We start from the raw sequence: 57,671 nt of genomic DNA, 5'->3' as shown, positions 1-57,671 counted from the left end.
TGTGATCTTGTCTATTTCATCGATAAACACTATACCATGCTGTGCCTTTGCAACATCATAATTTGCAGCTTGTAATAGACGTGATAACACGCTTTCTACATCATCACCTACATAACCTGCTTCAGTCAAAGTTGTTGCATCAGCCATAGCAAATGGTACATCTGAAACTTTAGCAAGTGTTTTTGCTAGCAAAGTCTTACCAGAACCTGTAGGGCCAATAAGCATTATATTTGACTTCTCGATTTCAATATCACTTATAGAATGAAGTTGCACCATGGATTGACAATGATTATACATAGCTACAGATAAAACATGTTGCGCATGTTCCTGACCTACAACATGCTTGCTAAGAAAATTTTTTATATCTTCAGGTTTCTTTAGTGATAGTTTCATATCAGATATATGATCTGAATTAAAAGCCCTCTCTTTCTTTTGACTTATTGCTTTATGGGATAACTCTATGCATTCATTACAAATGAACACCTTTAAACCATCTGAAGAGTTAGTAATCAATTTATCTACTTCGTTTTGTGCCTTGTTACAAAAAGAACAGTAGTGTAAATCATTATTGTTATCCATTAAACTACCTTTTGTTTAACTTTAATATTTTCAATCTTCACATCTTTACGCTCAGCTATTACTCTGTCAATTAAGCCAATTTTCATTGCTTCTTCAGGATCCATGAATTTATCTCTTTCCATCATTTCTTCAATTTTCTTCAGTGAATTTCCAGTATGTTTTTCATAAATTTGATTTAGTTTTTTCTTAACTCGCAAAATTTCATTGGCATGTATTTCTATATCAGTTGCTTGACCATGATAACCACCAGATGGCTGATGTATCATAATTCTTGAATGAGGTAGCGAGTAACGTTTACCCTCCGCACCAGCTGTGAGCAACAAAGAACCCATAGATGCAGCTTGACCTATACACAAAGTTGAAACGTCTGGATTTATATACTGCATTGTATCGTAGATCGACAAACCAGCAGTTACAACACCACCTGGTGAGTTAATATACATACAAATGTCTTTATCGGGATTTTCCGATTCTAAAAATAAAAGCTGTGCTACTATTACGCTGGCCATGTTGTCTTCAATAGGGCCAGTTACGAAAATTATTCTTTCTTTTACTAGCCTTGAATATATGTCATAAGCCCGCTCACCGCGACTAGTTTGTTCAACTACAATTGGTATAAGAGTCATACCTTTTCCTATCAAATATTATCAAATAATTCCTTTAATTCTTTCACAGAAACAATCTGTTCTTCTTTACTAGCTTTTTCTATCATATAATCTGTCACTTTATACTCAAGCGCTTGCCCTCTAACTAATTCCTGAAATTGTCCGTCTGATTTAAAATGTTTAAATACTCTGTCAAATGATACATCTTTACTGACATATTGATTTACAATAACATTCATAATATCACTTTGAGTTAATGATATTTCATGTTCTTTACTGAACTCCATAAATAGCATTGCAAGCTTTACACGTCTTTCAGCTTCTTTACAAGAATCATCTTTAGCATTCAACTCTCTTTCCACTCTCTGCTGTTCCTGTTTTACTACCTCTATAGGCAAATCAAAACTATAACTAGCATCCAAACAATCAAATAGCTCTTTCTTAATTAAGAGATCTCCCATTTCTTTACACTGATTATCAATTACTTCTTTTACATGATTTATTAGCGAAGAATGATCTTCAAAACCAATTTTCCTAGCTATTTCATTATCACTTTGCAAATCTTCGGCAATCTGAATATCATTAACTCGAACAGAAAAAGCAGCCTCCTGCCCCGCAAGGGAAATTACCTGGTAATCTTCAGGAAATCTCAACTTAAAGCTTTTTGTTTCCCCTTTTTTCATGCCAATTAATTGATCCTCAAAACCATTTATAAATGTTCCAGATCCTAAATTAACAGTAAAATTTTTGCCACTTCCACCTTGAAAGAGCTTATTTCTAATTCGCCCTTCAAAGTCAATTATCAGTTTATCCTCTTTTTTTGCTTGATAAGAAGCATCATCAACAGAAACGAAGTTAGGAAATTTTGTTTTTATAGAATCAATAAATTCTTTTATGTCTCCCTCTTTGATTTTTGCCTTAACTTTCTTCAAATTTATTTTATCAAGATCTATTATTGGCACTTTTGGCATCGATTCAAAAGATAATTTGTACAGAAAGTCGCCTTTTTCATCCTTTTTATCCAGGTTTGGTAATGACATAATATCAACCTTAGGATGGATGTGAGACTTAACTTCGATTTTTTTCATTAAATCACTTGAGCAATAGTCAATCGTATCTTTTATCACATATTCCAAAGCTTCGTTTTTATAATTTGTAACAACAAGATCGTAAGGCGTCTTTCCGGATCTAAATCCAGGCAATTTTGCATCCTTTGCTATTTCTTGTAATCTAGAGTTTATCTTTTGTTCTATATAATCACTACTAACTGTGATTTCATACTCATACTTTAGTTTATCTACACTAAGTTCCTTATAGGTATATATATTACTTAATGTATCTGCTTCGACTGCATTTTGACTTATATTACTAGACATTACAACCTATTATCAATATTTTATTTATGTTTTAATAAAGCCATTTTACCAGAATTTAAGTTAAATACAATCCTTAAGAACAGGTTCTTATACAAACAAAAGTGTACTTAGTGATTATAAATTTTCTCTTAAAACCTGAGTTACATGACTTTAAGTGCGGATAGAGGGATTTGAACCCCCACGAGCAAGCTCACCAGGACCTAAACCTGGCACGTCTACCAATTTCGCCATATCCGCAAGAACCCTTCATTAAATTATAGATAACCACTTCTGTCATCTTATGCAATTTAAAGATTAGATTTTAGTACCACAGACTGAACTTGTAATACTGGTTAACTCCACTATGAATCTAAGCCTGAATTACTTTAACTAACATTATTAAGATAAGTACTGTCTTAGAAATATTCAAGGCTTATTCAATTTATAGTATTTACACAATAAAAAAAGCTTATTAATATTCTTTAATTAAAGCTCTAAACTCTGGAAATTAATAATGAGATTAATAGCAAGCTTCTTACTCGCAATTTTTCTGATTACACAGAGTGGCTGTACGGCTCTTGTGAGTGGTATGGTGGTAACAGCAACTGCAGCGGCTACAGCAATAACAATGCAAGATAAATCCTTGGGAAACATTATTGATGATACAACTATAGTAATAAGAATCAATAAGGGACTCTTAAAACACGGACTGTTTTCATCTATAAAAGTTAAAGTGAGTGAAGGAAGAGTATTACTCATTGGAAATGTTGATAATCATGAAAAGCAACTCACAGCAGAGAAAATAGCTTGGCAGCAAAAAGAGATTAAAGAAGTGATAAATGAAATAAGAGTCACACCAATTAAAATGGCTTCTATGCTAGATGTTACTGTAGATGGTATGATAACAGCAGAGATAAGCACGAGGCTTCTGGGAAAAAGAAATATTAAATCAATTAATTATAGCGTTAATACAGTTGATAGAGTCGTTTATTTGATGGGTATAGCTCAAAATAAGGCGGAATTAAAAGCTGTAATAGCAATTGCAAGAAAAGTAAAAGGAGTAAAGCAAGTTGTAAGCTATGTGAGATATAGACATAGCAAATTGCGTCATTGATGAAAATTTACTTGAGTGTTAGTATCATGTAGCTAAGCCATAAAACTCCTTTACAAATTTCGTCAGTTCACTCTTATGGTATGTATAACAATGTTACAAAAAATAATATCATAGAATTCAATAGAATAATTCCTAGAAAATCTCTACATACTAAAAAAAGTAAATGCTATTTAAATAAGCTTAAGAATAAATAGCAAACATCTACATCTTGTGCGATATGGCGTTTTATTCCTGAGATTTTTTTACCAGCGTCATAGCCTTTTTCTTCATCAGTGTCTGCGTTCTTTACACTCTGAGCGTCAATTATGCAAAAGCTGGTTTTTTCTTTCCAAACATTGTTTTGTCGGACCACACTAACTATTTTTTTTAACATGCACTCCAAAATACTTTTTTTTATTTCCTTTTACTTTTTTACTCCATTTTGGAAACTCTTTTGGTAGCATCCTCCACTGATAACCACTTTTTAGGGCGTACAACACTCCGCAAAATATATCATACAAATCAAGTTTTCTTGGTTTTATTTTTTCTACAAGACTCCAGATCTAGTAAAATAATCTCAAACTTCTCTCGACTTATGTCACTTGGGTATACACTCCTCATATATCCTAATTTATACACTCTATTTCTTACCTTATGCCTTTCTTGAGATTATGAGCGGGTTCTTAGAAAGCTAGCGTTCTACTAGTCATGTTCTTTATCTTGCTTTACAACAATGCATCTTTTCATTCCAGCCAAGTCGTATGCGTATTCTTGAAAAGCCAGTCCATATAAGGGTATTATTTTGTCAATATTGCTTTGATCTTCGCCTATTTCCAGTATCGCAAACCCATCTTTTTTAAGGCACTTTTTCAATATTGGAAAAATACTCAGGTAACAGCTCAATCCATCGATACCACCATCAAGAGCAATTCTTGGCTCTTTTTGCACTTCAGCTTGCAGATCTTTTAACTTACTTCTTTTAATATATGGAGGATTGCTTATTATGAGATCAAATAAATCTCTGCATTCTGTCCACGAATTTGGAAATATTTTAGTTCTGCTTAGGAGATTATGTTTCTTTGTGTTCTGGCAGGTAATTTTGTATGCTTCCAGGCTTTTTTCAAAACCAACTCCAATAGCATATTCATACTCACTAAGTACGGAGATCAACAAACAGCCTGTGCCTGTGCCAAAATCTGCAATTTTTATTTTTTGCTTCTTATTTTGGTAATATTTTAACACTGTTGAAATTACTGTCTCACTATCTGGTCTTGGATCTAGAACATGTTGGTTAACTATAAAATTTTTACTCCAGAATTCACGATTACCTATTATTTGCGATATTGGATATCTTTCTGCTCTTTTTTTTGTTAATTTCCAGAATAGAAGCTCTTTGTTTCTTGGTACCTGATTGGTGTGATTCATGATTGTGAATGATCTTTCTACTCCAAGTACGTACTGCATGATGATTTCACAATCCAAATGTGGTGATTCAATTCTATGTGATGATAGTAGCTTTGACCCTTCTTTAATTAAAGCGCTGATTGTTTTCATTGTTCTAAAACGTGTTCCTTGTATGCAAGAACAGCAAAATTGAGTATAGAATTTTGAACTTAAGGTAGCTGCATTAAATCTAAGTGTCAAGAGTAGGATTGTAAAAATCATCTGGCTTTACTGGTAGTTCGGTTGGTATTTTTGCATTAATGTTGAAGTTCTTGGCTCTATTATAAGTTATAAGAATTATTTTCTGCATATTCTTTGATAGCCATCACAGTATATTACTTGTTCCATATCTATATTAATTCGACCACAGCAAGTGATAATTTCTTAATATTAAAACCAATGTGCGCTTTAGCATATAATTATCAGTAGCTTTCAAAGCAATTAGGCTGAGATTATTAGAGTAGTAATGTTTATTTTTATATTGACTATTGAGGTTTATTATTTTATAACTAAGACTTAGTTATTTTCAGAGTTTTAAATTTACAGTATATGCCTACGATAAATCAATTAATATGTAAAGGTAGATCAGGGTTAACTCGCAAGAAGAAGGTGCCAGCTTTGGGAAAATGCAATCCTCAAAGAAGGGGTGTTTGCACTAAGGTATATACTACAACTCCTAGAAAGCCTAATTCAGCACTACGTAAGGTAGCTAGAGTAAAGATTAGTGGATACGGTGAAGTGACGGCTTATATACCTGGCGAAGGTCATAATTTACAAGAGCATTCCGTTGTTTTAATACGTGGTGGGCGAGTTAAGGATTTGCCGGGTGTACGTTATCACATAATAAGAGGTGCTCTTGATCTACGTGGTGTGCAAAATCGAAAGAAAGCTCGTTCAAAATATGGTGTAAAGAAATCTGGTTAAAATTTATGGCACGTCGTAATAAAGCAAAAAAAAGAACAAGTCCTGACTCTCGTTATGGTAGTGTCTTGCTTATGCGTTTTATTAATATAATTATGGAATGTGGTAAAAAATCTATTGCAGAAAAGATTGCTTATAGTGCTTTGTCCTTGGCTGAAAAGAAAATAGGCAAAGATGCCTTATCAATTTTTGAAACAGCAGTAGAAAATGTTACCCCTTCTATAGAAGTACGCTCTCGGCGTATTGGTGGTGCAACTTATCAAGTCCCTGTTGAAATTCGTCAAGATAGAGCAATTTCTTTGGCATTAAGGTGGATTGCTAGAGCAACTTCTGCTGCTCGAAAAAAGAGCGGTAGAACTACTGTTTATTGTTTGCAGTCTGAAATATTAGATGCTTATAATAAATGTGGTGGTGCATTTAAGATGTGTGAAGAAAAGTATAAAATGGCTGAAGCTAATAAGGCATTTTCTCATCTTCGTTTTTAATATTAGCTGATTGATTGTGGTATGGAAGTTTTAATATCTAGGTATAGAAATATAGGAATAATGGCTCATATAGATGCTGGTAAGACCACCACAACAGAGCGTATTTTATTTTATACTGGCAAGCAAAATAGGATTGGTGAAGTGCACGATGGTGCAGCTTCTATGGATTGGATGGAACAAGAGAAGGAGCGTGGCATTACAATTACCTCTGCTGCAACAACATGTTTTTGGAATGATCATAGGATTAATATAATAGATACTCCTGGTCATGTTGATTTCACTATTGAAGTTGAGAGATCTTTGAGGGTTTTGGATGGTGCGGTTGCTGTATTTGATGGAGTTGCTGGAGTTGAGCCTCAGTCTGAGACAGTTTGGCGTCAAGCTGATAAATATAGCGTTCCTCGTATTTGCTTTGTTAATAAGATGGATAGAATAGGGGCAAATTTTTATCGATGTGTCGATATGATAAAAACGAAGCTTGGCGCATCACCTTTAGTTATTCAATTGCCAATAGGAAGTGAGAAAGATTTTAAAGGTATAATCGATCTTATTTCTATGAAAGCCATTATATGGCAAGAAGAAACATTAGGCGCTAAATTTTCTTATGAAGATATTCCTTCTGATTTGCTTGATAAGGCTCAAGAGTATCGAAATCTTTTATTAGATGCTGCAGCTGAAATGGATGATGAGGCGATAAATACTTACTTTGAATCTAACGATCTGCCAATTGATTTATTGAAAAAGTGTGTGAGAAGAGGGGCCATTAAAGGAAAATTTGTCCCTGTATTATGTGGGTCAGCTTTTAAAAACAAAGGCGTGCAATCACTTTTAGATGGTGTGGTTGATTTTTTACCCTCTCCTATTGATGTTAATGTAATTATTGGAACTGATCCTAAAGATTCAGAAAAGAAAATTGAGATTAAACCTTCAGAAAAAGAGAAATTCGTTGCTCTTGCGTTTAAAGTGATGACGGATAAGTTTGTAGGTAGCTTGACGTTTATTCGTATTTATTCCGGTAAGTTAAAATCTAAATCTGCTGTGTTAAATGCGGGAAAGAATGAGACTGAAGGAATTGGTAGAATGTTGCTTATGCATGCAAATAACAGAGAAGATATAAACGAAGCTAAAGTTGGTGATATAGTTGCCTTAGTTGGATTAAAGAAAACAATTACTGGTGATACTTTATGTTCATCTGATTTTCCTATATTATTAGAGCGTATGGAATTTCCTGACCCTGTTATTGAAACTGCTATAGAACCGAAAACCACTTCAGATCAGGAAAAATTAGGTATTGCTTTGAATAGATTGGTTGCAGAAGATCCTTCTTTAAGGATGTCAGTAAATGCGGAGAGTGGGCAGACTATATTGAAAGGTATGGGTGAGCTGCATCTTGAGATTATTATTGATAGAATGAAGCGCGAGTTTAATGTTGAAGCTAACGTTGGTGCGCCTCAAGTTGCATATCGTGAAACTATCACTAAATCTGTTGAAATTGATTACACTCATAAAAAACAATCAGGTGGTGCTGGTCAGTTTGCTAAAGTTAAAATAAGATTCGAACCTCTTGAGCCTGGTTTTGGCTTTCAGTTTGAAAGTAAAATTGTAGGCGGTGCTATTCCAAAAGAGTATATACCTGGAGTGCAAAATGGCTTAGAGTTGATAAAAGAAGGTGGTATAATTTCCGGCTTTCCATTGATTGATTTTAAGGCTACTCTTCTTGATGGTGCTTTTCATGATGTTGATTCTAGTCCTTTGGCTTTTGAACTTGCTGCTAAAGGTGCTTTTAAGGAAATGGCAAATAAAGCTGGTCCAAAAATGCTAGAACCTATAATGAAAGTGGAAATCATTACTCCTGAAGAATATATGGGTGATGTTATGGGTGATATAAATAGTAGAAGAGGCAGTGTTGTTGATATGCTGGATTTAGGTAATAATAGCAAAATAATTACTGCTTCGGTTCCTCTTGCAAATATGTTTGGTTATATAAATGTTTTGCGTTCTATATCTCAGGGAAGAGCTCAGTATAGTATGCATTTTTCTTGTTATGAACAAGTACCACAATATGTGGTTGATGAGTTAAAGTTAAAGTATAATTAAAGGTTAGTAATTATGACAGCGATAGTAGAAGCATTTGGAAAGCCGCATGTAAATGTGGGAACGATAGGACATGTGGATCATGGGAAGACAACGTTAACAGCGGCGATAACAAAGCATTATGGTAATTTTGTAGCATATGATCAAATAGATAAAGCGCCAGAAGAAAGAAAGAGAGGAATAACAATAGCAACAGCGCATGTTGAATATCAAACAGAAAAGAGACACTATGCACACGTTGATTGCCCTGGACATGCTGATTATGTAAAGAATATGATAGTAGGTGCAGCACAGATGGATGCAGCGATATTGGTAGTGTCGGGGGTTGATGGGCCGATGCCACAAACGAGAGAGCATATATTGCTAGCAAAACAGGTGGGTGTTGGATATATCGTGGTATATATAAATAAAGCTGATGTTGCTGATGCTGATATGATAGATTTGGTGGAAATGGAAGTGAGAGAGTTGCTGAGTAAGTATGGATTTCCAGGTGATGAAGTGCCTGTGATAGTTGGGTCTGCGTTAAAAGCATTAGAGGATGATAGTAGTGAGTATGGAAAGAAATCAATAGATAAATTGATGGAGAAGTTAGATGAGTATGTAGCAGTACCTCCAAGGCCTATAGATTTGCCGTTTTTGTTGCCAATAGAAGATGTATTTTCAATATCGGGCCGAGGGACGGTAGTAACAGGAAGAATAGAGAAGGGGGAGGTAAAGACAGGGGATGAGATAGAGATAATAGGTCTGAAAGCGACACAAAAGACGATATGTACTGGTGTTGAGATGTTTAAGAAGTTGCTAGATAAGGGAAGTGCAGGACTCAATGTAGGAATATTACTAAGAGGAACAAAGAGAGAAGAAGTGGAGAGAGGGCAAGTATTGGCAAAACCAGGGACAATAACCCCGCATAAGAAATTTAATGCGGAGGTGTATATATTGAAGAAAGAAGAAGGAGGAAGGCATACACCATTTTTTGGAAATTATCAGCCACAGTTTTATTTAAGAACAACGGATGTAACTGGGAGCATAAAATTGCTAGATGGAAAGGAGATGGTAATGCCAGGGGATAATGTAAGTATAGAAGTGGAGTTGCAAGTACCAATAGCAATGGATAAAGGATTGCGTTTTGCGATAAGAGAAGGTGGTAGAACTGTTGGTTCTGGCGTTGTTTCGGAAATTTTAGAGTAAACTTTGAATTATAGGAGTGTAGCTCAATTGGTAGAGCGCTGGTCTCCAAAACCAGAGGTTGTAGGTTCAATTCCTATCGCTCCTGCATTAATATTATGGTAGAAATGTTAAAAAACCTGTATGTTTTTTTTTGTGATATAAAGCAAGAAATAAGGAGAATTGCTTGGGTAAAAAAACAGCAGGTATTGTCATCTTTGTTTATTGTAATAATTGTTATATTATGCTTTTCGATTTTCTTTTGCTTCGTAGATTTTATGTCTCTTTACGTAATTAAGACTTTATTTGGAATTATTTATGGAATATAAGTATAAGTGGTATATCATTAAAGTCGATTACGGGTATGAGAAGGATATATGCGAGTTGGCAGTCAATACTGTTTACTTTAAGGAGGTATTTATTCCTTATCAGACAGTATGTGATATAAAATCTGATATAAAAGAGTTATGCGAAGTATATATATGTATGCATCTGTGTGATGAAAGCAAAAATATTTTGAATCAAATGACTGGGTTTTGTGGTGATGAGTCTGGTCATTTTGAGATGATTTCAGATGATGAGGTAATTTTAAAACGCAAGGAATTTAATAGATATAAGTGGTACATTTTAAGAGTTGCCTCTAATTATGAAGAGAAAGTGCGCCAATATATATTAGAAAATTCTATGAGATTGAATATTAATAATTATTTTAATAGGGTTTTTATTCCTTGTGAAGAATTAAGTGAGATGGATTTAAAATCTAAAAAAAATGCTAAACGAAGGAAGTCCTTTCCTGGTTATGTCTTTTTATACATGAATTTATGCGATGAGGTATTAAATTTTATTAATAATATACCAAAATCTCTTAAGGTTTATGGATTTTTGAAAAATGGTAATGTTCCAAAGGTGATTGAGGATAATGAGATTCGCTCAATGTGTAGTGCGCTTTACAATGCTCAAGAAACGAAAAAGTTGAGTTATGGTTATGAGAAAGGTGAAAAAGTAAAAATTAATGATGGTCTTTTTCAAAATTTTACTGGTAAGATAGATATGGTAAATGATGAGAAAAAAATTATTAATGTTGAAGTATCAATCTTAGGTAAGCCAACAATAATAGAGCTTGATTTGGCTCAAGTAGAGAAAATAGAGGATTAATTATGAGTAATATAGTTGCTAAGATTAACTTACTTATGGAAGCTGGGAAAGCAGTTCCAGGACCGAAAATTGCTTCAGTACTTGGCCCGCGTGGTATACCTGTTTCTAAATTTTGTGAAGCTTTTAATAAAGCTACTAGCGCTGCTAACGCTAGTTATAAAGTAGGTGATTTAGTAACAGTGAGAATTTCCATAAAGGATGATCGCTCTCATGATTTTACTGTCAGCGGTCCGCCTGTGGCTTATTTGCTTAAGCAGGAAGCTAAATTAAGTAAAGGTTCTGGTAATTCTGGTAAAGAATTAGTGGCTAAATTATCTATGTCTGCTATCATTAAAGTGGCAAAGTGTAAGATGTTTGATATGAAAGTGGATAATGAAGATTCAGCAGTGAAGATGGTTATAGGCACTGCAAAATCTATGGGTATAGAAGTTGTGGAAGGTTAGGTAAATGAGTACATATAATGATAATTCTAAGCAATGTTTGGAGAAGGTTGTTGAGTCTGCTTCAGCAAAATTTAATGAATCAGTTGATATCGCAGTCAATTTAGGTGTAGATTCACGTAAATCTGAAGAGCAGGTGCGTGGTACAGTAGTTTTGCCTAAAGGTATCGGGAAGAATATTAAAGTAGCTGTTTTTGCTCAAGATAAACATTTATTAGAAGCTGAAAAAGCTGGTGCTGATATTACAGGAGGAGAAGATTTAGTTGAAGAGATAAAAAAAGGTAGAAAGTTGAATGTTGATTGGTGCATCACTACTCCTGATTTCATGGCAAAAATCACTCCTATTGCAAAAGTATTGGGTGCTAAAGGGCTGATGCCTAATCCTAAATTTGGTACTGTGACTTCTAACATTGCGGAAGCTACTAAAACCATTAAGTCTGGTCAAATAAAATTCAGGACGGATAAAAATGGGGTTATTCATGGTAAATTAGGAAGTATTAAATTTGATATTGATGATTTGCTGGAAAATTTAAAAGCCTTTCTTAAAGTAATTAGAGACAATAAACCTGCTTCTGTGAAAGGAGTTTACTTTAAAAGCGTTTTTTTAAATTCAACTATGGGTAAAGCTCATAAAATAAACAAAGTAGAAGATATAATTTAAGGGAGAGAAATTGTGAAGCGTAAAGATAAGGATGAATTTATACAAAACATAATGAATGTGTTTGTAAATAATGATTTCTTAATATTGATAAATTTCAAGTCTATGAATGTTAGCAATTCATTAATTCTTAGGAATAGTCTAAAATCTGTAATGGGTGGGATGTTAGTAGTTAAAAATACTCTAGCTTGCTTGGCTTTGGAAAGGACTGGTAAATTTTCTTATTTATCAGGTAAATTTTCTGGTTCTGTTGCTATTATATACTCTAGCGCTATAGTAGAAGCTGCAAAGGTAATAGTTGATTTTATTAATGCTAACAAAGAAAAAATGTCTGTGATTTGTGCGGCTCATATAAATGAATTATTAACAGTGGAAGATGTTAATAAATTGGCTAAGCTTCCCTCTCTGGATGAATTGCGTATTAAAATTATGCGTTTAATATCTTATGATATTCCTGCTCGGTTAGCATTGTCTATTAATTCATCTTCTATGAGGCTTATGAGAGTTTTGGATTACTGTAGTTCTAAAAAATAAATTTGTTGTTAAATAAGGTGGTAAGTATGAATAATGTAACAAGTGATTTGGTTGATAAAATATTATCTTTAAATCTATTAGAGGCTTCTGAACTTGTAAAAGTTCTAGAAGAAAAAATAGGGTTGCCTAGTGGTTCTTTTCTTGGTGGAGCTGTTGGTGCTGGGGTGCCTATTAGTGATAATGCTATTGCTCCTGTTGCTCAAGAAAAAGCTGAATATAAAGTTGTAATCAAAGAGATTGATGCAAGCAAAAAAATAGGAGTGATTAAAGCTATTAGAGAAGTTAATTCTACATTGAATTTAAAAGAAGCGAAAGAGTTAGTTGAGTCTTTACCCAAAGATTTGACTGCTAATGTTTCTAAAGACGAAGCAGAAAAAATAAAGCAAAAACTTATTGAAGCAGGAGCAACTAAAGTTGAGCTTGAATAAAATGTTAGTATATTAATTTTATGTTGATATAGCTCTTTTAATTAGTGAAGGTATTTTAATGGTTGATTCTTCTTATATGTGTGCTTCTAGTGCTTTTGTTCCTAGAGTTTCTTATTCCAGGTCGATTGATTTAAAAGATTCTTTGTTGGATTTGGTTAAAGTCCAAAAGGGGTCATATAATTCCTTTACTCCTAATAATGAGAGTAATGAAAGACTTAAAGCTATCTTTCATACAATTTTTCCAATATCTGATCCTTTGCATAGGGCTACTATCGAATTTTTGAATTGTAGGGTAGATGATCTTAAATATAGTGAATCTGAATGTATAAAACGTGGTATAACTTTTTCTGCTCAGGTTATTGCTTCTATACGTCTTGTTATTATGCAGGATGGTGTTTCTCTTGAAAAATATCAAGAGATTAAAGAAGGTGATGATCATTCTAAGCTTGCAACTGTTATAAAATCTGCTGAAGAGCAGGAGGTTCGCTTTTGTGAATTGCCTATGATGACTGATAAAGGTACTTTCATCATCAATGGCGTAGAGAAAGTTATCGTTTCACAAATGCATAGATCTCCTGGAGTGTTTTTTGATAGTGATAAGGGAAAAACTTATAATTCTGGCAAATTGATCTATTCTGCTAGAGTTATTCCTTATAGAGGTTCTTGGCTTGATATTGAGTTTGATGTTAAAGATCATTTGTATTTTCGTATTGATAGAAAGAGAAAGTTGCCAATATCAGTTTTATTAAAGGCTTTGGGCTTATCAAATAATGACATACTTAATAGACTTTATGAAAAAATAGAGTATATAAAACATAAAAGTGGCTGGAAAGTACCTTTTTTCCCTGATAAATTCAAGGGAGTGAGGCTTCCTTTCGATTTAAAGAATGTTGAAGGCAATGTGTTACTTAAAGCTAATGTTCGTATTACTTCAAAATTAGCTAAAAATCTATATGATAACGGGTTGAAAGAGTATCTAATTCCTTATGATTCTATATGTGGTTTATTTCTTGCAGAAGATTTAATAGATAGTGCTAGTTCTACAAAAATCTTATCTGCTGGTGAATCTATAAAATTAGAGGATATAAAAAAGCTTGAATTATTATCTATAGATAAAATATCAGTGTTGAACATAGATAATGTTTCTGTTGGACCTTACATATTAAACACACTTTTCTTAGATGAAAATATGTCTTATGAGAACGCTCTATATGAAATATATAAAGTTTTGCGTCCTGGTGAAGTTCCTGTTTTAAAGATAGTAGAGGAGTTTTTTCGTAATCTTTTCTTCAGTCTGGAATATTATGATTTGTCTAACATTGGTAGATTAAAACTTAACTCTTGTCTTGGGTTAAATTATGAGGAAAATTTAACTACTTTAACACATGAAGACATTATTGAAATTATAAGAAAAATAGTATTGTTACGTGATGGTCAAGGATCTGTAGATGATATTGATCATTTAGCAAATAGAAGAGTCCGTTCAGTTGGAGAGTTTATAGAAAATCAATTTAGAACTGGATTATTAAAATTGGGACGGGCAGTAGTTGATTCTATGTCTACTTCTAGTTTAGATAAAGTCTCTCCATCTGATTTTATAAACCCAAAAGTGTTAACCAATGTCTTAAGAGATTTTTTCAATTCTTCCCAATTATCTCAATTTATGGATCAGACTAATCCATTATCTGAAATAACACATAAAAGAAGGTTGTCGGCGTTAGGTCCTGGTGGTTTAACAAGAGAGAGGGCGGGATTTGAAGTGCGTGATGTTCATCCAACTCATTACGGAAGAATTTGCCCTATTGAGACTCCTGAGGGGCAGAATATAGGCTTAATTAACAGCTTAGCTATATACGCTCGTATTAATAAATATGGGTTTATTGAAAGTCCTTATAAGAAAGTAGTTAATAAGGTTGTTACTGATCAAATTGAGTATCTGTCTGCTATAGATGAAGGTTTATATTATATAGCCGATACCAGCGCAAAGCTTGATGAAAACAATTGCTTTGTTGATGATATGTTATACTGTAGGTATTCTGGTACCTTTGTAATGGTAAATAGTAATCAAGTAAGTTACATTGATTTATCTCCTAAGCAGGTAATATCGGTTGCTGCTTCTTTAATTCCATTTTTAGAAAATGATGATGCTAATAGAGCGTTAATGGGTTCAAATATGCAGCGTCAAGCTGTACCTTTATTGAAGCCTACTGCTCCTTTGGTTGCTACTGGTATGGAGTCTTTCGTAGCTTCTGGCTCTGGTGCTGTAGTTTTAGCAAAACGTGGTGGCATAGTTGACAGCTCAGATAGTAACTCTATAGTTATACGTGCTTTTGACAAAGAAGGAATTAACTACTTGGATGTAGATATTTATCATCTAAGAAAATTTCAGCGTTCTAACCATAATACTTGTATTAACCAGAAACCACTGGTGCATGTAGGTGATTGTGTTAAGGAAGGTGATGTGATAGCTGATGGTCCTGCTATTAATAGCGGTGAATTGGCACTTGGCCAAAACTTGCTAGTCGCTTTTATGTCTTGGCAAGGTTATAATTTTGAAGACTCAATCATTATTTCTAGTGAAGTTGTTAAAAAAGATCTATTTACTTCTATTCATATAGAAGAATTTGAATGTGTTGTACATGACACTCCTTTAGGGTCGGAAAAAATAACTTGTGCCATACCCGGTGTTAATGAAGAAAATCTTTATCACTTGGATGATAGTGGTATAGTAAAGGTTGGTACAAGAGTTGGTCCAGGTTATATTTTGGTGGGGAAAGTTACACCTAAGCATTCTCTTTCATTGCCTCCTGAGACAAAATTGTTAATGACAATTTTTGGTGAAAAGTCATTCGATTGTGTGGATTCCTCTTTATATACATCTCCAGATATTGAAGGGATAGTGATTGATGTGCAGGTCTTTACACGCAGAGGGGAAGAAGAAAACGAAAGAGCGTTTCTTATTAAGCAAAAAGAGGCAAACGACTTTGAGAAAGAACGAGACCATATAATCAATGTTATTAATCAATATTTCTATGATGAATTAAGAAAAATTCTTATTAATTCTGGCTCTCAAGATCGAGAAAGTATTAATTTTATTGAACGTGAGGGATGGTGGGATATAGGATTGAAAAACCAATCTATTTCTAAGCAAGTTGAGAACTTAAAAAAAGATTTTGATGAAAAAGTATCACATGCAATAACAAACTTTAAGCGAAAAGTAGAAAAATTGCATGAAGGCTATGATCTGCCTCAAGGTGTGTCGATGTCAGTAAAAGTTTTTATTGCTGTAAAACATAGTTTACAGCCAGGGGATAAAATGGCTGGTAGACATGGAAATAAAGGTGTGATTTCTCGAGTTGTTCCAGTAGAAGATATGCCTTATTTAGAAGATGGTACTCCTATTGATATTATTCTTAACCCTCTTGGCGTTCCTTCACGAATGAATGTAGGGCAAATATTGGAAACGCATGTAGGTTGGGCTTGTAAAAAATTAGGAGAAAAAGTAGGCAATATTCTTGATGAGATCAATAAAATCAAACGTGCTTTTTGTGAGGCAATTAGATCTCTCAGTGATGATGATTTTGTAAAATTTGCAGCATTATATCTTGATAATAAAAAATTTGAGGATATTAATGATGATGAAATAACGGCTTCTATTTTAGACACGCCTAATAAGGATGAATTAAATAATGAATTGACTACATTAGTAGAGAATTATTTTAACTCTTGTAAAGATGCACACAGTAGTTTACGTCACTTCCTGATTGAGGTTTATAGTTGTGGCAGTAATTTATCTATTTGTAATAACATTCGCGATATTAATGATAATCACCTCATTGAATTTGCGTATAAGTTGCGTAATGGCATTCCTGTTACTGCACCTGTATTTGAAGGTCCAAAAGATGAACAAATAGTAAAGCTATTTGAACTTGCTGGATTGGATAACTCTGGGCAAGTTGTATTATATGATGGTTGCTCGGGTGAGAAGTTTGATCGCAAAGTTACAGTTGGTTACATGTACATGCTTAAGTTGCATCACTTAGTAGATGGTAAAATTCATGCGCGTTCAGTAGGACCTTATAGCTTAGTTACTCAACAACCTCTTGGAGGAAAGTCTCATTTTGGTGGTCAGCGTTTTGGTGAAATGGAATGTTGGGCATTGCAAGCCTACGGTGCTGCTTACACTTTGCAGGAAATGTTAACTGTGAAGTCTGATGACATTAATGGCAGGGTTAAGATTTATGAATCGGTAATAAAAGGTGACAGTAACTTTGAATGTGGAATTCCTGAATCCTTTAATGTCATGATAAAAGAGTTGCGTTCCTTGTGTTTTAATGTGGATTTGAAGCAAAATGACATAGTAATTGAAGATATATCTCATACTAATATCGCACAATCTTTTAATGAGGTTAGCATTTCCATTGCTAGCCCTGAAAGTATTAAACGTATGTCTTATGGAGAGATAACGGATGTTTCAACTGCAAACTACCGTACATTCAAAGTTGAGAAAGGTGGATTATTTTGTCCTAAAGTTTTTGGTCCTGTCAATGATGATGAATGTTTATGTGGAAAGTACAAAAAAAGAAGACATAGGGGCCGTATATGCGAAAAATGTGGAGTAGAAGTTACATCTTCTAAAGTAAGAAGAGAAAAAATGGGTCATATAGAGCTTGCATCTCCTGTTGCTCATATATGGTTTTTGAAGTCACTTCCTTCAAGGATTGGAGCATTATTAGATATGTCTCTTAGAGATATCGAAAGTATTTTATATAGTGATAATTATGTTGTAATAGATCCTCTTGTTTCCTCTTTTGAAAAAGGTGAAATTATTAGTGAGAAAGCTTATAATGAAGCTAAAGATAGCTATGGGGTCGATAGCTTTATAGCTATGCAAGGTGTTGAAGCTATAAGAGAATTGCTAACACGCCTTGATTTACATGAAATTAGGAAGAATTTAAGACAGGAGTTAGAGTCTGTTGCTTCTGAAATAAGAAGAAAGAAAATTATAAAGAGATTACGTATTGTTGAAAATTTTATCAAGTCTGGAAACAGACCTGAGTGGATGATACTTACAGCTATACCTATTTTACCACCTGACTTGCGTCCCTTGGTATCGCTTGAAAGTGGTCGACCTGCAGTTTCTGATTTAAATCATCATTATAGAACTATTATTAATAGAAATAATAGATTGAGAAAATTGTTAAGTTTAAATCCTCCTGAGATTATGATTCGTAATGAGAAAAGAATGTTACAAGAGGCAGTTGATTCTCTTTTTGATAATAGTCGTCGTAATACTCTAGTAAATAAAGCTGGCGCTACTGGATATAAAAAGTCTATTAGCGATATGCTGAAAGGAAAGCAAGGTCGTTTCCGTCAGAATCTTTTAGGAAAAAGGGTAGATTACTCTGGACGTTCTGTAATAGTTGTTGGTCCAACTTTGAAACTAAATCAGTGTGGATTACCGAAAAGAATGGCTCTTGAGTTATTCAAACCTTTTGTTTACTCAAGGCTTAAAATATATGGAATGGCTCCAACTATTAAATTTGCTAGTAAGTTAATAAGAGCAGAAAAGCCAGAAGTTTGGGATATGCTTGAAGAAGTAATAAAAGAGCATCCTGTTTTGCTAAATAGAGCGCCTACGCTACATAGGCTTGGTATTCAGGCTTTTGAGCCAGTCCTTATTGAAGGTAAAGCAATACAACTTCATCCACTTGTTTGTACAGCATTTAACGCTGACTTTGATGGTGATCAAATGGCGGTACATGTGCCAATTTCATTGGAAGCTCAACTTGAAGCTAGAGTGTTGATGATGTCAATTAATAACGTTTTAAGTCCTTCTAATGGAAGACCGATCATAGTTCCTAGTAAAGATATAGTGCTTGGTATATACTACCTAACTTTACAGCAACTTAAGGAGGATGATTTACCACTTTTCTGTGCTTTTTGTGAAGTTGAGCATTCCTTAAACAACGGTACTTTACATATTCATTCTCGTATAAAGTACAAAATGGAATACATCAATAGCGATGGAAACATTCAGTATAAAATTATTTTTACAACTCCTGGACGTTTAATATTATGGCAGATTTTTCCTAAACATGAGAATCTAAGCTTCGATTTAATAAATCAGGTATTAACAGTTAAGGAAATAACTAGCATTGTTGATTTAGTATATCGTAGCTGCGGTCAAAGTGCTACAGTGGTATTTTCTGATAAATTGATGACACTTGGCTTTGAGTATGCTACATTTTCTGGTACTTCTTTTAGTCGTTGCGATATGGTCATACCTGAAACTAAAGCTACACACGTTGATTATACAAGGGGTGAAATTAAGAAATTTTCTGCACAGTATCAAGACGGACTAATCACTAAAAGTGAGAGGTATAATAAAGTTATAGATGAGTGGTCTAAGTGCACAGATATAATAGCGAATGATATGTTAAAAGCGATATCTGTGTATGATGAAAATAGTAAGTACAATTCAATATATATGATGGTTAGCTCCGGTGCAAGAGGTTCTACTTCCCAGATGAAGCAGTTAGCAGGAATGCGAGGGTTAATGACCAAACCTTCTGGTGAAATTATAGAAACACCTATAATTTCTAATTTTCGCGAAGGATTAAATGTATTTGAATACTTTAATTCTACTCACGGTGCGCGTAAAGGTTTAGCTGATACTGCACTTAAAACTGCAAATTCTGGATACTTAACTCGTCGCTTGGTTGATGTATCTCAAAATTGCATAGTTACAAAACATGACTGTAAAACGAAAAATGGCCTTATTGTAAGAGCTATAGTTGAAGGTAGTACTATAGTTGCATCTCTAGAGAGTGTTGTACTGGGTAGAACAGCTGCAAATGATATGTATAACCCAGTAACCAAAGAGTTATTATTAAAAGCAGGGGAATTAATTGATGAAGATAAAGTAAAGCAAATCAACATTGCAGGTCTTGATGCTATAAAAATTAGATCGCCTTTAACTTGTGAAATAAGTCCTGGTGTGTGTTCTTTGTGTTATGGAAGAGACCTTGCAACTGGTAAAATTGTTTCAATAGGTGAAGCAGTTGGTGTTATCGCTGCTCAATCTGTTGGAGAGCCAGGTACTCAGTTAACGATGCGTACTTTCCATATAGGTGGGGTAATGACTAGAGGTGTTGAATCCTCGAATATTATAGCTTCTATTAATGCTAGAATAAAATTAAACAATAGTAATATAATTATAGATAAAAACGGAAATAAAATTGTGATAAGCCGTTCCTGTGAAATCGTCTTAATTGATAGCCTTGGTAGTGAAAAATTGAAGCACAGTGTGCCTTATGGTGCTAAACTTTATGTAAATGAGGGTGAGTTAGTAAAAATTGGTGATAAAGTTGCGGAATGGGATCCGTATACACTACCTATTATTACGGAAAAGAGTGGTACAATATCTTACCAGGATTTAAAAGATGGAATTTCAATCACTGAAGTGATGGATGAATCTACAGGAATATCAAATAGAGTAGTAAAAGATTGGAAATTGCACTCTGGTGTAGCGAATTTACGTCCTCGTATTGCACTGCTTGATGATAATGAAAAAGTAATAACACTTTCAAGTGGTGTGGAAGCATGTTACTTTATACCAGTTGGTGCAGTGCTTAATGTACAGGATGGCCAAAAGGTTCATGCAGGTGATGTTATCACAAGAACGCCGAGAGAGTCAGTTAGAACTCGTGATATTACTGGTGGCTTGCCTAAGGTTATAGAATTATTTGAAGCACGTCGTCCTAAAGAGCATTCTATCGTTAGTGAAATAGATGGCTATGTAATGTTCTCTGAAAAAGACCGTAGAGGAAAACGCAGTATAGTAATTAAATCTGTAGATGAGCAAGCTTCTCCAGTTGAGTATTTAGTATCAAGAAGTAAGCATGTAATAGTCAATGAAGGTGATTTTGTGCGTAAAGGTGATTTATTGATGGATGGCGATCCTGATCTTCATGATATTCTACGTGTGCTTGGGTTAGAAGCGTTAGCACACTATATGATTTCTGAAATACAGCAAGTTTATAGATTGCAAGGTGTGCGCATAGATAACAAGCATTTAGAAGTGATCTTAAAGCAAATGCTACAAAAAGTAGAAATTACCGATCCTGGTGATACTATGTACTTAATTGGAGAAAATATCGACAGGCTGGAAATTGATAGAGAAAATGATGCTATGAATAACTCTGGAAAACGACCTGCTCATTATCTTCCTATTCTGCAGGGCATTACTAGAGCAAGCCTTGAAACTAATTCCTTTATTTCTGCTGCTTCTTTCCAAGAAACAACAAAAGTACTTACGGAAGCAGCATTTTGCGGAAAGAGTGATCCTTTGAGTGGGTTAAAAGAAAATGTTATAGTAGGAAGATTAATTCCTGCTGGTACGGGTCTGGTTATGAATAAGGTGAAAGCACTTTCGCTTTGTGAAAATATAGATAAATATGAAAAATATTTTGATATTGAGACTTATGACGAAAAATTGCTGAGTGATAATAGTTATCAATTACATTCTGATGAAGAAGAGAGTGTGGTGGCATTGCACTATGATCAGTCAAATTGAATATAGCTAATGAGGTAGTATGTTTAATCTGTTTTTAACTAAAAAAATCGATTATATTTTCTTTCACCTCTGTGCTGTCTATTATGTTATTTACTCTTACACGAAATTCAGATGAGTTTTGAAGCCCGCTACTGTACCATCCTATATGTTTGCGGGCCATCTTTATTCCTGTATCGCTTCCATAGTACTCAAGAATACTGTCATAATGCTTGAGTATTATGCTTAATCTCTCTAAGGCTGTTGGCTCAGAAACTTTATTTCCACTCAAAAAGTTTATTGCTTGATTAATCAGCCAAGGTTTGCCGTAAGCACCACGACCTATCATTACTCCATCTGCCCCAGATTCTTTAAGTGCACTTTGAACATCATTCAAACTCTTAATATCTCCATTTACTATAACTGGAATTTTTACCTGCTCTTTAACATTTCTAACGAATTTCCAATCTGCTTGACCATTATAAAGCTGTGCCCTTGTCCTTCCATGTACAGTAATCATCTTTGCTCCCAAATCTTCTGCAATTTTTGCCAAGCGCGGAGCATTACGATTTTCGTCATTCCATCCAGTACGCATTTTTACTGTAACTGGCACACTCACTGCCTTGACTACAGCTTCTATTATCTCAGCAGCCTTTTTTTCATCACGCATAAGTGCTGACCCTGCGTAACCGTTTACAACTTTTTTAACTGGACAACCAAAATTTATATCTATGATTTTCGCACCCATGTCCTCATTTAGCTTTGCAGCTTCCGCCATAATATCAGGCTCACAACCAGCAAGTTGTACAGCGGTTAGTTCATCAACTTTTGCTTTTTGCATACTCTGTAGAGTTTGCATGATCATAGCCCTGCTTGCAATCATTTCTGAGACTAACAAACCTGCACCAAGTTTTTTTACAATACTCCTAAATGGATAATCAGTCACTCCAGACATTGGTGCTAAAATAACCGGAGAATCAATAGCCAAATTTCCTATTTGAAGGGACATAGATCTTATTGATTAATTACTGAGGCCCAAATATTTTGCACATGTTGTAACAACATTTTGAATAATCGAACTTGTGGTAGATTCTGCCTCCTCTTTCTTACTATCTTCAGGAATGAGCTGCTGTATAGTATCATGTAAAATTCCACCTTCAGCAATGGATTCTTTCCACTCTTCATCCTCCATAAGTGCTTTTGCGAACTCTCTTCTCTTCTCGTGCAATTGTCCTGGCCTAGGCTTGTGCTTTGATAATTCTCTGTCAATTTCATCAAATGATTTATCTTCGTTGAGCATTTCCGTAATCCTATGAGCATTTTCTAAAGCAAATACTCCACAATTACAGCCATCTTTTTGCTGATCAACCGCAGGACTCTTTATGCTATCATTCCCTATCTCTAAGGTTTCCTGTAATATGCCCACTATATAACTAGTATCAATTGGCTTACTAACTAACTTATTTCTATCTTCTCTTGCATGACCTAATGTTTTTTCAACATCATCTTTTTTCTCTTTAAGACTAGCATTATCTGGATTATTTTCTCTTTCCCGTATTAAACTTCCCACCTCATTACTTAAGGGTAATAGACACTTCTCAGCAATCTCATTAGCAAGACTTATATCGTCTTTTACCTTTCCTTCAACCTCATTTGGTAATTTATTACCAAATGAGTCACAATAATAAGCTCTAAATTGTCTGTTACCATTACATGTGACTATCAGTGTTACCCAGTGATTTCCTCCTAAATTAATAATCGAGGCAAAGATTTTTTTTGTGTTCCCTTGTTCTATTTTATACTCTTTCAGTTTTGAGTTTAAAGTACTCACATCACCAGGAATACAAAAAAGTACATTGCCACTTGAATTTTCTGAATAGTTATATACAGCTCTTGCAATATGAGAAATGTCATGTTCTTGTAGCCAGTAATAGTAATTTTCTCTATTTGTCTGATGCATAAGAGTTTGTAAATCTTCATGAAACTCTTTGCCACCCAAACCACTATCTCCTGAAGCATTAGAATTTCTACGACTATTGTTACTTGAGGCAGGTTCACTTCCTGGTACAATACCACTATCCCCATCTGGGGTTTTTGGATTTCCTTGATTATTTACAGCTTGCTCTTGCTTTGGTGATTTTAATAGCTCATCAATTTTAGCATCGCTTTCTTTTCCCTCTGAAACTCCTTTTCCATCAACATAATCTTTTACCAAGTAAAATAAAGGTTCAATAATCATCTTGTATGTTGCTGTAAGCACTATTCCCATTAAAATCCAAACTATAGGGTTGGAGATGAGCATAGCAAACGGTAAGGTTAAGAGGAAAGATCCCATTATCAATCCCAAACAGCCAATGGTAAATGTAGTTGCCAAATATATACAAAAAGCGTAGACAGCAAATCTTCCACTAGCCTTAAGTTTAGTGAAGTGAGTACTCTCTTTAAATGTATTGTGCTTTTTTTTGACGCTCAACATGTTATATTTTATGAATACTACGTTAACTAATTCTAGCAAATTATGAAGGTAAAATCAATATTAGCATTTATATGTAAAAATATTGAGCATTCAAAGCTTTTGAAGTAGAGTAATGATGTTAGTAATAGCACAACATATGCATGATATAGAAGATATACGCAAAAACCCTGAAGGATTTGAAAGGGCAATGAAAATCAGGGGGATAAGAGAATTTACTGCAAAAGAAATATTAGATGTTGATGATGAAAGAAGATTACTGACTACTACATTGCAAGATTTAAATAGGCAGCGCAATGAAATCACAGAGGAAATAAAGAAGCTTAAAATGAGCAAGAGCTCCTCTGAAAATGAGGTAGAAGTGTCAAGAAACATAACAAATGAGATAAAAGCAATCAGCTTAAAAGAGCAAACGGAGAAAGATAACTTAATGAATATCTTATCTAACTTACCAAATATCCCTGCACAAAACGTGCCAATAGGTGAAGATGAGAGCTCCAACGTAGAAATCAGAAAATATGGAGAAAAAAGGCAATTTAGTTTTATGCCAAAATTTCATTATGAACTCGGAGAAAGGTTAGGCTTGATGGATTTTGAGCAAGCAGCAAAAATTTCTGGATCAAGGTTTACAATATTAAAAGGACAGTTAGCTAAGCTTGGACGAGCATTAATAAATTTTATGCTGGAAACACATGTTAATGAATTTGCCTATACTGAGGTGTATCACCCAGCTCTGGTGAAAAACGAGGCGATGTATAACGTTGGTCAGCTACCAAAATTTTCCGATGATTCATATTTAACTACCGATGAGTTAAGATTAATTCCTACAAGTGAAGTATTTTTAACAAATTTAGTTGCTGACAAAATAATAGAAGAAAAAGAACTGCCTATTCGTTTTACTGCATATTCAGAATGTTTTCGTAAAGAAGCTGGCAGCGCAGGACGAGATACAAGAGGTATGATAAGGCAACACCAATTTGGTAAAGTGGAATTAGTAAGCATCACAACTGAAGACCAGTCAAAAGACGAGCTTGAACGTATGACTAGTGTTGCTGAAGAGATATTAAAAAAACTAGAATTACCGTACAGAGTAATGCTACTTTGCAGTGGCGATATGGGTTTTGCTGCACAAAAGACTTATGACATAGAGGTATGGTTACCCGAGCAAAATAAATATAGAGAAATATCAAGCTGCTCAAATTGCGGTACGTTCCAGGCAAGAAGAATGAACACTAAATACTTCTTAGAAACTGACAGAAAAACAAAAAAATACGTTCACACTTTAAACGGCTCAGCTTTAGCCATAGGAAGAACAATTGTTGCCATAATGGAGAATTATCAAAATTCCGATGGGTCAGTTACAATACCAAACGTGTTGCAAAGATATATGAGTAATGATACTGTTATAAGCAAACAATAATTTTGACATATATAGAAAAGCGAGGAAATAAAGATGAAGGTTTTGGTTATAGGTTCTGGTGGGCGTGAGCATGCTTTACTTTGGGCTCTAAAGAAGTCTCCTACCTTGACTAAGTTATATGTTACTCCTGGTCGCCCGGCCATGGAGAATTTTGGAGTTCTTGTGAATATAAATATTCAAGATTCAGTTGATGTTACACAATTTTGCAAGAAAGAAAATATAGAGCTAGTAATTATTGGTCCAGAGCAGCCGATAATTAATGGGCTTGCTGATGATTTAACTGCGGAGGGGATAAACGTTTTTGCTCCAAGTCAAGCAGCTGCAAAACTTGAGGCATCAAAGTCTTTTACGAAGGAACTATGTAAACAATATGGTATACCAACCGCCAAGTATGAGCGTTTTATTGATGAGAGGTTAGCTAAAAATTTTGTCCGTAGTAATAAAATAAAATTGCCGCTTGTAATTAAAGCAAATGGAATTGCAGCAGGGAAAGGTGTCATAATATGCCACACAGAAAATGAGGCTTTTTCAGCAATAGATTCAATGCTAGTGGAGAAAAATCTTGGTGAGTCAGGTGAAGAAATAATCATAGAAGAGTTTTTAATTGGAGAGGAAGTAAGTTTTTTTGCTCTTATTGATGGGTTGAAGGTAATAACCCTTGGGTGTGCAAAAGATTACAAGAGAGTTGGTGAAAATAACGAGGGACAAAATACTGGAGGCATGGGGTCATACTCATCACCTTCGATTATAAGTAAGGAGATGGAGCAAAAAATTATCCAAAAAATAATATATCCTACAATTCAAGCACTGACTAACATGGGAACATCCTATAAAGGAGTACTCTTTGCTGGTTTAATGATTTGCAAAGATAGTCCAAAGCTTCTTGAGTATAATGTTAGGTTTGGGGATCCGGAAATACAATCTATGTTACCTAGACTTGGTCCAAATTGTGATTTGCTAAAGTTGATGTTGTCAGTTGCAGAAGGCAAGTTAAATACAAAAATGGTGGAGTTTAATCACAAAATTACAGTTTGTGTAGTCGTTGCAAGTAAAGGCTATCCTGGTGATTATCAAAAAGGAGAGGTAATTAAAGGATTAGATAAAATTGAGAACATTCCTGGAGTGCTAGTATTTCATGCTGGCACTAAGCGAGATGAAAGTGGCAATTGGATTTCAGATGGCGGAAGGGTGCTAAATATAGTAGGAGAAGGAAACACTATGGAAGAAGCTAAAAGTAAAGTGTACTCAGCATTAAATTTTCTAGAATGGTCAGGTGGATTCTTCAGGTATGATATTGGTAGTTAATTTAGCTCATGCAGAAACAAAAAAGTCACTTTGTAAGCAATAATACAGACAACTAAAGAAAAACATCAACTAGGTTTATATTCTATTACTACTGTTTTTGCAATCTTATCATAAAACGTTTGTTTGCGTTTATCAAATATTGCTAATACAAAAAGTAAAATTAATATTACAACAGGACACAAGAGACAACATAAGGCAATATAGTCAAATTGAGGATGTTCAAGGTAATAATAAGACAGCAGCCAAATTGGAAGAAAAATAATCCAAGAATAGTTTCTAAAAAAGCATCTTATTGTTACCTGTTTTAGGGTAACATCTGTAAATGTATTTGCATCTTTTATATATATTTTTAGCAATAATTTTCCTGGAGTACCACCAAATCTTGTTATCATTAGTATTTCTACTACTATATATAGTATAAGTATAAAGTCTTTAAATAAAAAAGAAGCGAGTGAATATATGACCGCATCAAGGGTGGATGCTACAGTACGCTTCATGAAGCCCACATGATTTATTTCAATATTCATAGCCTCATTTATATTTCTAGTATCACTATCTAATATAAAGATGCGTTATTAAATAATCGTAAATATACTAATTCGGGTAATATTAGCTGCTTGTGCCACTATATTATTTGAATTAACATTAAATCATTTACAGTTAAGGAAGTTATGTCAACATCAGTCACAGTTGCGTATGGTGATGGTATCGGACCAGGAATTATGGAAGCGGTGCTGTCGATATTGCGTGAAGCGAAAGCAGAGATCTCAATAGATATTATTGAAATAGGAGAGCGTGTTTATAGTAAGGAATGGTCTCATGGAATTTCTCCGAGTGGTTGGGAGTCTATTGAAAGGACAAAAGTGTTACTTAAATCTCCAACAACAACTCCGCAAGGCAAAGGGCACAAAAGCTTGAACGTTGCACTGCGGAAGAATTTAGGGCTGTATGCAAACATCAGACCATGCATTTCGTATCACCCTGTTATAGAAAATAAATTCGATAAATTTGATGTTGTTGTAATACGTGAAAATGAAGAAGACGTTTATACGGGAATAGAGCATAGGCTCACTGGTGACTCGTACCAATGCACTAAAATTATTACTAGATCCGGTTCAGAGAAAATATGCAGATACGCTTTTGAATATGCGCAAAAACACAATAGAAAGAAAGTAACTTGCCTGACTAAAGATAACATAATGAAAATGACTGACGGCACTTTTCATGCAGCATTTGATCGTGTTGCAAAAGAATACCCAGATATAAAGGCAGATCATTATATAGTTGATATTGGAATGGCAAAAGTTGCCACAGAGCCCGAGAATTTTGATGTTATAGTAACTGAGAATTTATATGGTGACATATTATCAGATATAGTCGCACAAACCTCTGGATCTGTAGGACTTGCTGGAAGTAGCAACATAGGTAATGAATATGCGATGTTCGAAGCAGTGCATGGTTCTGCTCCTGATATTGAAGGAAAAAATATAGCTAATCCTTCTGGTCTTTTAAATGCTGCAGTGCATATGCTAATTTACATAGATCAAGCTACTACTGCAAAACTAATTTATGATGCGTGGCTCAAGACTTTGGAAGATGGAGTACACACTGCTGATTTATATAAGGAGAAAAAAAGTAAACAGAAAGTGGGTACAAAAGAATTTGCAGAAGCTATTATAAATAATCTAGGAAAGAAACCAGGAATACTATCTGAACTTATAATTGACAATAGTGCAAGTAATAAAACAAGTAAAATACAAGATAGCTATGAACAGGACTATAAAACTAAAAAGCTAGTTGGTAGCGACATAACGCTTGCTTGGAACAAATCTGGCAATTTTAACCAAATAGTAGAATTATTTAAATCAAGTGATCCTAAGATTATAGCGATATACTCAAAAGGTCTTGCAATCTGGCCAGGAAAGTCAGAATCTTCAAGCGATCAAATAACCTGCAGGTTTATTGCAGATAATGAAAAGAAAGCTATCACAAACAGTGACGTGAATAACTTACTAACAAAACTCGAAGAAAATAACTTTGATGTAGTGAGAATGGACAAATTGTATTTATACGATGGGAAAGAGGGTTTTTTCTCTTAATGAGAGTTAAACATGTTTATGCTTGTGTAAAGCATAAAATGTATTATACTAACAGTATGTTCATGTGAGGCGTAGTAATGAGTCAACATTTTAAGTTAACTAGTCAGGAGTTTCGTGATAATGCTGATTTGTTTAATGTGTTGGAAATAGAAGCTAAACAAGTTGTAGACAAGAATTATGAAGAGCTTAGCTCAATTTTGAAGAAACAGCATAGGAAGTTAATTCTTGTAAATCATCCTGACAAGGGTGGAGATAAAAATAGATTTGATCAAATTTATAAAGCCTATCAAGAGCTAAAAAAATATATTGAACCTTTGGAATTAGGAAATCCTTGTGTTAAAGTCAGTATTGGCGCTGGAAGTGATGGGCGTTTAACAGCAAGAGAGTTTCACTATAGGAGAAAGTTGTTTAACGAGCTAAAAATCAGTGAGAAAGAAGCTGTAGGTAAAGATTTTGATGGGTTGATTGCTATACTAAAAAGAAATGATCGTTCGTTTGGAGAAGACTTCAAAAGCTATAATGAACTTCAGGCTCAAATAGAGAGGGTTTTATTAAATCCAAATTTAGATAATTTTCAGAAGAGTGTACAAATTGCAAAGTTAATGCAAGAGTTATATCAATATATAGCAAAGCCAAGCATACAATTACTTAATTATATTACTCCTCTAAAAGAAAAGAGAAGCCTAATTGAAGAAGATAAAAAGACATTAGCATTGAAATTTATAGAGCGCAAAAATGCTCTAATGTTAGTCCCAAAAATAAGTTTTCTGCCTTTAACTCTATTAACTACAATTACTATAGGTTGCTATTTTTCATGGTGGATCATAGCATTTAATATCATTATTAATAAACTCTGTAATTCATTAGTGAATTATTATATGGAGAAGTATAAAAACTCAGAAATTTCTACTGATGAATTCATGAGTAAAATGAACTATATTGCGCTAAGCAGTAAACTTCTTATCAACTATCCTTTAGCTGCTTTTTCTGTTTATTTAGTTACAACAAATTTCATTGCTAATGGATTAACTGTTGATGGAGCTATACTTGGTCCACTATTGTTATTGGCAGTATTAATTGAAGCATTAGCTCCTATTTTCTCAAAAGGCTGTGAAATATATGCTGACAAGCACACAAAAGATTTACTAGAAGAGGATCCAAGAGATAGAGTACAAAAGGAAACTGACCTATTAAAATGGTATGATTTGCGGAAATTATTGATGCCAATTATCATGCCTCTTGTTAGAAAATGTTTTGCAGAAGTGGCAAGCGAGTTTGCTGAAAGGAATTTTGATGAGGTAAAAACTGATATGTCTGATGTTAATACTGAAGGACTATCTAATCCTCAAGCAATTAAATTTGCATAGTAACCAGTGTAGTTTTAGCTCTATACGTGAACTCAAAAAAAGTAGAATTGATATTTGAAAAATTCAAGCAATCAAATCCCATACCGAAAATAGAGCTAAATTATACCAATCATTTTACGTTATTAGTTGCAATAGTTCTATCAGCGCGGACAACCGATATCAGTGTTAATAAAATTACGAGGGAGCTATTTAGTATTGTTGATACGCCAGAAAAAATGCTAAATCTTGGGCAAAGTGAGCTGAGAAAATACATAAGCAGTATTGGTTTATATAATTCCAAAGCAAAAAATATAATCGGGCTCAGCAAAATATTGATTGAGAGGTACAATAGCAAAGTGCCTACTAATTTCGATGATTTGGTATCTTTACCAGGGGTTGGGAGAAAGAGCGCTAATGTGTTCTTAAATTCGGGGCTTGGTATTCCAACATTGGCAATTGATACTCATGTTTTTAGAGTAAGCAATAGAGTTGGGCTTGTGAAAGAAAAAGATATATTTAAAACAGAGCAATCTCTTTTGAATGTGGTTCCAAAAAAATACCTGCTTTATGCTCATCATTGGCTAGTTTTACACGGTAGATACATTTGCAAGGCACAAAAACCTTTGTGTGAAGCGTGCACAATTCATGATTTATGTGAGTTTGAATGCAAGAGGTATAAAGTCTAGTATAACACTTCGATATTTCTTACTTTTATCATCCAAGTAGCTGATCTCTATGATGGTGTCATCCGAGTAGCTGACACTGAAATCCAGTCTTTCTTACCAACAAAAATTTAGAATAACTTTTGTTCTTAAAAAATTTCTAGATTCCAGACTCATGTTTCAATGTTAAACAAGGTACAATAGAATTGAGTGGGGTAATTTCTAGGGAATTATTATATTCTAGAAAAAGTAAAATGTCATCCAGATAGACTAATGTACAAGGTAAGCTGAATGTCTATAAAGAAAAACAGCAAGGCATTTTAGGATTTGCTATATCGCATCAGGAGCTCAAGAGTACAGCTTACAATTACAGATAGGTATAGTTGAGTTTAAAGTAACTACATAAATTTACTACAATTTTCATACCTATAAGCTGCTATGCAACAAAGCCCTGTGTAGGTATAATTTTGACAGGATACAAAGCTTAATGGAGAAAGTTACGAACATCAGTGAAAAACATGGCAATTTTATTCTCATTTGCAGCTGCTATCACGTCTTGATCTTTCAATGAGCCACCTGGCTGAATTATAGCTGTAATTCCATGCTTTGCACTTTCTACTATACTATCTGGAAATGGAAAAAATGCATCTGAAGCAAGCACTGCGCCTTTACATTTTTCACCTGCTTTTTTTACTGCAATATTCACACTATCTATTCTGCTTGTTTGTCCTGCACCGATGCCAATAGCACAACCGTCTTTTGCTATCACTATTGCATTGGATTTTACATGTTTACATATTTTCCAAGCAAAAATAAGATCTTCCTTCTCTTTTTTTGTTGTAGTGCATTCTGTCACTCGGTTTATTTCTTCTACTTTTACTGTATGGTTATTATTTTCTTGCACTAAGAACCCGCCAACAACATTTTTGATTTGATATTTTGCATTTTGCTGAAGAGATTGATGAATAATCACTCTTAAATTTTTCTTTTTTTGTAAAATTTTTAGTACCTCATTATTTACCGATGGTGCTATCACCACTTCCAAAAATATCTCGTTTAATTTCTCTGCTAGCTTTAAATCTATCTCCCGATTGAAAGCAACTATTCCACCAAAACTGCTTATTTCATCACATGATAGAGCTTTTTCATATGCTTTTAAAGCACTATCACTAACAGCAACGCCACATGGATTATTGTGCTTTATTATCACTGCTGCAGGTTCTTGAAACTCAGAAATTATGTTAAGTGCAGACTCTATGTCGACTATATTATTATAGCTCAATTCTTTTCCATGTATTTTCTCCAGTGGATATTTGCTAAATTGATTGCTATAAAATGCAGCTTTTTGATGAGGATTTTCACCATACCTGAGTCCTTGTGCTTTACATCCATATAGAGTAAAAAACTCTGGTAACTCATTGCTTTTACCCTGTGATAAAAACCAATTGTAAATATTAGAATCATACTGTGCAGTCAGAGCAAATGCTTTAGTTGCTAGATGTTTTCTATATTCTAATGTTGTCTGATTGTTATTTTTGATCATCTCAGCTTTCAGTGTTTCGTAATCTTGAATTCTAGAAATCACTGAAGTGAAATGAAAGTTTTTTGCTGTAGCTCTAATTAATGCTACTCCACCTATATCTATTTGTTCTATGATTTGCTTCTCACTTGAGTTGCTATTAACCGTTTTCCAAAATGGATATAAGTTAGTTATAAGCAGATCTATCGGCTTAATTTCTAGATTCTGCATTTCCTCTTCGTGCCTTTTTCGATCACAGAGTATTCCTCCATGAATTTTAGGATGTAAAGTTTTCACTCTGCCATCTAGTATTTCTGGAAATTGTGTGTAATCTGAAACTTCTTGCGTTTTTATTCCCGCACCTGATAGCACTTTATAAGTATTTCCTGTTGAGAGAATTTCTATTTGTTGCTGCATCAAAAACGATGCAAGTTCAATTATATTTGTCTTATCGTATACTGATATTAAAGCTCTTTTAATTTTCATATGGGAGGTTTCTTAAGATTATATCTAAGAAAAGAAAATTTGTCTATATATAGCTACTACGTCATACCGCCACGTTATCCACAACTGTACGAACATTGTGATACAAGAGACCAAGAAAGATGTCATCCCAGTGCCCAGACACTGGGATCCAGAAAACTTCACTTTCAATGAGCACACCAGGTGGCTGTACAATAGAAACTGGATTCCATTATCAAGCACTGGAATGACACCATCTACTACTCAAATTACCTGCAAATTGCAATGTTCGTACACCAAAAACGCGGTATCTTGTTGTAGATTCCGCTAACAAGCAGCGGAATACCAAATTGTAGAAGTTGCTTTAGCTCTCCTCACCCTCCCTTCAAAGTAGTCTATTCTATAAATTTTTTTGTTAAACTTGATTTTAAGCCACGAACAAAATCTTTAATATCGCAAGGATTTCTTCCTTCCATTTGTACAACTTTAGGAATTAAAGTACCACCTTTTAAACTTATATGCATATTATCATTAATGATCTCACCTTGTCCTGAAGTGAAGGCTTCAAATTCAGCATCAAGTATCTTGATACGTTTATTCTCTACCTTAATGAATGCTTTTGGATAAAATGCTTTAACCTTTCTATAAGCAATTTCACAGGCGTCACTTGCGTAAATTTTATAGTCTTTTACTTTGTCAGCATAGCACGCATCGTTATCGCTCTGTTTTAAGGGAACTTGCTTTTCAATTTCGTTTAGTACTTTCAGCAGTAAATCACTACCTAATTCAGACAATTTATCATACAACGTCTTATAATTATCGCTTTTTTCAATAAGAAACTTTTTCTGTTTTAAAATAGGGCCAGAATCTAATCCTTCATCTAGCTGCATAATGCTAACTCCGGTTTCTTGATCTCCGGCTAAAATTGTGTGCTGTATTGGAGCTGCACCGCGCCACCTAGGTAGCAATGATGGATGAATATTAATACAACCATATTTGGGAATATTTAAAATTTCTTTTGGAAGTATCAATCCATACGCAGCAACAACTGCAACATCTGACTTAAAATTTCTAAACTTTTCTTGCTCTATTGAAGATCTTAGAGAGGTAGGAATACATACCTCTATGTCACTTTCTTCAGCAACGACGTGTACTGGGGATTTTGTTAACTTTCGCCCACGCCCTGAAGGTTTTGGAGCCTTGGTATATAATGCTACTATTTCGTTATTTGATTTCAATAGTAAGCTTAACGTACTAACTGCAAACTCCGGTGAACCCATGAAAATAATTCTCATTAGGTGTTTTTGCTTTAAGAATTTTCTGCTAACTTACTATTTACAGTTTCTACTAATTTAGCAAAATCATCCTTATAGTTAACAGCCATCTCAGCAAGAATTTTCCTATTTAAATCAATTTCAGCAAGTTTAAGACCATGCATAAATCTACCGTAAGTAAGTCCATGTTCCCTTGCCGCTGCATTAATACGTATTATCCACAAACCACGAAAATCACGTTTACAGGTTCTTCTGTCTCTGTAAGCATATTGGAGTGCTTTTTCAACTCTTTGTAATGCAATTCTATAACAATTTTTTGCCCGTCCTCTATAACCCTTTGCTAGCTTCAATATTTTTTTATGACGAGCATGAGTAGTGACTCCACGTTTTACTCGAGCCATTTTTATTTTACCTCCATTTTGTTAAATACCATAAGGCATATAAAGCTTAACTATGCGCGAGTCAGATTTATTAAGAATCGTTGTACCACGTTGATTACGAATATTAGATTTACTTCTCTTTACCATACCATGTCTTTTACCTGACTGAGTAGAGATGACTTTGCCCTTAGCTGTAAGGTGAAAGCGCTTTTTGACAGAAGATTTAGTTTTTAATTTCATTTTTGTCATATCCCAAACAAGTTCCGCTATTTAGTTCTTTAGTAGTAATTAATTATGAGTATAGATAATTTTGTTAAAGAATCAAATTAAAATTGTGTTTTAGAGGAGCTTAAATGTAATCACACCCAGTATATGTGTTATACCTTCTTTATCTCCAATTGGCAACAATACTTGCCTCATTTTAACACTTTCACTTTCTTCTTCTTCGTTAATTGAGCATTTACTCTCTATTACAGTCTCAAGTTTATCAATAACTGCATCTATTTTATATAGCCGCAAAAATGGTGCATCAATTGCATACTTATTATCGATGTACATCTTTTGTTCAAAACCATAAAATTCAATAGCCTTTTCTCCTGCATTTTCACATATATAACCTCGTTCTTTAACTTCAATGATAAAACAATGCTGCCATGACTCCATGATTTCTGCAGTGTCTATTTCATGTCTTTCTGGCCATTCTCTATCTGATCCTTTTATATCACTCCAATGTTGAGTAACTATATTCACTATTCTTCTTTCTTTGCCTGCATAATTTTCCATTCGAAATTCCACATATAAAACACAGATATGAGGTAAACTTATCGTGAATGTATTGATTTTTTCTTACTAAAGGATGCAGATTATTGAAAATTCTCATCCTGTTTACACAACAGGTAATGATACATTAAGTATAATAATTAGAACATCAAAATTATTAAATGAGGAAACTGTAAAAAATAATAAAAAAATTCTATTTTTGCAATATTTTGGCTAAATAATACTATTACCTCTACTTTCTAAGGTTATTGTACTTAATAACTTACTAGATGGAGTTTCTTCCTTAGAACTACTATGGATTTTATTTTTTCTATTATAAAACCAACATTTAAATGGTACAGCTGCTGCGATAGCTGCTAACAAGACTACTACCACTGCTAACATACCTACTGTTAACACTCCCATATTTTCCTTATTTGATCGAGATGTTTCCAATAATTTAAATCTTCTCAAGTTCATATCATAAATCATAGGATTACCCAAAATATTTGTCGTATTTTTAACATTTCCTATATTTTGAATTGTAATTCCATTACTAGCGTTTAATTTTTTCATTTTTTCCATTACTTGTTTTAAGTTTGGTAGTTCTGTTGTTGTACTTTCAATATCACCAGCTTCCATCTTTTGCAAATTCTCATTACTCAAAAACTCTTTGAGATACTTTTCATAAAACTCTTTGGCATTATATTCTTTATAACTTCGTATTTTTCCACTCTTAAGATCAGAAACGATATTATCAATCATCACTTTTGGATTTTCTGCACGCACTATTTCTCCTTCAGCAACAAGAATACGATAAGATGTATCATCAAGCATACATACATACTTAAGTTTTAAATCACCTCCTCCCAATAGAAAATATATTGTTCTATTTTGTTCTACATTTTGCAATTCAGATTCAATACTAATCCATCTATTCCTTTTTTCCTTATTGATTAATCCTTTTTCTCGTACAGTATCTTTAACGTGTAACAATCTTCCTGGCATATATGACCTCCAAATTGATCAATATTTCCTTGTGTATAAAAGATAAATTATTTAAGTCCACATTTTTTTACTAAGATTTTTATTATACTAAATAGTATATGTATTAATATTCGGATTGATCTTACTCTCATTGCAACTTATTATACCTTAGTAAAAACGATATAAAATTAGAGAAAGAGTTATAAAATTTTTTGTAAGACAGGAAAATTTCTTCTCCTTTGGTTCCAGAGCATTACAAATGCTAGAGAGCTAAGTTGATGGCACTGTTGTGCCATCAAACTCTGGAATTTTATTCGATGCTAATTTGAGGAGATAGATGTGCTACCGATGTAGCATTGCTGAGCAAAGATTCTATTTCTGATGTAGATCCGGAATGCTCAAGTTGAGCTTGTTCAGGAAGGTTTTTCATCGCTTTTTCAACATCGTAGCTACCTTCCCTATTTTTTCTATGCCATACAAAGTATCCTAATCCTGCAAAAGCTACTGCTAGCACTCCACCCAACATACCACCAGCAATCCCTGCTATTCCTATATACTGTCCTCCATTTATTTCGGGTAATTTAGGCCCTTCCACATCTGTGCTATTAAATATAGAATGATCTAACACTTCTTGTGAATTACTATCAAAACGGGAAACACTACTTATATCTTCAGGAGCAATTCCATAACTAGCATTTGATTCTTCTATTTCATTTATTACGTCATTAATCTCTTTAGTAGTTACTTTGCTTGATGCAAAATCGAATTCTTGTTTTGTTAAAGAAGCTGATTCGATAGTTACATCTTCCTGCATCTGATAATCAATTTCTTCAGTAGTAGATTCTCTCAATTGGCTATTTTCATCAGTTCTTTCTTTTAGCTTTTTTGAACTATCCTTACCCAATTCATCTACAAGGTTTTTTAGATATATTTTCTTAAATTCTCTATAATTATATTCTTTACCTTTTTCTATTTCTCCACTCTTAAGACCTAAAATAATTCCATCTATTGTCGATTCACGAATTGCTTGAGGAATGTCTATTGAATTTACTATTCCTGTAACCAAGCCTATCTCAGCTGCTCTAGAAGATATAGAGAGGTCTTTTACTGTTAAATTCTCTCCTTTAATTAAAAATTCTACCCTTCTGTTTTGTTTTATACTTTCCAAGTCAGATGCAATTCTAATTGTTGGACCATCCATCTCCTGCTTATTTGTTGTTTCTCTCTTTCGCATGCTATTCTTAGTGTTTTGGAATTTTTTTGGCATTTCACACTCCTTAAATTAATTAATAAAAGTATTATTTGAATTAACAAATACTTCTCTATGTTAGTGGATAAAATATTTAAACCTATATCTTTTTATTAAAATTTTTATGTAAAAGTTACTTTTATTATACTAAGTAATGTATATATTAATATCTAGATTGATAAATTGATTTTACTTCTGTTACAACTTATTATCCATAGATAACCTCAGTAAAAACGATGAAGCTAAACGAAATTAGAGAAAGATTTATAAAATTTTTTGTAAATAATAATCATGAGCAAGTTCCTTCTTCTCCTTTGATTCCAGAGCATGACCCAACACTCATGTTTACAAATGCTGGTATGGTACAGTTCAAAAACATCTTTACCGGCACGCAAAAAACTGAAATGAAACGTGCCGTCTCAAGTCAAAAGTGTCTCAGAGCAGGTGGTAAACACAATGATCTTGAAAATGTTGGCTATACATCTCGGCATCACACATTTTTTGAAATGCTCGGAAATTTTAGCTTTGGTGATTACTTTAAAGAAACTGCGATAGAATTTGCGTGGAAATTTATTACTGAAGAATTGTCTCTTGATAAAAACAGACTATCCATAACTGTTTACCACACTGATGATGAAGCATATGAAATTTGGCGTAAGATAAGTGGCCTTTCAGATGATAAAATCATAAGAATTACAACAGATGATAACTTTTGGAGCATGGGCAATACTGGTCCATGTGGCCCATGTTCTGAAATCTTTTACGATCATGCAAATCAGGATTTGCATGAAGACGACAGAATTGTTGAAATTTGGAACCTGGTCTTCATGGAATTTAATAAAGATGAAGAAGGTAATTTACAAAAATTACCAAAAAAATGCATCGATACCGGAATGGGCCTTGAAAGAATAGCAGCTGTTATGCAGAACATTCATGATAACTATGATATTGACCTATTTTCTGCTCTGGTAAGTAAATCGCAAGAGTACTGTGGAAATACGGAAAATAAAGTAGCTCATAAGATTATCGCAGATCACCTTCGTGCAGCTGCATTTCTCATCGCAGAAGGAGTGCTTCCTGGAAATGAAGGAAGAAATTATGTACTACGCAGATTGATCAGGAGAGCAGTACGTTATATCCACCTACTTGGATATAATGATTCTCTATTGAACCTTGTTTTTCCTGCACTCATAGATGGCACAAGTTTGGCTTATATGGGAGATGCTTATCCAGAGCTAATCAGAGCTAAAAGCTTAATAGAAACAACGTTAAAATCAGAGGAAGAAAACTTTAAAGACACTTTAATGAAAGGCATTAATCTCTTGGACAAATTCACTGCAGATTTAAAATCAGGTGACACTCTATCTGGAGAATCAGCATTCAAACTATATGACACTTATGGATTTCCTTTGGATATCACACTTGATATTTTGAAAGAAAGGAAAATAAATTTTGACCAAAAAGGTTTTGATAATGCAATGAAAGAGCAAAAAGAAAGAGCACGTGCTAATTGGACTGGCTCTGGTGAAAAGTCTGTTGAACAAGTATGGTTTAATTTAATCGATCAGTTTGGCAAAACGGAATTTGTTGGTTATGAACGTGATGAAGTAAAGGATGCAACAGTACTCGCAATAATTTCCCCTAAAAATGAAGTAATTGATTCTGCAAAAGAAGGAGAAAAGATAACTATTATACTTGATAAAACACCTTTTTATGGAGAGTCAGGTGGACAAGTGGGAGATATTGGAAATTTTATCAAATCTGATGGAAGTATGGTAATAGTTGAAAATACCAACAAGATTAACGACCTATATTTACACAGATGTATAGTTGAATCTGATTCAGTTCGTAAAGGTGATACAGTTACAGCTAGTATTGACAAGAAAAGAAGACAAGACTTAAGAAGAAATCATTCAGCTACACATCTTCTACACTTTGCACTCAGAAAAATTTTGGGTGATCATGTTACTCAAAAAGGTTCTCTAGTCGCACCGAATAGGCTAAGATTTGACTTCAGTCATAACACGCCAGTAACTCAGGATCAGCTATTTTGGGTAGAAGATATGGTAAATTCTCTAATTAGAGAAAATCTTTCTACATCTACAAAAATTCAAGGTATGGATCAGGCAATAGATGAAGGAGCCATGGCCTTATTTGGTGAAAAATATGGTGATAAGGTTAGGGTTGTAAAAATTGGAGATTCAAAAGAATTATGTGGCGGTACACACGTGGAGCGTACTGGAGAAATTGGTTTGTTTAAGATAGTAGCAGAATGTTCCGTTGCATCTGGAGTAAGAAGAATCGAAGCTTTAACCGGTCAAGAAGCAATTAATTATGCACGCAATAATGAAATTAGCTTAAAAAAAGTTGCAGAATGCGTAAAAGCACCAGTAAATGAAATAATAAGTCGACTCAGTATTGTAAGCCAGGAGCGCAAAGAATTTGAAGTCAAAATAAAAAATCTTTATAAAAAGCTTATCAGTGTAGAAACTGTAAAAAGTACCGAAATAAATGGAATAAATTTCGCAAGCCACACTTTCAATAACGTTCCAGGAAGTATAATAAGGGAATTTGCTCTACAGCAACAAAAACCGAAAACTGTAATAGCCTTCATGGTAACAGAAAAGGATAAAACAGTTTTGATTGTCAAAGTAAGTAAAGATTTAACTAATAAGATCAATGCAAAAGAGCTAGTATCTACTGTAACCAGAAGGGATTGCGGTGGAAATGCCGAACTTGCCCAAACAGGCTGTGATAACAATAAAATAGATGATGCCATTACAGCAATCCATAGCAAAATAACAGCTTGCAAAAATTAATACACCCTACTACCTCGGTATCTTTTAAACGTGAACAGAATCGTCAAGGTATTATGCAAATAGGGGTAGAGAAGACTTAACTGTCAAATGAGCATATCAGGTAATAAAAACTGGATTACAGCTCCATGCTCTGGAATGATATCTAGGTTTAAAGTCCACATAAAAATCATTTACAATCTACGTTCAATATGATAAGTTGAAAACAGTTTATTCCTCGGTAGCTCAGTGGTAGAGCAGTTGGCTGTTAACCAATTGGTCGCTGGTTCGAATCCGGCCCGGGGAGCACTATTTTATACAATCTGTACATTTCACCTTTAGCCCAAAATTCACTACCTTTTTTGTCTCTTAAACAGACAAAACGTGTGAAGTTATATAGGTTAAAGCCTTTACTATCAAAATGCAAAGATGCCTGCACCTCACTTAGCTTGCTATCTGGCTCCTCTACTATTTTTCTTTTATTACATTTCCTTCTTAATTCAGGTAGAAAATTTTTAGGCAACGTGCTATCAATACTGCAATAATTAAAAATAAGCGAAGTAAGACGTACCAAATTTCCACTCGTCAAAGTTTGTGCACCTCTGTAATTAATGCTGTTATCATATACTTTAAGTGTAACAAGATTTGTAAGATTTCCACTCGCTAAAGCTTCCGCACCTTTGTCACTGATTTCATTAAATCCTAAACTAAGTAAAGTAAGATTTGTAAGATTTCCACTCGCTAAAGCTTTCGCACCTCTATCGCCAATTTTATTATCGTATAATTTAAGCTCACCAAGGCTTGGAAAATTCCCGCTTGCTAAAGCCTCTGTACCTTCATCACCAATTTCGTTTCCTCCTAAATCAAGTGAAGTAAGATTTGTAAGATTTCCGCTTGCTAAAACCTTTGCACCTTCTGTACCAACATAACTGCAACTTAGATCAAGTGAAGTAAGATGAGAAAGCTGAGCTAATTCTTTTATAACCTCATAATTAATTTTTGAACATCGTAAAATAAGCTTTGTAATGTTTGTATTGCTTTTTAAAAAGTTTACTAATCTATAAACATTAATTATAGAACCTGATGTTGCTAAAGTATTATCCTTTACATATTGGCTAGAGCTCATTTAACCTCACTATTAAAGCTATACAAGTGTTTTAGTAAACACTTCAGCAACTGTCAATCACTTTAATAAAATATTTTATGAAAAACTTCATATACCATTGCCTCCAAGCAGCTTTTTCTATCTCTTATTTTAACACAAAAGTTGTGAGAAGAGTTTGTTTTTGGTACCATTGAGGGTTTCGATGTTAACTTTTATATGAACTTTAAATCAGTCGTTTTATGTATACTAGATGGCTGGGGTAATGGAATAGAAAATAGTAAATACAATGCTATTAGCAATTCAAATCCACCTTGTTGGCAACATATTAGCTCTAATTATCCAAAGTGCAGTTTATCTGCCTGTGGAACTGATGTTGGATTACCAGAAGACCAGATAGGCAATTCAGAAGTTGGTCACATGAATATTGGTAGCGGTAGAGTGGTAATGCAAAGCCTTCAGCGTATTAATCAAGCAATCGAAACGATAGAAAATAATGCAAATCTACAGAATTTTATTAATGATCTAAAAAGTAAGAATGGCATATGCCATATAATGGGATTGATATCAGATGGCGGTGTTCATTCACATCAAAAGCACATTTCATCTTTAGCAAACAAGATATCACAACGCGGAATTAAAGTTGTAATACACGCATTTTTAGATGGCAGAGACACACTGCCAAATTCAGGGAAAAGATGCATTCAAGAATTTACAGAAAGCATAAAGGAAAATGATATAAGAATCGCCACTGTCTCTGGGCGTTATTACGCTATGGACCGTGATAATAGGTGGGAAAGAACAATTGAAGCTTATGAAGCCATCGCATTTGCAAAGGCGCCTCGTTATGATGATGCAGTATCGCTTATTGATGAAAATTATCAAAATAACATAACTGATGAATTTATCAGGCCTGCAATAATAGGCGATTATCAAGGTATCAAACCAGAAGATGGATTGCTATTGGCTAACTTTCGTGCTGACCGAATGATACAATTGGCAAGTATTTTGCTAGGCAAAACGAACTACATAGAAGTAGCAAAATTCTCATCAATTTTAAGTATGATGCAATACAAAGCAGACTTAAAAATTCCCTGTCTTTTTCCTCCTGAATCTTTTGCCAACACTTTGGGACAGATAATAGAAGACAATAAATTACGGCAACTGCGCATTGCTGAAACTGAGAAATACGCGCATGTGACTTTCTTTTTTAATTGCGGAAGAGAAGAACCTTTTTCCGGTGAAGAAAGAATACTAATTCCTTCACCAAAAGTTAAAACTTATGATTTGCAGCCTGAAATGTCAGCCTTTGAGCTCACAGAAGAACTTGTAAAAAAAATTCATTCTCAAGAATTTGCGCTGATAGTTGTAAACTACGCTAACCCTGATATGGTAGGACATACAGGTAACATAAAAGCAGCTGAGCAAGCTGTGCTCGCTGTAGATGATTGCCTTGCAAAAGTACTCAACGTTGTCAAAGAAGTGGGTAACACTGCACTCATTATTACAGCAGACCATGGCAATGTAGAATGTATGTTCGATGAAGAAAATAATACACCTCACACAGCACACACTCTAAATAAAGTTCCATTCATTATATCTTGTGACAATTTAAAACTAAGAGATGGAAAATTATCTGACATTGCTCCCACTATTTTACAGCTACTTGGGCTCAAAAGGCCAAACGAGATGACAGGTAGTTCGTTGATTGTATAATTTTTCGTATTACTCTCTATTCACAACTGTTGTAGTTTGAGACACCGGAAGGGTGCTATTCAAACAGCCCCTTGTCGTTTAGATAGCCCATTCGGTGTCATCTCAGTGCTTGACACTGGCTTCTTGATTCCTGGATTTCAGCGTCAAGAGCTGATCATCTTTGTTCATCTAAAAAGTAGCAGATTTATGACGGCAGTGCCCAAAGGTGTCATTCAGTAGCACCTTGTCGTTCCAGTAGCTCTTTCGGTATTATTCAAGTAGCCTATTCGGTGTCATCCCAGTGCTTGAAACTGAGACCCAGGAATTTTATTAAATTTACGAGTATAAAAGTAGCTGCTTTATGTTAAATACAACGTTTTGATGATTATGAAAAACCAGTGTCAAGCACTGGAATGACATCTCCCTACAGATAATGTTCGTACAGTTGTAACTGGAATAACACCATCATAAAGGAACTAGTGTTAGCTACTTGAATGATATTAAATAGATATGCTTTAACTTAACCCAACTTTTAAATTTTCCGCTGTCAACATTAATGACTCATTAAAGAAGTTATCAGCATCACTAATACTACCTATGCTTTTTGTATTGATAGATTGGTCAATTCTTTTAACTAAATTGGATAGAACTTTATTAGGCCCAATTTCAACGAATTTATTAGTGCCACGGCTTGTCATATGTAAAATCATTTCTCTCCACCTCACTCTGCTTATGACTTGCTTAGCGAGCAAAGCTCTTATGATCTCTGGATCACTTTCTTTCTTAGCTGTAACGTTTGATACAAAAGGAATCGAAGGGCGAGTTATGTTGATGCTTTTTAAAAATTCCAGAAGTTTTTCATCAGCAGGTTTCATAAAAGATGAGTGAAAAGGCCCACTAACTTGTAATCTAATCATTTTCTTCACACTCGAATTTTTAAACAAATCAGGTAACACCTCAAGAGCTTCTGCAGTACCACTCACCACTACCTGCCCACCACCATTATCGTTTGCAATTTCACAATCAATTTGAGCTGATTTTAATATACCTTCTACTTCACTTATTTCTGCTCCAAGTAGAGCAACCATTCCACCTTTGCATTTCAGCGAGGCTTCATGCATTGCTTCGCTACGAACTTTTAGTAATTTAACTGCAGACTCAAGCGTCAATGCCCCTGCAGCACAAAGCGCTGTATACTCGCCAACTGAATGCCCACAAACATACTGAACGCTGTAAAGAGATTCACCAAATACGTGCTTCATAACACGCAGCGTTGCAATTGACACTGCCATTATAGCTGGCTGAGCGTTTTCCGTGATGGTTAAATTCTCAATAGGACCATTGAAAATCAAATGAGACAGCTTTCTACCCAATATGTCATCTACTTCATCAAATACGTTCCTTGCAACTGAAAATTCATCATATAAGCTCTTTCCCATTCCTACAAATTGGGAGCCCTGACCAGGAAAAGCAAAAATCATAAAAATTTTTTCATTCTTCATTGAGAATACTACTTTATTTATTTTTTGTCAATATTTCACAATAATGATTGACCAAATGAACCAGATTCACTAAAATTTTAGCTGGTAAGAAATTTGTAAGAACAATGGCAAAAATCGATTATCACAAAGTCACTATAGTTATGACAGATGGTCAAGAGTTTGAAACCTATTCCACTTATGGAAAAGAAGGTCAAAGAATAAAGCTTGATAGAGATCCTCTTACTCATCCTGCATGGACTGGAAGTTTGACAAGCGGTTCAGGGGAGAAGGATAGTAAAATAGCTAAGTTTAATGATAAATACGGGAGTCTTTTTTAGTTCCTCCCCTCTTTATTTAACATGTATAAATATAAAAATGTAGGCTATATTGCTTCTTCACTACCCAAGTCTCAGGAAGTATCTAAACTACTACAGGAGCTTAATTTTATCAATATAGCAGAAGCAAGTAAGCCTGAAGTTGATTTGCTGATAGTTGTTGGTGGTGATGGTTTTATGCTACGCACCCTGCACGACTACGTCATAGGAAATAAAGATACACATGTGTATGGAATAAATACCGGCAACGTCGGGTTTTTAATGAATAAATGTTTTAAAGATCCAATTGATCATATAGAACATGCAGTCCCTACTCAGCTAACTTTACTAAAAATGGAAGCCACAGACATAAGTGGCAAAAAACACCATTACATAGCAGTAAATGAAGTGTATGTCTTTAGAAATGCAAATCAAATAGTAGAGATGGTATGAATAAGTATTGCTTGGTTGTAAGCAAGAGAAGATAATAACTTCTCAGAGTGGACTAGGTGGCAGGTTGGATATTTTTCTGAAGCACTTTCTGCTCTTATATGAAGAATAGAAAGAAGACTTCGTAGGAGAGATTAACTGCCCCTGCCACCGAAAATCATCGTGAGGCTCACAAAATGTGATGTGATGACCTCGTATAGGAGTTTGGAACAACTGGCAATATTCTACTCTGATATATTGAAATATGCAATTGGAGGAAAAAATATGCGTCACATTGGAGTTGATTTACATACCAATAGTTTTACTGCTTGTTACTTACAGGAAGGGAAACCTGAGCATATTCAAACGTTTCGCTTAAAAGACTTGGATAATTTCACCAAAGATCTTCAAGAAACAGATGAAGTAGCCATAGAAGCAACAGGTAATAGCTGTTTCTTTTATGATGCAGTTTCACCTTACGTTAAATGCATAGTAATAATTGCTCCTGGGCAGTTTGAAGTTGTTCGTCGCTCTGTGAACAAAACAGATAAGCATGATGCACGAGCTATTGCTTTCTTTCTCAGCAAAGATATGTTGCCTGAGGCAAGGTGCAAAAACAAACAATGCCAGCAGTTAGCTTCTCTTCTTCAAACGAGAGATCAGTTAGTAAAGTCACGGGTATCTTTAATCAATAAAGTTCATGGTCTTTTTAATTACCATGGAATAAAAATTAAAAAAGAAGTACTTACAACTAAAGTAGGATTTGAACGTGCTACTCAAAAGCATAATTGGGATCCTTTAGAAAAAGTTGAAATTGAAGTGATTAGCTATCATTTAGAAGCTATCCGAGAAAGCCTTAAAAAGCTTGAAAAGGAAATTATAGCTTTCGCTAAACAACTTCCTGGGTTCAGCAATCTTATCAGCATAAAGGGAATAGGTCCAATTTCTGCAGCTGTTTTTATTGTAACAATTGGAGACATTAATGATTTCCGTAGACCTGAGAAACTTACTGCATATTTTGGAGTTGTACCAAGAGTTTCTCAATCTAATCAGCAATGTACAATTGGAAGAATTACCAAACGAGGGTCAAAAATAGCGCGTACTTCTTTAGTTCAATGTACTTGGATTGCTGTACGTTACAGTCCTTACTTGAAAAGCTTTTATGAACATATAAAAAAGAAGCGTGGTTCTGCTAAGGCTATAACTGCTACTGCTAGAAAATTTCTTATAACTATTTTCTACACTCTTAAAAATAACTGGGTTTTTAAAGATTTTACAAAATTTGAAATTTCTATTGGACAATAATCATAGGAGATGAATATTACCATTAATGATAAGCTAAAAGTAGAAAAATTCAGAGGGGATGGCATAATATTGTCTACTCCCACAGGCAGCACTGCATATAACTTCTCTGCCGGCGGGCCAATCTTACCACTTAATTCAAATTTATTTGCACTTACTTCCATAAATAGTTACTACCCAAGGCATTGGAATGGAGCGCTAATCTCAAATGATACAATAGTGCAAATTGATATCAATGATGTGAAAAATCGTCCAGCACTTGTAGTATCAGATTATAAAGAATTTCACGATATATCGCAGGTAAAAATACAGAAAGATCACGAAAATACAGTCACTCTACTTTTTGACAAAGATTGCCCTTTGAATGAAAGGATCTTTGATCAGCAGTTCTTATATTAAATTCTCCATACTTATTCTTAAATTAGTATTCACTATATCTTAATAACTATAGTGTAATCCACATAACATTGTAATTAATTTTGGAGTGAGTATGCCTGAATCAGGAAATAAAGATAACGTCACAACAATTTCTTATACACCAGTGAGTGAAAATGATGCAGCAACTTCACCAACACCAACTCCCAGAACAAGTACTCCAAAACAAGATGGCAAAAACACAAATTCATTTGAAGAAGCAGAAGAAGCTACCTCGAATAAGCCATCACCTATTCTACCAACTAATCAAGCTTCACAACTTTATGAAATATCACCTACTCTTCCACCGAGAAATCCAGATTCACAACTTGATATATCACAAAGCCCAAATAGATTAGAAGAACCTCCTTATGCAGTTATAAATAAAAGTAAAAAAACTCCAGAAGATAGTTCTAAAGCTGATAATGAAACAAATAGTCAATATCCAACTCTAAGCAGATCACCTTCTGAAGGGACAATATATAGTCCACCTTGGGATAGTAATAAAACATTAGAAAGTTTAACACAATCATTCAGCAACAACTTTGATAATCAAGATACACACCCAACTCCTCCGCCATCATATAAGACAGATGGCTCTGAACAGCCTTTAATTTCAAATAGTAAATCTGATATGGACAGAGATATAATTTTAAAGAACAAAAAAATAAACAGATTCTTGCCCAAAGCGCAATATGCCATGCAGCAGAAAGGCGTTGTAATTTTTGGTGCGGCCGCTATCGTGCTTGGCACATCTACAGCTTTAGTATATTTACAAGATAAAGCAAAATTTATTGCGTTCTTTACAAACAGTCCGCTCTATACCATCGTACCGATTATTGCAGTTGCTTCATTGTTTGCAATTAGCCCAATGCTGCTTGGAATAAAACAGTTTGTAAATACCAAAGAATATCAAACTCAAGGAAAAAATGCAGATGAAGTTTTAGACAATGTTTTTAGACACCAGCCAGAAGGTAAAGTTATAAAGTCTGTAAGGCTGAAGTATAGCAACGGCACTCATTCAAATTTTGTGCTTAATGCTTGGGAATCTAAAAAAGGCTTCGTCAATATTGATGAAAAAGTAATCAGTAAAACTAATAAAATAGAGTCCGTAATTAATAATAGGCCACTATTTACTGCATTATTAACTGGTGTAGTTGCTGCAAATATAGCGCTCCCTTCATTTCTTTATGCAGAAGGTGGTGTTAATAATATACAAACATTTTACCAAAACCCTTTGACCAATAATATAAGATTATTACCACTTATAGGCTTAGGTATATTTGCATTACTAGCTGTGTATCTTGGCGTGCATTACTATAGAAAAACAAATTGCACTAATCTTGTATATTCTGAAGAAACGATTGATCCCCAAAATATTAACGAGAAATTCATTGAGGAAATAAAACAAGAAAGAACAAACGTTCTTGGAGAAAATCATAGCAAAGATGCTAAACGCAGCAGTTTAACGCTTGAGCAGGTTGTAGTTCAATCTCACAATTGTAAGGATGCTATCTATAGTATAAGTGAATGAAATAAATCTCCTACAATGTCCATTGATTGGAATTTTTATACTTGCTAAGGCCTCGCTATTTGAGTACCTTAAGCTAAAGGGGTTTGTTTATGAAAAAAGCTTTAGTATTTATACCTTTAGTGGCATTTATATTGATAGTCGTTAATTTTTTATATAAAAATAGCGGAACTGATGATTCACAAGTAGTAAACGTTTATTCATCACGTAAAGAAGAATTAGTACATAGTTTATTTGATGAATTTACAAAAAATACCGGTATCAAGGTACGTTATATCATTGACGATTATTCTCAATTGCTTTCACGCATGGAAAATGGTGGTGAAGCTGATTTGTTTTTAACTGCAGATGCGGTAAATTTGATTTTAGCGAAAAAAAGAGGGCTCTTATCTCGAGTGGATTCAGAGACTCTAAAAAATTCCATACCTGCAAAATTTAGAGATAATGAAGATTATTGGTTTGGTCTAACAAAAAGAGCTAGAATATTGGTTTATAATAAAGAATCAGTAGATCCTAAGGAATTAAGTACTTATGAAGATTTAGCGGATGAAAAATGGAAAGGGAAAATATTAGTACGCTCTTCCACAAGTCCATATAACCGATCATTGATCGCTTTTATGATTGCAAAAAATGGTTTTGAAAAAACAAAAGAATGGGTGAGTGGAATTGTAAGCAACATGGCAAGAAAACCAAGCGGTGGTGATACAGATCAAATTTATGCTGTAGCCGCTGGTGAAGGCAATGTTGCAATAGTAAACAGCTACTACTTTGCAAGAATCCTTTCATCAGAAAATAAAAAGAATATCACAGAAAAGTTAGGAGCTTTCTTTCCTAATGATGGTGTAATGGTGAATCTTAGTGGTGCAGCAGTAACAAAAAACGCAAAAAATAGAGAAAATGCTATAGCTTTATTGGAATTTTTTGTAAGTAAAAAAGCTCAAGAATTATATGCTAAAAAAAATCAAGAATATCCCATTGTTGAAGGTATTGAAACTTCTGATGTATTAAAATCTTGGGGGAATTATCCACAAAATGATCTACCTATAAGTGAGCTTGAAAAGCACCTCTTTGAGGCTGTTATGATAGCAGATGAATGTAAGTGGAAATAAAATTTTATAGCTTCCTTCTACTTTACTTTACAGTTGTGTAATTGAAATTAAGAAAGTAGAATAAGCTCAAAAAAGGAGCTATGGACAAGAGAAGGAATTTATTAAATATCTCAGACCTCACAATCGGTGATGTAGAAAATATAACTAAATTAGCCAACCAATACCTTGAAGAAAAAGTTGAAAATAGTCATGTTCTGAAAAATAAAATAGTCATAAACCTATTCTTTGAAGATTCAACACGTACGCTCGCATCTTTTGAAATAGCAGCAAAAAGCCTTGGAGCAAATGTTATAACTTTACCAATAAAATCTTCTTCTATTAACAAAGGGGAAGATCTAAAAGATATGATAAAAACACTAAATGCAATGAACCCTGACTCTATAATAACCAGGCATAAAAGTAGTGGTATCATTAATACACTGACAAAGTATGTTAACTGCTCGCTAATCAACGCAGGCGATGGAAGCAGTGAACATCCAACTCAAGCTCTTGCAGATTATCTTGTAATTATCAATTATAAAAAGCAAATAAAAAACCTCAAAATTGTGATATGTGGAGATATTTTGCACAGTAGAGTTGCAAGATCAAATATAAGATTGCTAAAAATGTTTGGAGCAAAAATAAGCTTAATTGCACCACCAGCTTTGATGTGTAAGCATTTTTCTGAAGTAGATTCACTTCATTATTCATTAACTGAAGGTATAAAGAATGCTGATGTAATTATGCTCTTGAGGTTGCAGAAAGAGCGCATGAATAATAATTCTTCAGAAAAAGAATATTTTCATTTGTATGGACTTGATGCACAAAAACTATCGCATGCAAAACCCGATGCAATTGTTATGCACCCAGGACCAATAAACAGAGGTATTGAGATTAGCAATGATATAGCAGATTGTGTTATTTTACAGCAAGTAAAGTTTGGATTAGCAACGCGTAAGGCAGTACTGCACTATTTAATAAATGTTTAACTTTAATTAATTTTAAGGAATTTTAGACATAATGATCCTCCTATAAAAAACGATTTAGAAAAATATAACACACCTCATGACAGAAATTAAGTATGCACTGAAGTAGACTGTGCTATATTTTTTTATTGAGAGATTAGTTGAAAAGTCTGCAGACTTGAATAAGGTGAGTTTCGAGCTCTAAAATACCCTCATTTTCACTAATAATAATCAAACTACAAAATGTGTCAAGTAATTTATATCCGTTCAGCAGAGTGAGAGAATCAGGTAGACGAGAAAAGAAAACTATAGGGTCAATGCGTGACACTAAAGTCCAGAAAATTTAATTTCAAACCAGTACTTCCTCCTTTATCATTCCAGCGCGTGACCAGTTCTTATTACCTGGTCAGTCCTCTGGATCCCAGTATCAAGTACTGGGATGACAAGAGAAATGGAATAACATTATGAAGGTGTAATTCCAGCGCGTGACGCTGGAATCCAGAAAAAAGCCAGTGTCAACTACTCAAATGACAATTTAAGGTAAAACCTAAATGAATGGGGAAAACTTTGATATTCAGTCTTTGCAAAATTACACTCGTATAGAAAAGGTAATACAAATGTTTTTTATAAATAAAACCCTAAGGTATTTTTTACTGTAGATTAATCATTTGATTATAGTATCATTTTAATTAATCATAATATTTATGAAGAATACTTTATATTTCATACTATTAGTTGCTATATTTTTATCATCTAACCTGTTTGCTATAGAGCAACCTGAAGAAAATATAAATCAAGAAAACGTATCGAAAAGCGATACTGATGCTGAAAAAACTTCTCCGCTTCTGAGCGAACTAAAAGAAAGCACAGACTCAACAAATGTAGTCGAAATACCTTCCAGCGAGCCAAAAGAAAGCACAACCCAAAATGTAATCAATGAAGAAGTAGCTTCAAGTAATGAAAATATACAAACAAACCTACAGCCTGAAGAGGGGACTAATATAAAAGATACCAAAGCTCTAACAAGTCCTTTATCAGAAGAAAAAAAAGAAGAACCTGAAGAGAAGAAAATCAGTCACAATAATCAAACAAACCTACAGCCTAAAGAGGAGATTAGCAAAAAAGACACCGAACCTTCAACAAGCCAATTAACAGAGAAAAAGAAAGAAGAACAGCCTGACAATATAACACCTGTGAACAAAGAAAATGAAGAAAGCGAAAAATGGACAAAGCTAAACAAAGAAATAAAAAAAGAATGGAACCATAAAAGCAAGTCTATATATAAAAGACAATATGATAGCCTAAATGAGCACCTTCCTAAAACTATATTTACTGATGATTACAGTAAGCAATTTTTTTACTGCATCAAGAAGGGCAACTTAATTTGTCTAAGAGGAGTAATAAATAAGCTAGAAAAAATTGGATTAACAATTCAAGAAATACTAAGATTTAGAAATAAATTGGGTGATACTCCTCTAATTTATGCAGTGAAACAAGGTCAAATAGACACAGTTCGCTTTCTCTTATTACAAGGTGCTGATCCTAGAGTAGTTGATAATAATTTTAAGTCCCCTATTGACATAGCAATTGAGAAAAAGCAGATCGATATAATAAATGCAATTGCTGAAATGATGCCATACCTTTTAGAGGATAAAGAAATAAACAATGAAGAAGACTCAGAGATGTATAACTTTGCTATAAAAACAAAAGAAAGTACCTGCGATGCAAAAGATAATTAGACTTTTGATATTAATTTTAGTTGGTCATTTATGCTATGGAGATGATGCAATCAATGATTTTTTAAGTGCTCTGCACGATGTAAAATACGTATCTTACAATACAAAAGATTTTGCTAAATTTTTAGTACAGTGCAACAAAGCAGGCATACCACAAGATTTTAAGAAAGGTTTTGGTCCTAATTTAAATGGTGCTAATTTTAGTCAATTGTATTTAAGCAAATCTATTTTTGATGGAGTAAGTTTAATTGGTGCCGATTTTTCTAACACCGATTTATCAGATGTGTCTTTTATCGATGTTGATTTGCGTGGTGCTAATTTTTCCAATGCTAATTTACATGGCGTTAAAATAAAAGGCACAAATTTAAGTTTTTCAAAATTTGCTTCTACAAGTTTAACAGATATCATATTTGATCAGTCTAATATCAGTTATGCTGATTTTATCAATTCTAATCTCAACAAAGTAAGTATGCGTAATATAATTGGTTTGCATGCAAAATTCTTGAATGTAAAAATGAATTTCTCCAATTTATCACACTCAAGTGCCAGCTACATAAATTTTAGTGATAGTGAAATAAACGATACTGTTATGCAGAAGAATAATTTCGACAATGCAAGTTTCTTTGGAGTGGATGCACACAAGCTCAAGATACAATTTTCTTCACTAAAAAATGCTAACATATATGGCGCAGAAATAAAAAAATCGGATTTTACAGGTAGCAATCTTTCAAGCGCTTCTCTTAACTCTTCCATTATAGTTGATAGTAATTTCGAAAAAGCCAATTTAATCAATTCACAAATTTCCTATGTGAAAGGGAATAATTCAAACTTCATTAAATCTATACTAAATGGTTCCAAGATAAAACATGCATATGTTTTCGAAGCAGACCTTCAGGATGCTGATTTATCTAATATTGATTTTAGTTTTAGTGAATTGTATAAAGTTAATACCTATAACGCTAACATTTGTCATGGAAAGTTTCATAATACTAAAGTTGTGAATTCTGACATGAGTGGTTCGTTCTTTGATCATTCATTGTTTACCTCTGCAAAAATAGAAGATTCAGATCTTTCTAGAACTTCAATTTATAAGACAAAAATTAAAGACTCTCAAATTTATAATAGTACTCTTTCCCACCATAATATGGATTCGAGTGAGATAGAAAATTCAATATTCTTCAAATTATTAGCTGATAATTCGAGCTGGTCTAAGTCAAAAGTCACTAATTCAAACTTTATTGAAAGTGATTTCAAATCCTCCGTGTTTTATGACAATGCCTTTAGAAAGACTAGTTTTTTTCTTAGCAATTTGAGTAATTCAACAGTGAGTGATGTCTCTTTCCTCTCTTCAAGCATATATAAAAGTTCAATTGCTGATATTCATTTAACAGATTGCAAATTTGATAATTCAATTATGATTGACAATCAGGGACAGAACAAAATTACAGGTCTAGAGAGTGCTATAACTTCAATTAAAGATCTGCAAGAGAAAATATCGCAGGGTGAAAAATTTGATGTAAATTATTCTTACTTTGAGTTTAAAGATATGAATTTAGAAAATGCTATTTTTTCTAATTCAATATTAAGCAGAGCAAAGTTTGTAAACGTTAATTTGAATAAGGCAAATCTTGAAAAAGCTGATTTACGTTATACTATTTTTGATAATTCCTCTCTTGTTGATGCCAATTTATCAAATTCTAATTTAGAAGGCTCTAGCCTTTTAAACTTTGACTCAAAAAATATAAAGTCTTAAAAAACTCTATAATGTACTTGTTAAATAAAGAAAAATGACCGTAAAAAATGAGGGCATACTACTGATTCTATCCTCTCCTTCTGGAGCTGGAAAAACTACTATATCAGAAAAATTACTTGAGCAATCAACTGATTTAGTTATGTCTATTTCTATGACTACACGCAAACCTCGTCCCGGTGAAGTAAATGGAAAAGACTATTTTTTCGTTACTGAAGAAAAGTTTCATGAACTATGTAAGGCTGGTCAAATGCTTGAATATGCTAAAGTTTTTGAGAATTTTTATGGTATACCAAAAGATTTTATAGAACAAAACCTGAGCAGTGGAATAAGCGTTTTACTGAATATAGATTGGCAAGGAGCATTCCATTTGTTTGAAATCTTAAGAGAAAAAGTTGTAAGTGTTTTTATACTTCCTCCCTCAATGGAAGAGCTTAGACTACGTTTACAAAAGCGTAATAGTGATGATGTAAGCGAAATAGAGCGGAGATTATCCGAAGCCCAAAAAGAGATAAGTAAAAGTAATAAATATGATTACGTCATAGTCAACGATGATCTTGATAAAAGCGTAGAAGAGATAAAATCAATACTAAGTAAAGAAATGCTTAAAAAATTAGAAGAAAAACCAAGTTTGAAAGATCTATAAAAACATTGGTTTACCTCTTTCAGCAGCACTCATGCTTCACAGTTTAGCCACATTTATTATTTTTTAAGATAAAATAGTTAAAATAGTAGACAAGTGCTAAAGTGGGGATTTGATTATGACAACAGATTTTCTAATAGAAACTAGTTTTCTGCCTTTTTACCTGTATTTTGACAACATCTAGCTCAATTTAAAAGTTTAATTCAATTCGTTAACGCAAAATAGCTTTTAATATTGAGGTTTTAATATGAGGATAGATCTAAGTGTGTTAGTTACTAAGGCAAACAAACTAGAATATATAAACAAAAATGAAAAACAAGAGCAAGATAAAAAAGACAAGCAATTGTATGACACTATAGAGAGAAAGGTAAAAAAAGAAAAACATAAGCATGAAAAAACAAGAAGTCGAGATGGAACACTCAAGGAATGCAAAAGGTTACTTAAGGAAGGTGCTAGCCCTGAAGTATTGATTAAATTAGAAGCATCACTTAGAGAACAGGAAAAATATTATAGATATTATATCCAGTGCTTCCTTCCAGTGCTAGGTGAAGTAGTAGAACGATCGAAAAGAATATCAAATGAAACAAAAAACCAAGTAATTTCTGAAATCACTAAAAGTTGTTTGAGTAGGTACAATGAACAAGACAGTGGCTACGGTAGCGATTTTGAAGATGAAATGAACGGAATATCAGATTCTGATAGCGATTTTGAAGATGAAGTAAACAGAATATCGGATTCTGATAATGACGTTCAATTACTAAATGCAATCCAAAATGGAAACAACAGGAAATTTAGAAAATATCTAAAAAATTGCACAAATATCAGTGGCATAACAGATGAAAAAGGAAATAATATTTTACACCTTATTGCATCGCTCAAAAAGAAACAAAAGCTTAAGTTTCTAGATACCTTGATAAAAATAGCTAACGAGAAAAATTTAGCACAACTTGTTGATAGTGAAAATCAAGAAGGAAAGACTCCTTTTCAGGTAGCACTAATTAACAAGATAATAAAAGGGAAACATGATTCTCACACAATCCAAGATAACGATAACACATTTAAGTTTCTTACAAAATTGCTAGAGTATGGAGCCAACTCTGACAATTTAGGATTATCTACAAAAGAATTACAATACTTAAAAGAAGAGCAAAAGACATACTATTGTGATTTCTTAGAAAAATTAGCAAAGTCAGTAAAGAAACCTGAATTAAAATCAGAAATAAGAACAAAAATTAAAGAAATTATACCACATACCATAAATACTCCGGATAGTAATGATAATTATCAACTACATTTAGCAATTAAAAATAAAGATGAGAAATCCTTTAAGGAGTTATTGCAAAAAGGAGCAGATATTAGCCTGAAAGATACAGATGGTAATAATGCTTTACATCTAATAGTTTTAGAATTAAAGCAAAAACGAAAGTTTGAATTTTCAAATATAATATTAAATGTAAGTAAGGAGGAAGAAAAAGAGCATCTTAAAGCACAGTTTAAAAAAGCTATAAATGCTGAAAATACAGCAAAACAAACACCTCTTTATTATTTATTCCAGCATATAAAAGAAAAAAATGAAGATCGATCATGTACAGATAAAAAATTTGAAAAAACAAATAGATATAAAGCCTTAGAGTTATTTCTCCAAAATGGTGCTGATATTACTGCTCAAGACAAAGAGGGTAATAATATTCTGCATCACATTGCTTTACTAAAAGGAGAGCAAAAAATTGCATGTTTGGAGTTAATTTCAGACAAAGATAGATTTAGTAATTCTGTAAATACTACCAACAGGGAAAGATTAACACCTCTACATCAGTTATTCCAGTATATAAAAGAAAAGAATGAGAATCGATCATGTACAGATAAAAAATTTGAAAAAACAAATAAATATAAAGCCTTAGAGTTATTTCTCCAAAATAGTGCAGACATTACTGCTCAAGACAAAGAGGGTAATAATGCTTTGCACTATATTGCTTCGCTAAAAGGAGAACAAAAGGTTGCATGTTTGGAGTTGATTTCCAGTTTAGTAAAAGAAAAAGAAATATCTGAAGATCAGTTAGGTAAGGCTATAAAGGCCATTAACGAAGAAGGACGAACACCGCTACAAGTATCACTAACAAAAAAAGCAGAAAAAGGCAACCACCTTTCGCAAATGAAAACAATTTTTGATCTAGGGAAAAAGTACGACAATACAACAAAGTTTTGTGCAAAGCTGCTAGAAATAGGTGCTGATTCCCGTTCTCTGAAACTAAAAGATCGAGAATTTCATACTGAAAAATATTATTGCACTTTACGTAATTTAGAAAATTACTCAAAAACTCCACAAGAAGGAAAGGTAAAAGCTAAAGAACTAAGGAAAAAACTTGAAAAAAAATATAACATTAGAACTTTTTCAAAAAAATGTCAGCATATTCTACACAAAACAGGAGATGGCCTCAAAGCTGCATGGAAATGCATTGATCCTGGCAGAAGAGCTAGCATATTGTTAGCAATTACAGTAGCAACTACTATTATTACAATGGTAACACTTTCTTGCTTCCAAGGACAAATTGCAATTGGAGCAGCGTTACCCATCATAGCTATAACAGGCATGGTCTGTCTGATAGTCACTTTGGGACTTAGCGGCATTAGGAAACATGTTAAAGAATTAACCAACGATCAGCAAACCAGTAAAGATAATCTCAAAACTGCAACACAACCTGAAAATGTTACTGAACAACAAAATTTAGCTAACAACTCAGCAGAGCAAGAAGTACAAAGATCGTCAAATCAATCGGAGCATACAGAAAGCCCAGCTACTCAAATGAGCTATGTATCAATACTACGTCAATTTATAAATAAACCAGATGGGTTGACTAATAAATTCTCTTTTCCGGGGCGATGAAATCAATCTCATCGCTCAGAGTTTTTTCAGCAACTTTTTTATAGTCAATTTCTACACTAACTTGGCTTTTCTCTTCTTTAAGCCATGCTATAGTATGCT

At 33.8% G+C, this 57,671-nt stretch carries 45 protein-coding genes, 3 tRNA genes and 4 pseudogenes (2 of these 52 running past the window's edge); 33 read left to right on the top strand and 19 right to left on the bottom strand.

Going from position 1 to position 57,671, the window contains the following annotated elements; all coding sequences use genetic code 11:
- The 4 genes from clpX to EJB00_RS04970 form a co-directional block, all read right to left on the bottom strand.
- Positions 1-579, bottom strand: the 5' portion of a protein-coding gene (gene clpX / locus EJB00_RS04985) for an ATP-dependent Clp protease ATP-binding subunit ClpX (RefSeq protein ID WP_015587875.1). 699 nt of this gene lie to the left of the window's left edge; the window shows 579 of its 1,278 coding nt (coding positions 1-579); its start codon is at positions 577-579; the stop codon falls past the left edge of the window.
- Positions 579-1,205, bottom strand: a complete 627-nt coding sequence (clpP, locus tag EJB00_RS04980; protein WP_015587874.1) for an ATP-dependent Clp endopeptidase proteolytic subunit ClpP — start codon at positions 1,203-1,205, stop codon at positions 579-581. The genes clpX and clpP overlap by 1 nt, the downstream gene beginning before the upstream one ends.
- Before the next feature lie 11 nt (positions 1,206-1,216).
- The gene (gene tig, locus EJB00_RS04975) at positions 1,217-2,560 is read right to left on the bottom strand and encodes a trigger factor (protein WP_135353023.1); all 1,344 of its coding nucleotides are present in this window, start codon (positions 2,558-2,560) and stop codon (positions 1,217-1,219) included.
- Between the two features lie 155 nt (positions 2,561-2,715).
- A tRNA-Leu gene (locus EJB00_RS04970) sits at positions 2,716-2,797 on the bottom strand.
- A 256-nt stretch (positions 2,798-3,053) separates the two neighbouring features.
- Between EJB00_RS04970 and EJB00_RS04965 the strand changes: the two genes are divergently transcribed.
- Entirely contained in the window at positions 3,054-3,653 is a 600-nt protein-coding gene (locus tag EJB00_RS04965; protein ID WP_135353024.1) for a BON domain-containing protein, read from the top strand.
- 205 nt (positions 3,654-3,858) lie between these two features.
- Here the strand turns inward: EJB00_RS04965 and EJB00_RS06470 are convergent.
- Positions 3,859-4,253, bottom strand: a pseudogene (locus EJB00_RS06470) (transposase); the annotation flags it as partial.
- Positions 4,254-4,334: 81 nt separating this feature from the next.
- Positions 4,335-5,186 (bottom strand): peptide chain release factor N(5)-glutamine methyltransferase, encoded by an 852-nt coding sequence (gene prmC / locus EJB00_RS04950; RefSeq protein WP_015587870.1) that lies wholly within the window; start codon positions 5,184-5,186, stop codon positions 4,335-4,337.
- A gap of 438 nt (positions 5,187-5,624) precedes the next feature.
- Between prmC and rpsL the strand changes: the two genes are divergently transcribed.
- The 12 genes from rpsL to EJB00_RS04890 all read left to right on the top strand — a co-directional run bounded on the left by rpsL (position 5,625) and on the right by EJB00_RS04890 (position 21,532).
- Positions 5,625-5,999 carry a 30S ribosomal protein S12 gene (gene rpsL / locus EJB00_RS04945; RefSeq protein ID WP_010406837.1) on the top strand — a complete coding sequence of 125 codons (375 nt, stop codon included), beginning with the start codon at positions 5,625-5,627 and terminating at the stop codon, positions 5,997-5,999.
- Positions 6,000-6,004: 5 nt separating this feature from the next.
- The gene (gene rpsG / locus EJB00_RS04940) at positions 6,005-6,481 is read left to right on the top strand and encodes a 30S ribosomal protein S7 (protein ID WP_135353025.1); all 477 of its coding nucleotides are present in this window, start codon (positions 6,005-6,007) and stop codon (positions 6,479-6,481) included.
- A 21-nt stretch (positions 6,482-6,502) separates the two neighbouring features.
- A complete protein-coding gene (fusA, locus tag EJB00_RS04935; RefSeq protein WP_135353026.1) occupies positions 6,503-8,578 on the top strand; it encodes an elongation factor G in 2,076 nt (691 codons plus the stop codon).
- Between the two features lie 12 nt (positions 8,579-8,590).
- Complete coding sequence (gene tuf / locus EJB00_RS04930) at positions 8,591-9,763, top strand: elongation factor Tu (RefSeq protein WP_015587867.1); 1,173 nt, start codon at positions 8,591-8,593, stop codon at positions 9,761-9,763.
- Positions 9,764-9,775: 12 nt separating this feature from the next.
- Positions 9,776-9,848, top strand: a tRNA-Trp gene (locus EJB00_RS04925).
- A 10-nt stretch (positions 9,849-9,858) separates the two neighbouring features.
- Positions 9,859-10,068, top strand: coding sequence for a preprotein translocase subunit SecE (gene secE, locus EJB00_RS04920; protein ID WP_015587866.1), 210 nt, complete (start codon positions 9,859-9,861; stop codon positions 10,066-10,068).
- Entirely contained in the window at positions 10,058-10,894 is an 837-nt protein-coding gene (nusG, locus tag EJB00_RS04915) for a transcription termination/antitermination protein NusG (RefSeq protein WP_015587865.1), read from the top strand. The genes secE and nusG overlap by 11 nt, the downstream gene beginning before the upstream one ends.
- Positions 10,895-10,896: 2 nt before the next feature.
- A complete protein-coding gene (locus EJB00_RS04910; protein WP_135352703.1) occupies positions 10,897-11,337 on the top strand; it encodes a 50S ribosomal protein L11 in 441 nt (146 codons plus the stop codon).
- 4 nt (positions 11,338-11,341) lie between these two features.
- Positions 11,342-11,995 (top strand): 50S ribosomal protein L1, encoded by a 654-nt coding sequence (gene rplA, locus EJB00_RS04905; protein ID WP_015587863.1) that lies wholly within the window; start codon positions 11,342-11,344, stop codon positions 11,993-11,995.
- A gap of 12 nt (positions 11,996-12,007) precedes the next feature.
- Positions 12,008-12,526 carry a 50S ribosomal protein L10 gene (gene rplJ, locus EJB00_RS04900; protein ID WP_135352702.1) on the top strand — a complete coding sequence of 173 codons (519 nt, stop codon included), beginning with the start codon at positions 12,008-12,010 and terminating at the stop codon, positions 12,524-12,526.
- Between the two features lie 26 nt (positions 12,527-12,552).
- Positions 12,553-12,954 carry a 50S ribosomal protein L7/L12 gene (gene rplL, locus EJB00_RS04895; RefSeq protein WP_015587861.1) on the top strand — a complete coding sequence of 134 codons (402 nt, stop codon included), beginning with the start codon at positions 12,553-12,555 and terminating at the stop codon, positions 12,952-12,954.
- Between the two features lie 58 nt (positions 12,955-13,012).
- Positions 13,013-21,532 carry a DNA-directed RNA polymerase subunit beta/beta' gene (locus EJB00_RS04890; protein ID WP_135352701.1) on the top strand — a complete coding sequence of 2,840 codons (8,520 nt, stop codon included), beginning with the start codon at positions 13,013-13,015 and terminating at the stop codon, positions 21,530-21,532.
- Between the two features lie 34 nt (positions 21,533-21,566).
- Here the strand turns inward: EJB00_RS04890 and dusB are convergent, their stop codons facing one another.
- Positions 21,567-22,517, bottom strand: coding sequence for a tRNA dihydrouridine synthase DusB (gene dusB / locus EJB00_RS04885; RefSeq protein WP_015587859.1), 951 nt, complete (start codon positions 22,515-22,517; stop codon positions 21,567-21,569).
- Positions 22,518-22,529: 12 nt separating this feature from the next.
- Positions 22,530-23,984, bottom strand: a complete 1,455-nt coding sequence (locus EJB00_RS04880) for a hypothetical protein (protein WP_191985147.1) — start codon at positions 23,982-23,984, stop codon at positions 22,530-22,532.
- Between the two features lie 136 nt (positions 23,985-24,120).
- Between EJB00_RS04880 and serS the strand changes: the two genes are divergently transcribed.
- Positions 24,121-25,401 (top strand): serine--tRNA ligase, encoded by a 1,281-nt coding sequence (serS, locus tag EJB00_RS04875; RefSeq protein ID WP_015587857.1) that lies wholly within the window; start codon positions 24,121-24,123, stop codon positions 25,399-25,401.
- 33 nt (positions 25,402-25,434) lie between these two features.
- Positions 25,435-26,706, top strand: a complete 1,272-nt coding sequence (gene purD, locus EJB00_RS04870; RefSeq protein ID WP_135352700.1) for a phosphoribosylamine--glycine ligase — start codon at positions 25,435-25,437, stop codon at positions 26,704-26,706.
- Positions 26,707-26,771: 65 nt separating this feature from the next.
- Here the strand turns inward: purD and EJB00_RS04865 are convergent, their stop codons facing one another.
- Positions 26,772-27,233: an RDD family protein gene (locus EJB00_RS04865; protein ID WP_015587855.1), complete on the bottom strand. Its 462-nt coding sequence runs from the start codon at positions 27,231-27,233 to the stop codon at positions 26,772-26,774.
- 144 nt (positions 27,234-27,377) lie between these two features.
- Here EJB00_RS04865 and icd point away from each other — a divergent pair, with 144 nt between their 5' ends.
- The 3 genes from icd (at position 27,378) to nth (ending at position 30,837) form a co-directional block, all read left to right on the top strand.
- On the top strand, positions 27,378-28,805 hold the full coding sequence (gene icd, locus EJB00_RS04860) for an isocitrate dehydrogenase (protein WP_015587854.1): 1,428 nt from the start codon (positions 27,378-27,380) through the stop codon (positions 28,803-28,805).
- A gap of 77 nt (positions 28,806-28,882) precedes the next feature.
- Positions 28,883-30,172: a molecular chaperone DnaJ gene (locus EJB00_RS04855; RefSeq protein WP_135352699.1), complete on the top strand. Its 1,290-nt coding sequence runs from the start codon at positions 28,883-28,885 to the stop codon at positions 30,170-30,172.
- A 26-nt stretch (positions 30,173-30,198) separates the two neighbouring features.
- Positions 30,199-30,837, top strand: coding sequence for an endonuclease III (gene nth, locus EJB00_RS04850; protein WP_015587852.1), 639 nt, complete (start codon positions 30,199-30,201; stop codon positions 30,835-30,837).
- Positions 30,838-31,297: 460 nt separating this feature from the next.
- On the opposite strand, the gene purH is transcribed toward nth, so the two are convergent.
- On the bottom strand, positions 31,298-32,818 hold the full coding sequence (gene purH, locus EJB00_RS04845) for a bifunctional phosphoribosylaminoimidazolecarboxamide formyltransferase/IMP cyclohydrolase (RefSeq protein WP_015587851.1): 1,521 nt from the start codon (positions 32,816-32,818) through the stop codon (positions 31,298-31,300).
- A gap of 127 nt (positions 32,819-32,945) precedes the next feature.
- On the opposite strand from purH, the pseudogene EJB00_RS06625 reads away from it, so the two are divergent.
- A pseudogene (locus EJB00_RS06625) lies at positions 32,946-33,098 on the top strand (WPE palindromic element domain-containing protein); the annotation flags it as partial.
- Between the two features lie 91 nt (positions 33,099-33,189).
- Here the strand turns inward: EJB00_RS06625 and fmt are convergent.
- The 6 genes from fmt to EJB00_RS04810 all read right to left on the bottom strand — a co-directional run bounded on the left by fmt (position 33,190) and on the right by EJB00_RS04810 (position 37,461).
- The gene (fmt, locus tag EJB00_RS04835; protein ID WP_015587850.1) at positions 33,190-34,089 is read right to left on the bottom strand and encodes a methionyl-tRNA formyltransferase; all 900 of its coding nucleotides are present in this window, start codon (positions 34,087-34,089) and stop codon (positions 33,190-33,192) included.
- Positions 34,090-34,103: 14 nt separating this feature from the next.
- Positions 34,104-34,469: a 50S ribosomal protein L20 gene (gene rplT / locus EJB00_RS04830; protein ID WP_015587849.1), complete on the bottom strand. Its 366-nt coding sequence runs from the start codon at positions 34,467-34,469 to the stop codon at positions 34,104-34,106.
- A 21-nt stretch (positions 34,470-34,490) separates the two neighbouring features.
- Positions 34,491-34,697 (bottom strand): 50S ribosomal protein L35, encoded by a 207-nt coding sequence (gene rpmI, locus EJB00_RS04825; protein ID WP_015587848.1) that lies wholly within the window; start codon positions 34,695-34,697, stop codon positions 34,491-34,493.
- 90 nt (positions 34,698-34,787) lie between these two features.
- Positions 34,788-35,231, bottom strand: a complete 444-nt coding sequence (locus EJB00_RS04820) for a PAS domain-containing protein (protein WP_015587847.1) — start codon at positions 35,229-35,231, stop codon at positions 34,788-34,790.
- A 210-nt stretch (positions 35,232-35,441) separates the two neighbouring features.
- Positions 35,442-36,215, bottom strand: a complete 774-nt coding sequence (locus EJB00_RS04815; protein WP_015587846.1) for a hypothetical protein — start codon at positions 36,213-36,215, stop codon at positions 35,442-35,444.
- A gap of 289 nt (positions 36,216-36,504) precedes the next feature.
- Positions 36,505-37,461: a hypothetical protein gene (locus EJB00_RS04810; RefSeq protein WP_015587845.1), complete on the bottom strand. Its 957-nt coding sequence runs from the start codon at positions 37,459-37,461 to the stop codon at positions 36,505-36,507.
- 218 nt (positions 37,462-37,679) lie between these two features.
- On the opposite strand from EJB00_RS04810, the gene alaS reads away from it, so the two are divergent.
- Both alaS and EJB00_RS04800 read left to right on the top strand, forming a co-directional pair.
- A complete protein-coding gene (gene alaS, locus EJB00_RS04805; RefSeq protein ID WP_135352698.1) occupies positions 37,680-40,262 on the top strand; it encodes an alanine--tRNA ligase in 2,583 nt (860 codons plus the stop codon).
- A 211-nt stretch (positions 40,263-40,473) separates the two neighbouring features.
- Positions 40,474-40,545, top strand: a tRNA-Asn gene (locus tag EJB00_RS04800).
- Here the strand turns inward: EJB00_RS04800 and EJB00_RS04795 are convergent.
- Positions 40,507-41,364, bottom strand: a complete 858-nt coding sequence (locus EJB00_RS04795) for a leucine-rich repeat domain-containing protein (RefSeq protein ID WP_225416321.1) — start codon at positions 41,362-41,364, stop codon at positions 40,507-40,509. The genes EJB00_RS04800 and EJB00_RS04795 overlap by 39 nt on opposite strands.
- A gap of 195 nt (positions 41,365-41,559) precedes the next feature.
- On the opposite strand from EJB00_RS04795, the gene gpmI reads away from it, so the two are divergent.
- On the top strand, positions 41,560-43,056 hold the full coding sequence (gene gpmI / locus EJB00_RS04790) for a 2,3-bisphosphoglycerate-independent phosphoglycerate mutase (RefSeq protein WP_015587842.1): 1,497 nt from the start codon (positions 41,560-41,562) through the stop codon (positions 43,054-43,056).
- Between the two features lie 494 nt (positions 43,057-43,550).
- Here gpmI and fabD read toward each other — a convergent pair whose 3' ends face one another.
- Positions 43,551-44,516 carry an ACP S-malonyltransferase gene (gene fabD / locus EJB00_RS04785; protein WP_015587841.1) on the bottom strand — a complete coding sequence of 322 codons (966 nt, stop codon included), beginning with the start codon at positions 44,514-44,516 and terminating at the stop codon, positions 43,551-43,553.
- Between the two features lie 125 nt (positions 44,517-44,641).
- Here fabD and rpmE point away from each other — a divergent pair, with 125 nt between their 5' ends.
- The 11 genes and pseudogenes from rpmE (at position 44,642) to EJB00_RS04730 (ending at position 57,572) form a co-directional block, all read left to right on the top strand.
- A complete protein-coding gene (gene rpmE / locus EJB00_RS04780) occupies positions 44,642-44,854 on the top strand; it encodes a 50S ribosomal protein L31 (RefSeq protein ID WP_015587840.1) in 213 nt (70 codons plus the stop codon).
- 21 nt (positions 44,855-44,875) lie between these two features.
- Positions 44,876-45,277 (top strand): annotated as a pseudogene (locus tag EJB00_RS04775) (NAD(+)/NADH kinase); the annotation flags it as partial.
- A gap of 267 nt (positions 45,278-45,544) precedes the next feature.
- Positions 45,545-46,564 (top strand): IS110 family RNA-guided transposase, encoded by a 1,020-nt coding sequence (locus tag EJB00_RS04770; protein WP_135352712.1) that lies wholly within the window; start codon positions 45,545-45,547, stop codon positions 46,562-46,564.
- 6 nt (positions 46,565-46,570) lie between these two features.
- Positions 46,571-46,960: pseudogene (locus EJB00_RS04765) on the top strand (diacylglycerol kinase catalytic domain-containing protein); the annotation flags it as partial.
- A gap of 91 nt (positions 46,961-47,051) precedes the next feature.
- Positions 47,052-48,509, top strand: a complete 1,458-nt coding sequence (locus EJB00_RS04760; RefSeq protein WP_015587838.1) for a hypothetical protein — start codon at positions 47,052-47,054, stop codon at positions 48,507-48,509.
- Between the two features lie 89 nt (positions 48,510-48,598).
- Positions 48,599-49,615 (top strand): extracellular solute-binding protein, encoded by a 1,017-nt coding sequence (locus EJB00_RS04755; protein WP_135352795.1) that lies wholly within the window; start codon positions 48,599-48,601, stop codon positions 49,613-49,615.
- A gap of 80 nt (positions 49,616-49,695) precedes the next feature.
- Positions 49,696-50,583, top strand: coding sequence for an aspartate carbamoyltransferase catalytic subunit (locus tag EJB00_RS04750; RefSeq protein ID WP_135352794.1), 888 nt, complete (start codon positions 49,696-49,698; stop codon positions 50,581-50,583).
- Positions 50,584-51,263: 680 nt separating this feature from the next.
- Entirely contained in the window at positions 51,264-52,298 is a 1,035-nt protein-coding gene (locus EJB00_RS04745) for an ankyrin repeat domain-containing protein (RefSeq protein WP_135352793.1), read from the top strand.
- Complete coding sequence (locus EJB00_RS04740) at positions 52,282-54,048, top strand: pentapeptide repeat-containing protein (RefSeq protein WP_015587834.1); 1,767 nt, start codon at positions 52,282-52,284, stop codon at positions 54,046-54,048. The genes EJB00_RS04745 and EJB00_RS04740 overlap by 17 nt, the downstream gene beginning before the upstream one ends.
- Positions 54,049-54,082: 34 nt before the next feature.
- Complete coding sequence (gmk, locus tag EJB00_RS04735) at positions 54,083-54,691, top strand: guanylate kinase (protein WP_015587833.1); 609 nt, start codon at positions 54,083-54,085, stop codon at positions 54,689-54,691.
- 244 nt (positions 54,692-54,935) lie between these two features.
- The gene (locus tag EJB00_RS04730; RefSeq protein ID WP_135352792.1) at positions 54,936-57,572 is read left to right on the top strand and encodes an ankyrin repeat domain-containing protein; all 2,637 of its coding nucleotides are present in this window, start codon (positions 54,936-54,938) and stop codon (positions 57,570-57,572) included.
- Here the strand turns inward: EJB00_RS04730 and sdhA are convergent.
- A protein-coding gene (gene sdhA / locus EJB00_RS04725; protein ID WP_015587831.1) for a succinate dehydrogenase flavoprotein subunit crosses the window boundary here: on the bottom strand, positions 57,544-57,671 show its final stretch. It continues 1,672 nt past the right edge of the window; the window shows 128 of its 1,800 coding nt (coding positions 1,673-1,800); its start codon lies off the right edge, out of view; its stop codon occupies positions 57,544-57,546. The two genes, EJB00_RS04730 and sdhA, sit on opposite strands and share 29 nt — an antisense overlap.

Source organism: Wolbachia endosymbiont of Drosophila mauritiana, assembly GCF_004795975.1.
In the GTDB taxonomy this organism is placed as follows: domain Bacteria; phylum Pseudomonadota; class Alphaproteobacteria; order Rickettsiales; family Anaplasmataceae; genus Wolbachia.
Note: the sequence above shows the minus strand (reverse complement) of the source record. Positions and strands in the feature narration are given on the sequence as shown.

What these genes read in the sequence shown, in the direction of transcription:
- EJB00_RS04770 (WP_135352712.1), top strand. Translation starts at nt 45,545, where the DNA reads ATGCGTCACATTGGAGTTGATTTACATACCAATAGTTTTACTGCTTGT.
- rplA (WP_015587863.1), top strand. Translation starts at nt 11,342, where the DNA reads ATGAGTACATATAATGATAATTCTAAGCAATGTTTGGAGAAGGTTGTT.
- purH (WP_015587851.1), bottom strand. Translation starts at nt 32,818, where the DNA reads ATGAAAATTAAAAGAGCTTTAATATCAGTATACGATAAGACAAATATA.
- gmk (WP_015587833.1), top strand. Translation starts at nt 54,083, where the DNA reads ATGACCGTAAAAAATGAGGGCATACTACTGATTCTATCCTCTCCTTCT.
- dusB (WP_015587859.1), bottom strand. Translation starts at nt 22,517, where the DNA reads ATGTCCCTTCAAATAGGAAATTTGGCTATTGATTCTCCGGTTATTTTA.
- rpsG (WP_135353025.1), top strand. Translation starts at nt 6,005, where the DNA reads ATGGCACGTCGTAATAAAGCAAAAAAAAGAACAAGTCCTGACTCTCGT.
- fabD (WP_015587841.1), bottom strand. Translation starts at nt 44,516, where the DNA reads ATGATTTTTGCTTTTCCTGGTCAGGGCTCCCAATTTGTAGGAATGGGA.
- EJB00_RS04890 (WP_135352701.1), top strand. Translation starts at nt 13,013, where the DNA reads ATGGTTGATTCTTCTTATATGTGTGCTTCTAGTGCTTTTGTTCCTAGA.
- EJB00_RS04760 (WP_015587838.1), top strand. Translation starts at nt 47,052, where the DNA reads ATGCCTGAATCAGGAAATAAAGATAACGTCACAACAATTTCTTATACA.
- EJB00_RS04810 (WP_015587845.1), bottom strand. Translation starts at nt 37,461, where the DNA reads ATGCCAAAAAAATTCCAAAACACTAAGAATAGCATGCGAAAGAGAGAA.
- tig (WP_135353023.1), bottom strand. Translation starts at nt 2,560, where the DNA reads ATGTCTAGTAATATAAGTCAAAATGCAGTCGAAGCAGATACATTAAGT.
- icd (WP_015587854.1), top strand. Translation starts at nt 27,378, where the DNA reads ATGTCAACATCAGTCACAGTTGCGTATGGTGATGGTATCGGACCAGGA.
- gpmI (WP_015587842.1), top strand. Translation starts at nt 41,560, where the DNA reads ATGAACTTTAAATCAGTCGTTTTATGTATACTAGATGGCTGGGGTAAT.
- secE (WP_015587866.1), top strand. Translation starts at nt 9,859, where the DNA reads ATGGTAGAAATGTTAAAAAACCTGTATGTTTTTTTTTGTGATATAAAG.
- fusA (WP_135353026.1), top strand. Translation starts at nt 6,503, where the DNA reads ATGGAAGTTTTAATATCTAGGTATAGAAATATAGGAATAATGGCTCAT.
- EJB00_RS04815 (WP_015587846.1), bottom strand. Translation starts at nt 36,215, where the DNA reads ATGCCAGGAAGATTGTTACACGTTAAAGATACTGTACGAGAAAAAGGA.
- tuf (WP_015587867.1), top strand. Translation starts at nt 8,591, where the DNA reads ATGACAGCGATAGTAGAAGCATTTGGAAAGCCGCATGTAAATGTGGGA.
- EJB00_RS04795 (WP_225416321.1), bottom strand. Translation starts at nt 41,364, where the DNA reads ATGAGCTCTAGCCAATATGTAAAGGATAATACTTTAGCAACATCAGGT.
- EJB00_RS04750 (WP_135352794.1), top strand. Translation starts at nt 49,696, where the DNA reads ATGGACAAGAGAAGGAATTTATTAAATATCTCAGACCTCACAATCGGT.
- serS (WP_015587857.1), top strand. Translation starts at nt 24,121, where the DNA reads ATGCATGATATAGAAGATATACGCAAAAACCCTGAAGGATTTGAAAGG.
- EJB00_RS04880 (WP_191985147.1), bottom strand. Translation starts at nt 23,984, where the DNA reads ATGTTGAGCGTCAAAAAAAAGCACAATACATTTAAAGAGAGTACTCAC.
- fmt (WP_015587850.1), bottom strand. Translation starts at nt 34,089, where the DNA reads ATGAGAATTATTTTCATGGGTTCACCGGAGTTTGCAGTTAGTACGTTA.
- EJB00_RS04910 (WP_135352703.1), top strand. Translation starts at nt 10,897, where the DNA reads ATGAGTAATATAGTTGCTAAGATTAACTTACTTATGGAAGCTGGGAAA.
- alaS (WP_135352698.1), top strand. Translation starts at nt 37,680, where the DNA reads ATGAAGCTAAACGAAATTAGAGAAAGATTTATAAAATTTTTTGTAAAT.
- EJB00_RS04730 (WP_135352792.1), top strand. Translation starts at nt 54,936, where the DNA reads ATGAGGATAGATCTAAGTGTGTTAGTTACTAAGGCAAACAAACTAGAA.
- EJB00_RS04745 (WP_135352793.1), top strand. Translation starts at nt 51,264, where the DNA reads ATGAAGAATACTTTATATTTCATACTATTAGTTGCTATATTTTTATCA.
- EJB00_RS04865 (WP_015587855.1), bottom strand. Translation starts at nt 27,233, where the DNA reads ATGAATATTGAAATAAATCATGTGGGCTTCATGAAGCGTACTGTAGCA.
- purD (WP_135352700.1), top strand. Translation starts at nt 25,435, where the DNA reads ATGAAGGTTTTGGTTATAGGTTCTGGTGGGCGTGAGCATGCTTTACTT.
- rpmE (WP_015587840.1), top strand. Translation starts at nt 44,642, where the DNA reads ATGGCAAAAATCGATTATCACAAAGTCACTATAGTTATGACAGATGGT.
- prmC (WP_015587870.1), bottom strand. Translation starts at nt 5,186, where the DNA reads ATGAAAACAATCAGCGCTTTAATTAAAGAAGGGTCAAAGCTACTATCA.
- EJB00_RS04755 (WP_135352795.1), top strand. Translation starts at nt 48,599, where the DNA reads ATGAAAAAAGCTTTAGTATTTATACCTTTAGTGGCATTTATATTGATA.
- EJB00_RS04855 (WP_135352699.1), top strand. Translation starts at nt 28,883, where the DNA reads ATGAGTCAACATTTTAAGTTAACTAGTCAGGAGTTTCGTGATAATGCT.
- rpsL (WP_010406837.1), top strand. Translation starts at nt 5,625, where the DNA reads ATGCCTACGATAAATCAATTAATATGTAAAGGTAGATCAGGGTTAACT.
- clpP (WP_015587874.1), bottom strand. Translation starts at nt 1,205, where the DNA reads ATGACTCTTATACCAATTGTAGTTGAACAAACTAGTCGCGGTGAGCGG.
- rplT (WP_015587849.1), bottom strand. Translation starts at nt 34,469, where the DNA reads ATGGCTCGAGTAAAACGTGGAGTCACTACTCATGCTCGTCATAAAAAA.
- rplL (WP_015587861.1), top strand. Translation starts at nt 12,553, where the DNA reads ATGAATAATGTAACAAGTGATTTGGTTGATAAAATATTATCTTTAAAT.
- EJB00_RS04820 (WP_015587847.1), bottom strand. Translation starts at nt 35,231, where the DNA reads ATGGAAAATTATGCAGGCAAAGAAAGAAGAATAGTGAATATAGTTACT.
- rpmI (WP_015587848.1), bottom strand. Translation starts at nt 34,697, where the DNA reads ATGACAAAAATGAAATTAAAAACTAAATCTTCTGTCAAAAAGCGCTTT.
- EJB00_RS04740 (WP_015587834.1), top strand. Translation starts at nt 52,282, where the DNA reads ATGCAAAAGATAATTAGACTTTTGATATTAATTTTAGTTGGTCATTTA.
- nusG (WP_015587865.1), top strand. Translation starts at nt 10,058, where the DNA reads ATGGAATATAAGTATAAGTGGTATATCATTAAAGTCGATTACGGGTAT.
- EJB00_RS04965 (WP_135353024.1), top strand. Translation starts at nt 3,054, where the DNA reads ATGAGATTAATAGCAAGCTTCTTACTCGCAATTTTTCTGATTACACAG.